We start from the raw sequence: 54,277 nt of genomic DNA, 5'->3' as shown, positions 1-54,277 counted from the left end.
TGTGCAGCAGTTTCTGGTCGATCCACGATCATGTCCCGTTGTTGGATGTCGCCATTAAAAACCCTGAAGCCAGTGTAAGGTCAAGCCTTTGTTGGCAAGAGGGGACTGCATGCGCATCGGAAACTTGGCTGAGGCGACGGGCACCCCGGTCGAAACCATCCGCTTCTACGAGCGCGAAGGCCTGATCCCCGCCGCGCAACGCAGCGAAAACAACTACCGGGTGTACACGGTCGCACATGCTGAGCGGCTGGCCTTCATCCGCCAGTGCCGCAATCTGGACATGGCGCTCGATGAGATCCGTGCGCTGTTGCGTCTTCGGGACGCCGCGCCCGAAGACTGCGGCGAGGTCAACAAAATCTTGGATGCGCACATTGAGCATGTGGCCAAGCGCATTCGCGAACTGCGATCGCTCGAATCGACCCTGAAGGCCCTGCGTGCGCGCTGCCAGTCACCACATGCGATGGAAGCGTGCGGCATCCTGAATCACCTGGACAATGCCGCCTCGCAAGGCACCAGGACGGCCGGTCACCTCCACATCCGCGGTGCCCACTAGGGCCGCAGGGCCGGTGATAACGCGGTCACCTGATGTCCGTACCAACCCAGCTGGGCGCACGATGTTGGTTTTCTGAGCTGATCCCAAGGAATGATGCTTCCAAATTGGCAATGCCAGTTATCCACAGATCACTCCACCCAACAAGTGTTCGTGGGTGAACTCTTCACTTCGAATTCGATGCTTCTGACAAAGGTATCGTCTAGCGAGCACATCGCTGGACTTGGTGTTCATGTCAAATGGAATACGCATTGAAGGTTACTTGGTCTCTTTGCTTGAAGCCGGGGGTTGCGAGTTCTTGCTGCGATGGCGCTGCGCAAACTCCGCCGGTGGGATGCGACCCAGACTGCTGTGCGGCCGCACCTCGTTGTAATCCTGCCGCCAAGCCGCAATCGTCAAGCGCGCCTGCGCAAGGCTCTCGAACCAGTGCTCGTTCAAGCACTCGTCGCGGAACTTGCCGTTGAAGCTCTCGATGTAGCCGTTCTGCATGGGCCTGAGGGGGGTGTGACCAAATGCACAGAGGTCAAACGCACCTATATGCAATAACTGACTGAGATGGGAGGGGCAGTCAGCCGCAATCGCATGCACATACAAACCGGCCAGCTGCAGCGAGCTTCGAGGTGGTTGGCTTTGTGAAATATGGCGCAGTTCGGATTGCGCCCTCCAGTTGTCGTCGCATGGGGGGTGGAGTACGATTTAATCAGTGCGGTGTCATCTGAACACCATTGATTGACTGATTTAAGTTTTTGATACATGCGGTGCAATGCCGCATTGTTTACTGGCCATGCTTTGTCATGGCTGCCGCTTGCTTTTACGCATTTGCGGCTTTGTAGCCTGCCACATCTGGTGGGGTGATTCATTGGCGATCTCTCTATCCGTATTCGCATTGCGAATGCTGGTGGATTGCTGTTGCTGCTTAGAAGACCTAGCGAGATTTGACTGTGTGCCCGCGCCGGGTGCCCTCGCTACCTTGTTCCTTCGGGGCCTGGAATAGTCTGAATCTCTCCTCAAATCGCAATTATGAAAGACCAATCTCAAGGTCGCAGCAGGGCGATCGTATTTGATGACTTACCAGATGATGCATATCTTCGGGTGCGACAGTTGATTCTGGATGGGGGTAACAATGGGTCAGCCATTCTTCCTGTTTCCAGGGCTACTTTGTGGCGAATGGTGAATTTGGGAAAATTCCCAGCGCCACGAAAAATATCAGCAGGGGTGACTGCTTGGCAGGTTGGGGCAGTTCGTAAATGGCTGCTGGAGCAAAAGGAAGGGGGAAGGAAATGATCCCCGAATTGCCAATTGAAACGCCCACAAGGAAGACTCCTGGGTGGGTGGTAAATGTCGACGTCCACATTTGTGCATCAATATCTCGGCTGAGGAATGGCGGCGAGATTTGGGGACCGCTGCCGAAGGACAGCGGGGCAAAGGCGTTCAGCCTGAGCCTCCCGAGCCCACGGCGAGGGATCGCGGGGAGCCGACGTCAAGAACCTTGCCAACGACCCGAAGGGGGGGCGCGTTCAGCGGCCAGGCGCAAGCCTCGGGCTAGGTTCAGGGCCGCCCCAGCGGCTCGGTTGACGTCGGGGGCGCAGCCCCCCCCCCAAAGCGCCAGCGCAGGGCACCCTGGTCTACCAGGCGGCGTCCAGCCGGGTCGAAGACCTCCGCAGCGCACGTAGCGCGCAAAGGACCTGCGTAGAGCGGGGTGCCCTGCGTTTACGCAGGGGGGCGGGGGGGCCACCGAAGGTGGGGGGCTTTAGCCCACAGGATCTATGGGCCATGAGGGGCGTCCAGCCCCGAAAGACAAGGGAATCTGCGACAGCAGACGAGTCCGCAGGACAAGCCTTGGCGCTGGTCCATAGAGCATGCCTAGTTCATCCGTACAACACATTGCCATTGCACACACGTCATGAACACTCAACTTCAAATCGATGGGCAATCCCTGGCGGCAACGCAGGAAGTGCAAATTTCCAATATTCGCGGTATCGCCAGTCGGCTCAAAGATGCTGGGACGACAAGCCTGGAAATGGGCTTGAAGAAAAAACTCCATGCACTTCAATGGGTCTATCGGTGGGGCTGGTCGTCTCCCTCGTTGATCGATACGGTTGCGTCGCCAAACCGACGAGGATTGGCGAAACGATTGATCGAGCAGGGTTTCCTAAACAGCTACCCCAATCAAGCTGGCGGAGAGCGAGGCATCCCACGTCAGGCAGTCTGCCTAACAGAGAAGGGGCAGGAATTTGTGGAAATGCGTATTGAGGAGGCTGTTGGCTTGCTCGATCAAAGGCATGAAGGTGATATTCCTTGGCATCAGCTTCGGCATGATTTCTTGGTTCAGCAAACGACTGTGAAGATGCTTGCAGATGGGCAAATCATCAGTGCGTTAAGTCCAAAGGAATTTGCGGGGCAGTCCAAGGTTGGTATTAAACAGCCTGATGCCGTTTGGATACTTGGCGACGGAATAAGGCTGGGTATTGAGCTGGAGTTGACGAGAAAAAAGGATGGCAGAGAATTGAACCAGACTGTATTGGCGTTAATTAAGTCGATTGGCCGGGGGTGTGGGGATGGGCGGGTCGACATGGTTGCAATATTTAGTGGTTCAAATGCAATCCTGCAGAATTACAGGGAATGCTTAAAGCCTGGGGCTGAAATAAAACTCTACGACAGAGACACGTCGAGACGATGGGTCGAAGTTGGAGTTGCTCATGTTCCTGATTATGTTGCTGGAAAATTTCACTTTAGAAAGATTGATGTATGAAGTTCAGCATTAAATATATTCTGGTGGTTGCTGTGTTGTTGGTTGGTTGTGATCGTCATGATGGTCCAACATCGAGTCAATGGGCTAGTATGAGGATGGAAATTCTTCAATTGAAAATTGATCAGGAGAAGTTGAGTGATGAGTATATGAAAATAAGGGAAGAGCATGGTAGGCAGGAGATTATTCGTCAGCAGCGAGAGAGGGATATGCTCTTTGCTGTTGTTTGTGACGACTGGATTCCTGTTTGCTCTGATGATTTTGTAAAGAATGGAAGAATATGGTTAAGTCAGGGCTATGTTCCTGCGGATCCGTCGCTAACAAAGCATATTATTGTCAAGCGAGGGTTTTTGATATTTGTATTCGCAGTATTGCTGAACTTTGTGGTTTCGGCGATTGGTGATCGGCGACGCAGTATTGCTGCGGTGCGGCAAGAATTGAAATCTAGTCGTATTGAGCTGTTGAAAAACTGGGAGGAAGTCATTGCGCTGATGAGGCAAAAAGAAAATTCCATTCGGGAGTGTCAGGATAAGGTTGATAACCTTCGTGGGGAGATAGCAAGGTTAAGTGGGGAATGTAAAGAATGGCGGGAGCAGGCGGACTATGATTTGGATATGTGTTTTGAGGTTGCAAATGCTCTATTTGAAATCAGGCAGCAGCTGGAGAAGTCCCATGCGGCTGTAAATGCCATCAATTCACTTTGACGTAGCGCAAGGGCAGGCGGGAACTTGTCTCTAGACAGGTGACCTCCTGCCTGTGAATTTTCCTGATGGGAATAAGTTTGCTTGGGTGATCGCTGATAGCGAAAACTCCGGGGTCCGATTCAACGTGCCGCACGTTTCTGGGAGTCCTTGGTGCTGCAGCGATGCTCGCCCAGGACTTCTGTCGCTCCCAAATGGAGGCCACAATCGATCTCCCGAGACCCGACACCTAGTCGACTGGCCATGCTGGCAAGCAAGCTGCACTGGTATCAGATCGAGGCCGCTCGCGCCCGTTTTGGCGTCAAGGTCAGCGCGGCCGTGATGCTCCAGAGTGGACTGGTACTGGGAGCGAGGTCAGCCCCAGGTAACCCGTATGACGGACACACGCTGGCTGCGCAACTGGAGCAAACAGGCGCGTAACTGGAAGACATGGAGGTCAAGCTCAGTATGGCCATCGTGGACCAGGGCTACTGGGGCACGTACGCCGAGGTCGCGCTGGCTCAAGCGGCGCCAAGCCATCGAGCCGCTGATCGGCTGCTGGGGAAGAATTTGGCAGGGCTGACTATTTGCGCCGAGAAGATGAAGCCATCAGTGCTTTGAGGGGGCACCCAAAATTACGGTAAAAGTGACGGTATGCGCGTGAGGCGATTTGAGAGATGCTAGTATTTGCAGGGTGTCTGGCCTGTCATTGACAATCGAGTGGGAGTGATCCGGGGGCGTCTCATGTCGGCTCCCGTGCTGCGATTCCAGATAGGCGGAAAAGCTTCATTGGCTTAAAATCCGCGGCATTCCCGGCTTGTTTTTAGCGCTGTACTGGGCAATTGGAGCCCAGAGGCGCTCAAAACAGCCGGGAATTTCTTTTGGTCGATGTGCGTCGCCAATCCCTTGTTTGCCTATGGCTCAAATGGCGGTGCACGCAAAAAGATGGGCCCTAAAGGCACCGACTGCGGGTTCAACGATCCACAGCGCGGCGGAACCCCTCACCAGTTCTGGGGTGCTCTAGAGTTGCACTGGCGCTTGACTGTGAAGGGCCGGAACTCGCCGGATATCCAAGTGCCTTCTGGCCGCCCTTGTACACAGCAGGCGTCACTCCTATATCGGCCACCTGCTCGCTCGCACTGATGCGCTGGCTGATGCACTTTCAAGCCGAACATGGCTCGGTCAGCGGACATGCTTCGTGGCTCATGCCGTGTTCTCGCTTGGCCTTGAGCATGGCATTTCAAGTCTGATCGCCTGACAATGACCCGTAGCGCAGGCGTCTCGGCAGTCAGGAAACCACCCATGCATGAAATCATTTGCCCCCACTGCAGCAAAGCCTTCAAGATCGATGAGGCGGGCTATGCCGACATCTTGAAGCAGGTGCGCGACAGTGCGTTTGAGCAGCAACTGCACGAACGACTTGTGCTGGCTGAGAAAGACAAGGACAGCGCGGTGGCGCTGGCCAAGGCCCAGCTCAGTGCAGAGCTCCAAAAGGCCGCTGCGGGCAAAGACGCAGAGATTCTTGCGCTGCAGGCCAAAGTGGCCGGCGCGGAGCAGGCTCAACAACTGGCCATTGCCCAGGCCCTGAGCAGCGCTGAAAAGCAGCGTGACGCGCTGGCTCACCAGCTCGAACAGGCACAGCGTGACAGCCAAGCTGCGGCCGCATTGGCGCAAACGCAAAGACAGGCCGCGCTCCAACAAGCCGCCGCGGCCAGCGCTGCCGAAATTCAAGCTCTGAAGGCTCAGCTGGACGCGGCGGTCAAGGACCAGCAACTGGCGGTCACCCAGGCCTTGAGTGCGGTGGAGAAGCAGCGGGATGAGTTCAAAAACCGCTGTGAACAAACGCTGTTGGAAAAGCGCCTGGCCGAGCAGGCGCTCAAGGACAAGTACGAGCTGCAGATCAAGGAACGCGAAGATGCCATTGAGCGGCTGAAGGACCTCAAGGCCAAGCTCTCGACCAAGATGGTGGGCGAGACCCTCGAGCAGCACTGCGAGACGGAGTTCAACCGCCTGCGAGCCACGGCCTTTGCGCGCGCCTATTTTGAAAAGGACAACGACGCCAGCAGCGGCAGCAAGGGCGACTACATCTTCAAGGACACGGACGAGGCGGGGACCGAGATCGTCTCGATCATGTTCGAGATGAAGAACGAGAGCGACACCACCGCCACCAAAAAGAAGAACGAAGACTTCTTCAAAGAGCTGGACAAAGACCGCAACGAAAAGGGCTGCGAATACGCCGTGCTGGTGTCGCTGCTGGAGCCCGACAGCGAGCTCTACAACACCGGCATCGTGGACGTGTCCTACCGGTATTCCAAGATGTATGTGGTGCGCCCGCAGTTCTTCATTCCCATCATCACGCTGCTGCGCAACGCCGCATTGAACGCTCTCAAGTACAAGGCCGAGCTGGCCCTGGTGAAGTCTCAAAACATTGACATCACCAACTTTGAAAACCAGCTCGACAGCTTCAAAGAGGCGTTTGGCAAGAACTACGACCTGGCGTCACGGCGCTTCCAGACGGCGATTGACGAAATCGACAAGTCGATTGACCACCTCCAAAAGACCAAAGACGCTTTGCTGGGTGCCGACCGCAACCTGCGCCTGGCCAACGACAAAGCGCAGGACGTGACCATCAAGAAACTGACCCGCGGCAACCCCACGATGGCCGCCAAGTTTGCCGAGTTGAAGCACGGCTCCAACGAATCGAACTGACCCCAGGTTGGGTGAGCAAGGCTCAGACCCGTGCACCGACCCTTGGACGGCATTTTCATGTGCAACTGACCTGAGACCTTTTCTGTCGCCAATTGGAGGGCGAGTTCAGCATCAGGGGCTTGGCAGGATTGGTGCGCGTGACTGAGGCGCGACAGCTGACTTGATATGCATCGCGCTCCAGCAGTTCTTTCACTTTGAAATGCCTCGATTTGGGATAAATCATGAGGCTTTGGCGTTGCTTTTGTCATTAAATATCGACTGCAAAGTCTAAAACGACAAATACGACACATTCAGATTTGCTCGAGTGTGCCGGCCCTCACCACAAGACCGACAGATTTCGAGGAGACACCGTGAAGCCGTCACCCTGGTCCTGCCCTTGGATGTGGGCCCAGCCGCTCACGGCTTCGCATGCTGAGCGTTGATCGTCTGTGCGTGGGCTATGGCGGCGCGGGGGTGCTGCACGGTGTTTCGCTGAGGGTTCCCAAAGGCCAAGTGGTGAGTCTCTTGGGCGGGCGCGGTGCGGGCAAGACCACGGCTCTGCGCGCCATTGCTGGCATGGTTTCGCCCAGTGCGGGCCGCATCAGTTTTGGGGGCGAGGATGTGACTGGCGTGCCCGCATTTCGCCTGTCGCGCAAGGGGCTGGCCTATGCGTCGGAAGGTCGCCGCGCCTGCCCCGGCCTGACCGTGCACGACAACTTGCTGCTGGGGGCCTTTGCGCGTCTCAGCGGTACCCGTCCGCGCGAGGAGCTGGACCAGGACATGGCGCGCGTCTTGGTGCATTTCCCGCGCCTGCGCCAGCGGCAAAACGAGCTCGCTGGCACGCTCTCGGGCGGCGAGCAGCAAATGCTGGCCATGGCACGCGCGCTGATGCTCTCACCGGCCATCGTGCTGCTGGACGAGCCCTCCATGGGCCTGGCACCCGTGCTGGTGGATGAAGTGTTTCACATCATTGCCCAGCTGCGCCGCGAAGGCGTGACCATGCTGCTGGTGGAGCAATTCGCCGCCGCCGCGCTGAAGGTCAGCGACCACGCCTATGTGCTGGAAAACGGCCGCATCGTGCTCGAAGGCCCCGCCGAACAACTGCAAAACGACCCCGCCGTTCACGCCGCCTACCTGGGCGGTGCGGCGGCAACTGCCGACCCGGCCCCCTAAGCCCTCAATTCCTCAAACCCACAGGCATCACCATGACACTGCGCTACACCACCGCTGCGGCCCACGTTGGCCATTGGCTTGATAACGCCCCCTACGCCGGGGAGGGCGCCCGCGTTGCCTCCGTCTACGACCCCGCGCTGGGCGATGTGGCCCGCACCGTGGCCCTGGCCGATGCCGTGGACGTCAACGCCGTGGTGGCCTCGGCCGCAGCGGCCCAGCCCGCCTGGGGCGCGCTGGCACCCCAGCGCCGCGCACGCGTGCTGTTCAAGATGAAAGAGCTGGTGGAGCACCACACCGACGCGCTGGCCCAGCTCATCACGCGCGAGCACGGCAAGACCCTGCCCGACGCACGCGGCGAAGTGCAGCGGGGGCTGGAGATCATCGAGTTCTCCTGCGGCATTGCCCAGCTGCTCAAAGGCCAGTATTGCGACAACGTGGGCGGCGGCATCAGCAACTGGAGCCAACGCTCGCCCCTGGGCGTGACGGCAGGCATCACGCCCTTCAACTTCCCCTTCATGGTGCCCATGTGGATGGCACCCATGTCCATTGCCTGCGGCAACAGCTTCATTCTCAAGCCCTCGGAGCGCGATCCCTCCGCCGCGCTGCTCACGGCCGAACTGTTCCAGGCCGCGGGCCTGCCGCCTGGCGTTTTCAACGTGCTGCAGGGCGACAAAACAGCGGTGGACGGCTTGCTGCACCACCCCGATGTGCAGGCGGTGAGCTTTGTGGGCTCCACCCCCATCGCGCGCTACATCTACGAAACCGGCGCCCGCATGGGCAAGCGCACCCAGGCCCTGGGCGGCGCGAAAAACCACATGGTGGTGCTGCCCGATGCCGACCTGCCCCAAGCGGCCGATGCCCTCATCGGCGCGGCCTACGGCTCGGCGGGCGAGCGCTGCATGGCGGTGTCTGTGGCCGTGGCGGTGGGCGATATTGCCGACGAGCTGGTGCAGCTGGTGGTGCAGCGCGCCAAAGCGCTGCGCACGGGCGACGGCGCCGAGCCGGGCATGGACATGGGCCCGGTGGTCAGCGCCGAGGCCAAGTCACGCATCGTCGGCTTGATCGACTCCGGCGTGGCGCAGGGCGCGCAGCTGGTGCTCGACGGACGCGGGCTCACCGTGGCCAACCGCGCCAGCGGCTACTTTGTCGGGCCCACGCTGTTTGACCATGTGCGCGCGGACATGCGCATCTACCAGGAAGAAATCTTCGGCCCCGTGCTGTGCGTGCTGCGCGTGGCCTCGCTCAGCGAGGCACTGGCCCTGGTCAACGCCCACACCTATGGCAACGGCGCCGTGTGCTACACGCGTGATGGCCGCAGCGCCCAGGAATTTGCGCAGGGCGTGCAAGCCGGCATGGTGGGCATCAACGTGCCCATTCCCGTGCCCATGGCCTGGAACTCCTTTGGCGGCTGGAAGCAAAGCCTGTTTGGCGACCACCACGCCTATGGCGAGGAGGGCGTGCGCTTCTACACCCGCTACAAAAGCATCATGCAGCGCTGGCCTGACCAGCAGGTGCAAGGCCCGCAGTTCACCATGCCTGTCAATACCTGACACCTGCCAAGCGCCCCTCGTCTGAATTGGGCCAACCCCATGGGCACCTCATCACCCCAAACCAGAGCTTGGTCAGCGGGGCAAGCGGGCCCAGCATCTGGCCATTCGCGGTGCATTGGCTTGCGCAGATGGCGTGCGGTTTGGGTGGGCGGTGTCAAAAAAGTTGGCCACCGCAATTGGCCGTTCATATCGATGTGCCGATCTGTATTTCATTTGGAAAGGCAGAGATACCGCCGTTTTGGAAGCTGCGCGAGTTGCGCTCGATCATGTGCTGAAGGTCAATCCTCGTTATAGATATCGTGGCCATCTCGGGAAACTGTCCGCCACTGCGATTTATTGAACAAGCACTCGCTCGCAGTAGTCCGGTGGCCAAGCCGGTTGGTTGGAATCCCCATAGAAAAGAACCCAAAATTAGATCCTGCGAGCCTCGTTTACCCCATGCAGGGAAAATACGTTCTTGGCCGGATTGATCCCAATGGAGAGAATCACTAGCAATTTACGATTTCTGACTTTTTGATGAGCAACCGCACTTCCCATGGTGGCACTTCGCGGCCGCTTGCCCTAATGCGGCAGTCTCAAGGCGGGGAAGCCCCTTTTATTGCTTGGTCTCACAAAAAAGAACCCGTGCCAGCCATTCGCTTCGTCTTCGCGCTACTGCTGGGTTACTTGGTTCAGGAGTCGCTTGTCTTCGCCGCGGGGGTCTCTGCGGCCATCGCCACTCCCGCTGGGTATTTTGAGTACTTCGGTCGCCGAAACGTCGAGCTGGCCCTTGGACTCTGGGGGGTGGCCAGCTTTGCCATGCCAATCTTCCTGCTTGCACTGCTGCAAGCCTGGCTTGCAATTCGCATATTCAGGCTCAGACGCGCTTTGGCTTTTGCGTTCTTTCTAGGGGTACTGCTGTGTTGGCTACGGTACATGCTGGAAGTACCGACCCCCGACCTGAATACAACGCAACTGGCCTCGCCGCAGCAGTTTTGGGCGCTGTTATGCGACATCTACCTGAGCAATCCATGGAGTCTGCCTTCAACCTGGGCACCTTGGCTCGGGCTGCTCACGGGGGCCTACCTCGGTGGCAAAAATTCCAATGCAGCGCCGTCGTACCGCAACTGGGCCTAAGCCCCCAAATGGGAGTTCCCACCATAAATCAAGCCGCAAATTGCATTTGTTTTAAACACGCTTGACCCATTGAAGGCAGGCTGGCCTGCCCAAGCCAGTGCAGCGGCTGTTTGCCGCTCAAGTAAAAGTTCGTGTGAGTGCCAGGTTTTCAGTTGGGGGATTGAAACCTGATGTCTGGATCGGGTATTTGGTGTTGATGGGGGCGGGTTTGGTGTCTGCCCCAAGATACTTCAAGAAATTTGCATGAGCCGCGGGATGCGGTCTTTTGCAAATGTCCCCCAGCAGCCTGCGATTTGTCAGGTTTCATCCGCAAAAAATTAGGCGGCCTCATACGCGCGGAACCACCCAAGTGCATGGTTTTATCCAGAGGTCCCAAGGCCTATGATTTCCTATGTCCCGGCGCATTTGGCTGCGAATGCGGCGTGTGGGCTGGGTGTCTAAACACAGTTAGGCGTCGCACTTCACCACCCAAGGAGTTGGCCATGAAGCACTTCGTAACAGCTCTGATTCTTGCCGCCTCCGCTGCGACGTCAGATCTCTGTCAAGCCTTCACCAATCTCGACTTTGAGGCCGCCACCGTTGCTTCCAATACTCCGCCTTCTGGATTTCTTGATTGGAACTTGGCGGCTCCAGGCTGGAGTCACAGTTCGGGATCAGACACAGACATTGTGTACTACGGGATCACGCACGTTGGCACGACGCAATGGTTTCTTCTTGTTGACTCGGCAACTCAACCAGGCGGCCCATTGTCTGGCAGCTATGCAATGCGGTTTGCGAGCGGTCGTGAAAGTGGCAAACCATCTGCACCTTGGGTTAACGCCTACTTGTCTCAGACCGGGGTTATACCGGCTGACGCCAGATCACTCACCTTGCTCGCCAACGGGCCGCTGGCAGTATCGATAAATGGGGCAGTTGCGCCGATCATCTCGCTCGGAGGCGCGGCGTTTGCAGTCGATGTCTCTTCCTACTCGGGATCGGCAGTTGAGATTCGGTTCATCAACACGTCTCAGCAACTGTCCGATCCTGTAAGTATCGATGCCATCGATTTCTCCACCTCGCCAGTGCCAGAGCCGCCAGTCTGGGCGCTGCTCTTCACGGGCGCGGCCGTTGCATCCATATTCCGCCGCGCCCGCCAGAGTGAGTAGAGCGACGCCCAATCCCTTTGCAGGGACTTCCCACCGCGTCAATACCGATGCATCGAATTTCTCGTCAAGAGTTCAGGCTGGTGGATGCCAGTGCGTCGTACGAAACTTGACCCAAGGTGCCTGCCAGTTGGGCTTTGAACTCACCCTCACTGCCGCCGCCATCACATGAGCATCCGCTGCATCAGAACCGCATGGGCGGGGGGATCACCCCCGCAGCAGGTCCTCGGCGCTGACCCAGGGTAGGCCCAGGGCTTCGCCGACGGCGCGGTAGGTGAGTTGGCCGTCGTGGATGTTGAGCCCTTCGCGCAGGTGGGGGTCGTCTTGGCAGGCTTGGCGCCAGCCTTTGTTGGCCAGGGCCAGGGTGAAGGGCAGGGTGGCGTTGTTCAGCGCCCAGGTGGAGGTGCGGGGCACGCCGCCGGGCATGTTGGCCACGCAGTAGTGCACGACGCCGTCCACCACGTAGGTGGGTTCGGCGTGGGTGGTGGCATGGGAGGTTTCGAAGCAGCCGCCTTGGTCGATGGCCACGTCCACCAGCACGGTGCCGCTTTGCAGCTGCGCCACTTGCGCGCGGCTGAGCAGCTTGGGCGCTGCGGCACCGGGCACCAGCACGGCGCCGATGATGAGGTCGGCGGCGCGGGTGGCTTGTTCCACCTCGGCCGCAGCGGCGTAGAGCAGTTTCACGCGGCCGCCAAAGAGGTCGTCGAGCTCGCGCAGGCGCGGCAGGCTTTTGTCCAGGATGGTGACTTCTGCGCCCAGGCCGACGGCCATTTTGGCGGCGTGCGTGCCCACCACACCGCCGCCCAGCACCACCACTTTGCCCGGGGCCACGCCGGGCACGCCGCCCAGCAGCACACCGCGCCCGCCGTTGGGCCGCTGCAAGGCGGTGGCGCCCACTTGCACGGCCATGCGGCCGGCCACTTCGCTCATGGGGGCCAGCAGGGGCAGGCGGCCGTGGGCGTCGGTGATGGTTTCGTAGGCAATGGCCGTGCAGCCCGAGGCCAGCAGGCCTTGGGTTTGCTGAGGGTCTGGTGCCAGGTGCAGGTAGGTGAAGAGCAGCTGGCCGCGGCGCAGCATGGCAATTTCTGAGGGCTGGGGTTCTTTGACCTTGACCACCATGTCGGCGGCGCCAAACACATCGGCCGCGCTGGGCACGATGTGGGCGCCTGCGGCGCTGTACTGCGCGTCGTCGCAACCAATGCCCGTGCCGCAGCCGCTTTGCACCAGCACCTCGTGGCCGTGGCGCACGAGTTCATGCACGGCCGGTGGCGTGAGGCCCGCGCGGTTTTCTTGAGCTTTGATTTCCTTGGGGACGCCGATGCGCATGGTCAATCTCCTGACGAGGGTGTGGTGGGGCGCATATTGCGCCTCATGCGGGCGCATGGGGTTGCGACATGGCTGCGTGTAATCCCGAGGGCGGCGCAATCTTGTGCGCTTGGGCGGCGCTCTATTGGCACAAGCTGCGAAGGCTTGCGCCAGAAGCGGTGTCAGCGCTGCGCAGGCGTGGGTGTGCCCAGCGCGGTGCTGAGGGGCAGCCAGTGGTTGTCCAGCTGCCAGTGGGCCTGTGGCGGCAGGGCCAGGGGCGTGGGCTCGGCGCTCGTGCGGTGGGGGGCGGTGCTGGCCAGGGCGGCCCCGGCGCAGGCCCAACCGGTGGCGTCGCTGAAGAGGGCGCAGGCGGCTTTGAGCTCGTGGGTGTGGGTGAGCGTGCCCGTGGCGCTGAAGCGTGCCAGCGCATGGGCGCGTGGGCAGCTCACGAGAAAGCCGCCGTCGGGCAGGGCGCAGATGTCGCCGCCATAGCCTTGCAGGGGCGTGTGCGGCGGGGCGGTGCGCAGCTCGCGGCCGTTCCACACCGCCAGCACGGGGGCGGTGGCGCGGGCCTGCGGGTCGGGGTGCTCGGCCTGCAGCGCCACGCCCAGCAGCTGGCTGTGGGGGTTCCAGGCCAGGTGGCGGAGGCTCAGATAGCGCTCGCTCAGCTGCCATTGGCCCAGCAGCGCGCCGTGCTGCGGGTGCAGGGCCACCAGCGAGGAGGCCATCTCATGTACCCAGAGCTTGCTGCGCCCGGTTTCGGGCAGGGTGGGAATGCCGCCATTGGCCACCAGCAGCGCGCCCGGGGGCAAGCCCGCCAGGGGCTGAGGCAGGGCCAGCACTTGGTGCGGGTCGCGCCCGTGGGTGGGCCATTCCTCGGTTTTCTCAAGGCTTAGGGCGTGGCGCAGGCCCAGCAGGCCCTGGCCGGCTTCGAGCTCGGTTTCGCTGCTCCACAACCGCTCGCCGCAGGCCAGCAGGTGGCCGTTGAGGCGCCGCTCCGGCTCCACCCAGGCCCAGTGCTGCAGGGCGCGCTCGGGGTGCCAGCGCAGCAGCCAGTCGCCGGGGCGCCGTGCGGCGGCCAGCACGCTGCCGTCGGCCAGCACTTGCAGGCCATGGGCGCGTGTGGGCAGGGCCACGCGGTGCAGCTCGTGCAAGCCCTGCGCTTGCAGCTGCAGCAGGCCCAGGTGCTGCTGCGCTTGGTCTTGCCAGGCGGCCACCACGGTGCGGGGCTGGGCGGCCCGCGCCAGCGTGCTCCAGGGCGCCAGGGGCAGTGCGGCCACGGCAGCCAGCACCTGGCGGCGCCGCGCGGGGTGGGGCTCAGTCACCATCGGCACTGGAAAAGCCCAGGGGCACGTCCAGTGCCTGGGCCACCTCGCTTTGGTAGAAGGCGCTCACGGCTTTGAGCGCGCCGCACAGGGCCAGCAGCTGCTGGGCCGAGGGTGCTTGCGTGGGGCTCAGCGCGGCCATATGGGCGTCGGCCTGCGCCAGCAGGTGCTGCCAGCGCTGCTGCACGCCGATGGCGCCGCGCCCCAGCAGCAGGGCCGCCAGCGGGATGAGGGCGGCACCGGCTTGCGGGGGCTGATCGGGGTGGGCAGGGTTGAGGCGCGCTTGGCTGAGCAGGGCTTGCCACTGCACGCGCCAGTCGGCGCAGTTGTCGGCCCAGCGCAGGCGTGCCCAGGCGGGGGCGCGGCCGCTGCTGCGGGCGCGCAGCAGGGGTTGCTCCATCTGCGCCCAGCGCAGCGCTTCCAAGCCGCCCAGCCATTGGTTCACCCACTGCGCAAAAGCGCTGGCAGCGGCGCTGCTGTCTTGGGCCCAGTCGCGCTGGGCCAGGGCTTGCAGACCGTCTTGCAGGCTGTGGGCTTCTTCGGCCACGGCCTGGGCCAGCAGGGCGAAGTAGGGCAGCTCGGCGCTGGCGTGGGGGCGCTGCTCGGGGCTGTGCAGCAAGGCGTCCATGGCCGCAAAGCCTTTGGCTGGCGCCCCCACACCGGCCAGCTCGGCCAGGCTTTGAGGGGGCTGTTGCAGGGCGCGCTGCAGCAAGGCGCTGCGCGGCGGCCAGAAGTCAATCTGGCGCTGGCTGCGCCGCACCAGCAACGGGCCCAGGGCGGGTGTGCTCAGCGCCAACCAGGCCAGGCGGGCGCGCTGCCAGGCTTGCTGCAGGGCCGCTGGCGCGTGCGCAGCGCCCTGGTGCGGGCGTGGCGCCAGCTCGGTGGCCGCCCCCGCGAGGGCCAGGGCCTGGCGCACAAAGTCTTGCGCCAGGGCGGGCAGGTGGTGGGCGTAGAGCCCCGCCAGCGCCTGCTCGGCCCGGTAGGCCGGGAAGGCCACGCTGGCTTGCGCCGTGCTGCTGGCCGCGCTGCTGGCCGCGCTGCTGGCCGCGCTGCTGGCCGAGCAAAGGGCCAGGGCGGTGCGTTGCAGGGCTTGGCGGCGGCTGGGGGTGCAGGGGGTGTTCATAGCGACTCCACAAAACGCACCAGCGCTTCGCGCTCCTGGCGGCTCATGCGCAGGACCTGGTTTTTGGAGGCCTCGGCCTCGCCGCCATGCCACAGCACGGCTTCGAGCACGCCCCGGGCGCGGCCGTCGTGCAGCAGCCGCGTGTGGCCGTTGACGTCGCGCAGCAGCCCAATGCCCCACAGCGGCGGCGTCTTCCACTGGCGGCCATTGGCCTGGCCGTCGGGGCGACCGTCGGCCAGCGCGGGGCCCATGTCGTGCAGCAGCATGTCGGTGTAGGGCCAGATGGTTTGGCCCTGCAGCGCGCGGCTGCTCAGCCGTGGGAAGGGCGGCTCGCCCGTGGTGTAAGAGGGGCGGTGGCACACCGCGCACTGCGCTTGGGCAAAGAGCTGCTGGCCGCGCTGCACCTGCACCTCGTCCACGCCGCGCCGCGCCGGTGGCGCCAGCACGGCTTGGTAGAAGACCACATCGGCCAGGGTTTTGTCGTCGATTTCCGCCGCCCCGCCGCTGCCGCCGCGAGGGGCGGCCAGGCAGTCGGTTTGCGCAGGCGTGCAGGCTTCCTGCGCAAAGGTGCTGGAGGTGATGCCGATATCGCCCAGAAAAGCGCCTGCGGTCTGGTGCGCCAGCGTGGCCACATTGGCCTTCCAGCCAAAGCGGCCCAGCATTTCGCGCTGCGCCACGGCGTCCCACACCCAGTTGGGCTGGCCCTTGATGGGGCCGGGCAGCCGGGCCTGGGTTTGGGCGTTGTCCAGAATGTCCTGCACGGCAATGGCCTCGAGCAAGCCGGTGCCAAACACCACCGGTGCCACGCGCGGGCTCACCTGCAGCGGGCCGCTGGGGCCGTAGCCGAGTTGGTCGACGAGGTAGATGGGCTTTTGCAGCGTGTAGGGCGTGCCGTCGGCAAAGCGCCCGCGCACGGGCTGCCAGCGCATGCGCACGCGCGCCTCGGGGCGCACCCCGGTCACGGCTGCGGTGTTGAGTTGGTCGCCATACACCGGGTGGGGCACGCTTTGGCCCTTGGCATCCAGCACCGAGATGCGCAGCAGCACCGACAGGGGCACCTCCTTGGCCAAGCCTTGTTGCCACTCAGGGGGCGCACCGCGCCCGTCGTGCATGTGGCAGGCCGCGCAGGAGCGCGCCAGAAAGTGCGGGCCCAGCCCGTCGCGCGCCGTGGTGCTGGCCGGGGCCTGCACCCAGTTGCGTTTGAAAAAGGAGTTGCCCACGGCAAAGCGCGCCCGCTCCTCGGGCGGCAAATTGGCCGCAGGGAAGGAGAAGGCGTTTTTGCCGTCGGCCCACACCGTGGTGTCGCCGCCGGTGCGCTCGCTCGCGGCGCTGTGCAGCGGCGCGTCGGTCGCACTGCTGTGCGCCTGCAGCAAGGCGCTGTTGCCCAGGCCGGCCAGGGCCAGCCCTGTGGCAGCGGCCGCCCACAGCCGCCGCCTCATGGCTGCACCAGGGTCAGCTGCTTGATGCCCAGGGCGGCCGCCGCGGCCACCAGGTCATGCGACTGCGCGGTGAGGCTCTCGATGGTGGCCTCGATGCGCGCGCGCCCGGGGTGGTGGATGCCGATGGCGCGGTCAAAGGGCGCGGGAATGGACTCGCTGGCCTGCACCGACTGGCGAATTTGGCGCGTGGCCTTCTCGGCCAAGGCGGCGTCGCGCGCGGCCACCAGGTCGCGCAGCGCCGGGCCTTGCAGGGTGCTGCCGTCAAGGCGCACAAAACGCCCCAGCCAGACGTTTTCAATGCCCCGGGCATTGCTCACCGCGTCGCGGTGGGTGTTGTCGGAGAAGCAGCTGTGCTCGTCTTCCTGGTCTTGGCTGGACAGCGCCACCTCCAGGCGCTCGCCCGCGAGCTCGCCGCGCGACAGCGAGCCCAGGCCCACCAGCATCTTGCGCAGCGAGCCCTGCCCACCGCGCTCAAAGGCGGCGCGGTAGTTGTTCTTGTGCCCCGGCGCCCAGGCCTTGACCAGGCTTTGCAGGTCTTGCACCAGCAAGTCCGTCACCACACGCAGGTAGCGGGCGCGGCGCTCGGCATTGGGCGTTTTGCCCACGACAAAGTCTTCATGGCTGCGCGCCCCCGGGCCTTGCTCGGAGCGGTCCTGACCCCACAGCAGGAACTCGATGGCGTGCCAGCCCGTGGCCACGTTTTCCTCGCCACCGCGCTCATTGGCCGCGCTCAAGGCCGCCGCCGTGATGGGCTGGCGGGGCTGGTTGATCAGGCCCGCCCGGGGCTGGCCTTCGACATAGTCCACATAGGACTCATCCATGGGCCAGGCGTTGAGGCGGCCTTCGGGGCCGCGCGCATCGTCGATGGGGCCGCCATAAAAGCGAAAGGCTTCGGTCTGGCCGTAGTACTCACGCGCGGCCAGCCAGGCCTGCTGGGCCTGCGCCTGGGTCTGCGCCGAAGGGGCCGCCACAAAGGCTTGCACGGCGGCTTGCAGGGTGCGCGCCAGGGTCAGGGTGTCGCTGTAGGTGGCATGCACCAAGGCGGCGTAGTGTGCCGTGACGCTGTGCACCGTGGCAGCCTGCGCGCTGCTGGGGGCGGTGGCGGATGCAGCGGTTTGGGCCCAGGCCGGCAGCGCGGCGGCCAAGGCCGATGTCAGGGCGAGGGCGGCAGTCCAGGGGGCGGCGTGTCGGGGCATGGTGGGGGTCTCCAAAGTCGTCTGGGGTGTTTGCAGGCCTCAAATGCAACTTCAATTGCAATCGCTAATGAGAATGATTGTTGGTATCGTATCTCCTGCCGAGGGGGCTGCTGCCATGTGCCGCTGACAAAGCACGGTCTAGCCTTCGCGCCTTGACTTGCGACTGGCGCTTTGGTCTGATGAGTCATCCCACTTTTGGGGGATGACCAATGGGGGGGCGATGAAACCAGCGTCAGGGTGCACAGTGCGAGGCATGGACTCAACGGGGAGCAGCCATGCATTTCACTGAAGTCGATACCGGCGACTACCGGATTTACGCAGGCGCCATCGAGAAGTTCCGCCAGTTCGGTTACGCCGCCGCGGTGGTGGTGGTGCGCCGCGGGGGCAGCCAGCGCGTGGCCTTTCGCGACGACAACTTGGCCGGGGGCTACGGCTGGGCCACGGCGGCCGAGGCTTTGCGCTTTGCCATTGCCGCGGGCAAAGAGGCTGTGACGGGGCGCGTGGGCGTTCGCGCCTGAGCGCAGCGACTGCCGTTCAAGCCCTTGCGGCCGTGCTTTGTCGCGCCGCGGGGCCGCTGCGCTAGGCCCACGCGCGCCGTGCGGCTATGGTGGCGGGATGTCCAAGCTGTCTCGCATTGCGAGCGCTGGGCCGGAGGACTCCGGCTGGCGCGTCTTTCTGGCCTCGCTCACGCCGCAGCGCGTGTTGGTGGCGCTGCTGCTGGCCGTGCTGGCGGCGCTGGCGCTCAAGCCCATCTTCATCACACCGCTGCCGGTGCTGCTGGGGCGCACCCTGTTTGTGGGCCTGCTGGCACTGCTGGCGTTTTGCGCGGCGGCGCAGTGGCCCGCACGGCTGCCGCCCTGGTGCGCGCGCTGGGGGCTGCAGGTGGCGGCGGTGGCGCTCACCGTGCCCGTGGCCACGCTGCTGGCTTACCTGGTGTCGGTCGAGGGCGACCTGGTGAGCTTTTTGCGCAGCGAAGGCCGCATTCGCGGCTTTATGTGGATTGCTGGCGCAGGCCTGCTGCTGGGGCCGCTGCTGGCCCTGGGGGCGCTGTACCGCCAGCGCGATGCCGAAGCCCGCAGCGAGCGGCTGCGCTTTGAGCTGGAGCGCAGCGAGCTGGAGCGCCAGGCGCTGGACGCGCGGCTGCGCGTGCTGCAGGCGCAGGTGGAGCCGCACTTTCTCTTCAACACCCTGGCCAATGTGCGCATGCTGGTGGAGACGGGCTCGCCGCGCGCCGCACCGGTGCTGCGCAGCCTGATTGCCTATTTGCGAGCGGCCATGCCGCGGCTCACCGACGAAGTCAGCACCCTGGGCGACGAGCTGCTGCTGGTGCAGGCCTATCTCGACCTCATGCACCTGCGCATGCCCGACCGGCTGCGTTTTGAGGTGCAGGTGGACGCGCAGTTCCACACCCTGCGCTTCCCGCCTGCGGCCTTGCTCACGCTGGTGGAAAACGCCATACGCCATGGCATAGACCCCAGCGAGGAGGGCGGGCAGGTGCAGCTGGGCGCGCGGCGCGAGGGCCAGCAGCTGCGCCTGTGGGTGCTGGACACCGGCGTGGGCCTGACCCACAGCATGGGCAGCGGCACCGGGCTCAAGACGCTGCGCGAGCGCCTGCTGCTGTTCTTCGGCCCCGAGGCCGCGCTGGAGCTGGCGGAAAATCCCGGCGGTGGCGTGCGCGCCGAAATCCGCCTGCCGCTGGCCTGAAGGGCCTGCTCGCGCCCGCCCTGTTTGACTGACGCTGTTTTTTGAGACCTGGCATGAGCACCACGCCCCGCGCCCTGATTGCTGACGACGAACCCCTGCTGCGCGACAGCCTAGTGCTGGCCCTCTCGCACGCCTGGCCCGAGCTCAGCGTGGTGGCCCAGGCCCGCAACGGGCGCGAGGCGCTGGAGCTGTTCGACGAGCACCAGCCCGACATCGTGTTCTTGGACGTGCACATGCCCGGCATGAACGGCATGGAGGCGGCCAAGCACATCGGCAAGGCCGCGCATCTGGTGTTTGTCACGGCCTACGAGCAATACGCCCTGCAGGCCTTTGACCGTGGCGCGCTGGACTACCTGGTCAAGCCCCTGGACGACACGCGCCTGACCCAGACGGTGCAGCGGCTCAAGGAACGCCTGGCGCTGCACCAGCAAGCGCGTGTGGCGGCCCTGGGCGATGGGCGCTCTTTGGACGATGCCTTGGACGATTTGGCGCGGCGCCTGGCGCGGCGCGCCCACCCCGAGGCGGAGGAGCCGCTGCAGTGGCTGCGCGCCTCGGTGGGCAACACCGTCAAGCTCATTGCGGTGGAGCACATCCTCTACCTGCGCTCCGACGAGAAGTACACCCTGGTGGTGTCACGCGAGGGCGAAGCCCTCATCCGCACGCCCATACGCGAGCTGGTGGGGCGGCTGGACCCCAAGCACTTTGCGCAGATCCACCGCTCCGTGGTGGTCAACCTCAACGCCATCAGCCACGTCACGCGCGGCGCCAATGAAACGGCCGACGTGCACCTGCGCGGGCGCAGCGAGGTGCTGCCCGTCAGCCGCAGCTACCTGCACCTGTTTCGCCAGATGTAGGTGGCCGCGGCGGCGGCTGATCTCAGAGCGGCTGGGTGCGCAGCTCCAGCCAGGCCAGCGCGGCGCCGTCCACCAGCGGCGCCAGGCGGCGGCGCACTTCGGCGTGGTAGTGGTTGAGCCAGGCGCGGTCGTCCTCGCCCAGCAGGGCCAGGTCGATGCAGCGCGTGTCAATCGGGCACAGGGTGAGGGTCTCAAAGGCCAGCATCTCGCCAAAGGCGCCGCCCTCGGGGGTGGCCTGCGGCGTGTTGAGCACCAGGTTTTCGATGCGCACACCCCATTGGCCGGGGCGGTACACGCCGGGCTCGATGGAGGTGATCATGCCCACTTCCATGGCCATATTGGCGTCGGGAATGGCCTTGGAGATGTTCTGCGGGCCTTCGTGCACGTTCATGAAGTAGCCCACGCCGTGGCCGGTGCCGTGGCCGAAGTCCAGCCCGTGCGCCCACATGGGTGCGCGTGCCAGCGCGTCCAGCATGGGGCCCAGCGTGCCGCGCGGGAAGACGGCGCGTGACAGCGCAATCGTGCCCTTGAGCACCAGCGTGTAGTCGCGCTTTTGCGCGGGGGTGACGGCACCGATGGCCCACACGCGGGTGATGTCGGTGGTGCCGCCCAGGTATTGGCCGCCGGAGTCGATGAGCAGCAGCCCATCGCCCTCGATCACGGCGTGCGAGGCCTCGGTGGCGCGGTAGTGCGGCATGGCACCGTTGGCGTTGAAGCCCGCGATGGTGGGGAAGCTCAGGCCGACAAAGCCCGCACGGCGTGCGCGCTCGGCGCTGAGGCGCTCGTCCACCGTCAGCTCGGTGATGCGCTCTTGGCCCAGCGCGGCTTCAAACCAGGCGTAGAAGTGGCACATGGCCGCGCCGTCTTCTTCCATGGCGCGGCGGATGTGGGCGGCCTCGGCGTCGCTCTTGCGGCTCTTGAGCAAGGTGCTGGGGTTGATGGCCTCGACCACCTTGCAGGCAGCCGCTTCGCGCAGGCCCAGCGTCACGCGGCGCGGGTCCACCAGGAGCGTGGCGCCAGCGTCCAGCGCGCCCAGTGCAGCGCGTGCGGCTTCGTAGGGGCGCAGCTGCACGCCGTCGGCGGCCAGCTTTTGGGCCAGCGCGGCGGGAATCTTGCCTTCAGCCACAAAGAGCTGGGCTTGCTGGGCGTCCAGCAGCAGGTGGGCGATGAAGACGGGGTTGCAGGGCACGTCCGAGCCGCGCAGGTTCAGCACCCAGGCCACATCGTCCACGCTGGAGATGAGGTGGTGGCTCACGCCCTTGGCTTGCAGTGCTGCGCGCACCTGCGCGAGCTTGTCGGCGCGCGTGCTGGTGGCGTGGGGCGCCAAGTGCTCGTACACCGCGTCAGCGGGCAGGCCCGGGCGATCGCTCCAGAAGCTCTCCAGCAAGTCCGCATCGGTGCGCAGCCTGATGTTCTTGGCGCTGAGGGCTTGGCGCAGCATCTGGGCCAGGCCCAGGCCCAGCACCTGGCCGTCCACCATCACGGTTTGCCCGGCTTGCAGGTTTTGCGCCAGCCAGTCGATGTGGTGCAGCGCCGCGCCGGTGGGAATCTTGAACAGCGCAATGCCGCTGCCTTGCAGCTCGGCCTCGGCCTGCGTCCAGTAGCGGCTGTCGGCAAAGAGCTGGGCGTCGGTGCGTGTCACCACCAGCGTGCCCACGGAGCCGGTAAAGCCCGAGAGCCACTCCCGCGCCGCCCAGCGCTGGGGCAGGTATTCGGACAAATGCGGGTCGGCCGAGGGCACCAGCAGCGCGTGGGCGCCTGCGGCAACAAGGGCTTCGCGGGCGCGCGCCAGGCGCAGGGCAATCGGGGAGGTGCGGGTATCCATGGGATCGAGGGCTCCAAAGCAGCGCCTCGCCGGGGTGGGGTGGGGCGCCAAAAAACTGCAGGGCTTCAGCCGGTGGGCTGGTCCGCCATTGTAGGGATGCGGCCTTGCCCTTGCAGGCGCGCCTTCGGGCCGCGCGCGGCCTCAAATCTCCAGCATGTCGCGCAGTGCTTTGGCTTGGCGGCGCGAGACCTCTACCTGGCGCCCGTCGCGCAGCGTCACTTGGTAGCCGTCGTTGAGCCAGGGCTGGATGTCGCTGATCCAGCGCAGGCCAATGATGTGGCTGCGGCTGGCGCGAAAGAAGGCTTGCGGGTCCAGCCGCGCTTCGAGGTGGTTGAGCGTGCGCGCCAGCAAGGGGCGTTGCTCACGGAAGTACACCCGCGCGTAGTTGCCATAGCTCTCAAAGCCGCTGACCTCGGCCAGGGGCACAAACCAGCAGCGCTCGCCGTCGCGCACAAAAATGGTGTCGTCCAGGCCTTTGCGCGTGCCGGGCGCGGCCGCGGGTGGCGCGGCTTCGTTCGTCTCGGGCGCCAAGGGTGCAGCCGCTGTTTGGGCTTGCAGCACGGCCTGGGCTTTGCTCAGGGCCTGGGCCAGGCGCTCGGGCTGCACGGGCTTGAGCAGGTAGTCCAGGGCATTGCGCTCAAAGGCCTCGATGGCGTGGTTGTCAAAGCCGGTGGTGAAGATCACCTGCGGCAGGTGCTCGAGCTGGTCCAGCAGCTCAAACGCGGTGCCGCCGTCCAGGTGGATGTCCAGCAGCAGCAGCTGGGGCTGCAGGGTCTCGATGGCCTGGCGCGCTTCGTCCAGCGCGGCGGCCTCGCCCAGCAGCTGCACTTCGGGGTGCTCGCGCAGCAGGTGGCGCAGCTCCAGGCGCGCCAGGCGTGAGTCTTCAATCAGCAAGGTCTTCATGAACAAGAGCAGGCGCTCAGGCCTGGGCTGGGAGGGTGAGGCGTGCCAGCACGCCCAGCGCGCTGGGCTGCAGGGTGAGCTGCCCGGGCACGGGCAGGCGGCTGAGGCGGTGGCGCAGATTGCTCAGGCCCACACCGCCTTCGCCCTGCGCGGCGGCATGGGGCGCAGCGGGCGTGAGTGCGCCGGGATTTTCCACCTCCAGCACCAGCTCGCCCTGGCTGGCACGCCACAGCGCAATGCGCAGCGTGCCGCCGCCTTGCACGCGCGCAATGCCGTGTTTGATGGCGTTTTCCACCAGCAGCTGCAGGGCCAGGGGCGGCACCAGCGCGGCCTCACAGCCGCTTTGCAGTGCCCATTGCACTTGCAGGCGTTGTTCGTGGTGCAGCTGCTGCAGCGCCAGATAGTCACGCACCAGCTGCAGCTCTTCTTGCAGGGGCACCAGGACTTCGTGTTGGCGGCGCAGGCTGTGCTGCAGGGTGTTGGAGAGGCTGCCCAGCATTTCGCGGGCCCGCGCGGGGTCTTCCAGGATCAGGCTGCGCACATTGTTGATGGCGTTGAAGAGAAAGTGCGGGTTGAGCTGGGCCTGCAGCAGTTTGAGCTCCAGCTGCTGCTGCTGGGCCTCGGTGCGCCAGTGCGCCACCTCTTCCTGGCGCCAGCGCTTCAAGGCTTGAACCCCGAACCACAGCGCCATCCACATCCACAGCATGAGGCAGCTGTTGAGCACGTAAATCACCATGGTGCTCCGGGCCATGGATTGCATGGGCTCGGGCATGTGCAGCAGGCCCAGATGCAGGCCCGCCGTGATGCCCAGCCGGATGAAGAGCTGCCCCAGCGTGGCCACCAGCGGCACGGCCAAACCCACGCGCCACACCATGCCCAGCAGCGGCCGCTCCAGCCAGCGCTGGCGCAGGGCCAGCGCGCGCAGCGCTTCCGAGCACAGCAGCAGCGTGCCCGACACGCCCAGCGCAATGGCCCAGGTGGTGGAGGGCGCCACGCTTTCCTTCCCGGCCATACGCCAGCTCAAACCCATCAGCAGCGCATAGGCGCCCCAAAACAGCAGCTGGCCCCAGAGCCGGGCGGGTCGTGCACGCAGATATCGGGTCATGGCAAGAAAGGGGGTGTCAAGCGGGGGGCAGGGCGCGTCACAAGGCGTTGCGGATGGCGGCCGTGACCAGCGCGGCATCGTCCCACATCAGGAAGTGGTAGCCCGACTCGCTCATGCGCAGCTCCAGCGGCTTGAGGGCTTGGAACTGGGTCTGGAAGATGGCCTGTGTGCTCTCTTTGGTGCTGCCAAAGGGTTTGTAAGCCGCCCAGGAGCCCAGCACCGTGGTGGGCACCTGGATGCCTGCAATCGCTGCACGCAGGTCGGTTTGGGTCATGTCGAACATGGCCTGCGCGGTGGTGCTGCGATCGCTGCTCATGCCCCACTGCACGATGGCGGCCTGGCGCTGGCTGTCTTGCGCCATGGTGGCGGCCATGCGGGCCAGCATGGCGCGCTGGGCCTCCTCAGACATGCCACCGGCGATCATGGCGCTGCGCTGCGCCTCGGCCATGGGTCGGGTTTGCTCGGGCGTCATGGCAGGGTTTTGCATCGCGCTGAAAAAGGGCAGCGAGTCCACGATCACCAGGCGCTTGACGCGCGCTTGGGGCTGCAGCGCCATGTTCAGCGCAATCACCCCACCCAGGCTGTGGCCGACCACGGGCATGGGCCGCTGTTTCAGGTAGGCGTTGAGGTCGGCCGTGGCGCTGGCGATGACGCCGGCCCGGTAGCGCTCGCTGGCCGGGGCGCCCGCAAATCCGGGCAATTGCGCCATATGGCATTGCACGCCGGGCTGCAGGGCCGTGCAGGTGTCCTCCCAGGTGCTGGCGGCGCTGTTGAGCCCCGGAATCATCAGCACGGGCTTGCCTTCGCCCCGCACGGTGATGGTGATGTCTCCGGCCTGCACCTGTTGTTGGGCCCAGCTCCCAGTGCTGCTCAAGGCCAGCAGGGCGGTGCTCAGGGTCAGACGGGCGAGCGTACGGGTGCTGATGTTCATGGCGATCTCCTCTGCAACAGTGTTTGCGATGAACCGCAGTCTGCCCGGCGCCGAAACCCTTTGCTGGGTGGACATGACCCGTGGCGCCAATCCGTGATGAGCGGCGCTGACGCCTGCTGGCGGAAATTTCCAAGACCGCGGGCGCTGCCTGCTTCTACAGTGGGCCACCCACACATTGCCGAGGAGGGCAACACCATGAAACTGGGCTACACCATTCTTTATGTGGCTGACGTGCGCGCCAGCGTGCAGTTTTACGAACAAGCCTTTGGCCTGACGCTGAAGTTCATGGACGAGAGCGCCAGCTTTGCCGAGCTCGACACCGGCAGCACCTCGCTGGCCTTTTGTTCACGCGCGCTGCTGCAGCAACTGGGCAAAACGCCCGCCGCGCCGCAGCTCAAAGCCCCGTGTTTTGAAATCGCGCTGGTGACTGAGGACGTGCCCGCCGCCATGGCGCGCGCCGTCGGCGCTGGCGCCCAGGCCCTGCAAGAGCCCCAGCGCATGGAATGGGGCCAAACCGTGGCCTACGTGGCCGACCCCGAGGGCTTCACCGTGGAGCTGTGTACGCCCATGGGGTGAAGCCCCGGCCCCGTCAGCCGTGGCCGGACGCCAGCGCGATGCCTGCGGGCTGGCGGCGCAGTGCGCCTGGGGTCTGGCCCAGCCAGCGGCGGAACTCCAGGTTCATATGGGGCTGGTCGGTATAGCCCTGGGCCGCGGCCAAATCCGCCAGGGGCATGTCCAGCTGCGGCAGTTGGCGAAGCGCACGGCGCAGCCTCGCCAATGCCAGCCAGTACAAAGGCGTGCGCCCCGTGGCCTGCTGGACCCAGCGCTGCAGCGTGCGCTCCCGCACCCCAAGGGCGCGCCGTGCTGCAGGCAGGGTGGCATGTGTGGCCAAGGCCGCCAATGCTTCCTGCACGCGCGGGTCGCAGTGCGTGAACGCCTCCAAATGCTGGCCCACCGAGGGGTGGTCATCGAGCTCCAGCCTCGCCACCGCCTGCAGCAAGCTTGGCGCCTGCACTTGCACCCCCGGTGCCAGCCGGAACCCGCGGTAACGTCGCCCCGGCGGCGCCTGCACCCATTCAGCGCGATCCATCAGCGCCGTGAGCTTCCACTGTGCCGGGCTTCCAGGGTCCTGCCACCCGATCAAATCTTGGCAGCCATCCGGCCAGACCGCGAAGCTCGCAGCCTGGGTGCACTGGTGCTGCCATTGCTCCAGCAAGGTCTCGGGCAGCGCGAGGTGGCTCACCCCTTGAGCATTCCCAGCAGCCCCTCCAAGGCGCCACCTTCGGGCAGCGCGCCGTTGGGGGTGATCTGGTCAATCACCTGCGGCAGCAGCTGCGCCAGCTGGCCCGACACATCCTGCGCCGAGAAACCCAGGCTCTGCGCCAAGCTTTGAATCTGCCCGCTGCCCAGCACCGACTGGATTTGCTCCGCCGAGATGGGCAGGTTCTGCCCCGTGCCAATCCACGAGCTCACCACACCGCCCAGCCCCTGCTGCTCAAACGCAGAAACCAAGCCCTGCAGCCCACCGGGGTGGTTGGCCAGCAGGCCACTCACCGCCTCCATCAGGCCCGAGCCCTGCCCGTTGCCCGCAATCGAACCCAGCACTTGACCGGCAATGGCGTCGAAAAGTCCCATGACAAGCTCCCAAAGAAAAGTTCATCCTAGCGCCGGTGTGTGACGCTGGGCAGTCTGGAGATATGCATTCAAGGGGGCTTGCTGCAGTGCCGTTTCATCGGTAGCGCTGTGCGTGGGTTCGAAGTAGGCCAGCTCGAGGTCGCGCAGTGCGGACATGAACCCTGCCGAGCTGCTGACGATGCGCAGCAACTCGGCCTCGTGTGGTGGCGTGCGGGGCATGGCGCGGTAAGTCAGCTTCAGGCTATTCGGATGCCGCCTTGTCAATCGCCGCAGCGCGTTTGGCGTCTTGCTCGGCCATGAAGTCGTTCATGTCGCGCTTGAAGCCTTGCACCTCTGAGGCCTGGGTGGGTACCCGTGGCATGGCGCTGGCGGCTTCGGGGATGTCGGCCAACTGGGGTGGCGCCGCATGCGGCGCGAGCTGCTGCTTGACCAAAAACGCGGCGGCCAGAAGGGCCAGCAAAAGGGCAATCAAACGCATAGAGCGTGTTCCGTGGGCTGAAAACTGCTGAGCCTATTGAGCGGGCTGAGTGGCACGCATGGTAGCGGCCCCACGCGGCGCAAGGCGCAGGGCGGGGGTTAAGCGGTAGGCGCCACCCAATCCGACATCAGCGTGTTCGAAGGCAGGCTTTCGTCCAGCAGTTTGCGGGCGGTTTCGATGCCGGCCACGGGCAGGTGTTTGGGGTTCAAGAGGCCGATTTGCACCAGCACGCTGGCTTGGTCCCAGTAGATGTGCTCGTGGTAGAGCTTGTCGCCGCGGAACTTCACCACCGCCAGCAGCGGAATTTCCACGCGTTTGCCGGTGGGGGCGATGCCCGGCAGCATCCACGGGATTTCGCAGGTGTGGGTGAAGGCAAAGATCAGCTCGTCCACGATCTGGCTGGTGCCGATGGTGCGTGAGATGGGCGTGAGCGTGGTGTCCGGCGGGTTGCTGTTGACGAAGTAGTTGGCGTAGAAGTGGCGCAGGTGTTTGTAGCCCACGCCGCCGGTCATGGTCGGGATGTGGTTGACGTAGGGCTCAGCCACCATGGTGGCCATGGTGGCGTCGGCGTCGCGAGCGGCAAATTCCAATTCGCAATGGCGGTCCCACAGGGCGCTCAAGTCGTAGTGCGGGCCGATGGCCGCCTTGAGCGCGGCGATGGTGCGCTGGTGTGCCATCAGGGCTGCGGGTTTGCTGAAGTGCTCGCCGCCCCGGCGCGCGAAGGCGTGTTCCACGCCAGGGTAGAGGTGCAGGCTGATGGAGGCCTGGCCACTGAGCGCGCTGACGATCTGCTGGCGCGCTGGGGGCGGGCAGAACTTGTCGAGCTCGGCGATGTGCAGGGTCAGCGGTGCGCGGATGTGCTGGGCCTGCGCCAGCGCGGCTTCGATGCCCACGCCGTAATAGCCCACGGCCACATTGCAATCGGTGCGGCAGGCTGCCAGGTAGGCCAGCTTGCCGCCCAGGCAGTAGCCCAGCACGCCCACGCCGCGCTGTACTTCGGGGCGGCTGCGCAGCGCGGTGATGGCGGCTTGGATGTCTTGCACGCCCTTGTCTTCGTCAAAGCCCTGGTAGAGGGCAAAGGCGCGCTGGCAGTCCTCCGCCGTGTAGCCGAGCTGCACGCCGGGCTGCTGACGCCAGAACAAATCGGGCACCAGCACCACATAGCCTTCTTCGGCGAAGTCGTCGGCCACTTCGCGCATGGTGGTGTTGATGCCAAAGATTTCCTGCGCGAGCACCAAGCCCGGGCCGCTGCCGCTGGCAGGCAGGCTGAGGTAGGCGTCAAAGTGGCCGCTGCCATCGGCGGCAGGAATCTGGAGGGTGGTGCTGGATGTCATGAGAGTCTCCTGACCGTCGGGTGTGGGCTTACGGCGTGCAAAGCGCAGTGAACTGGCCGCTGTGAAACACCAGGGGTTCGCCCTGGCTGCGCTGGTGGAATTCGATACGGCCGATGAACAAGGTGTGGTCGCCGGTTTCAATCGCGTCCCGGCACTGGCAGACAAAGTGCGCCAGCGCGCCGTGCAGCAGCGGTGCGTGCAGCGCGGCGGGTTCGGGCAGCTCCAGCAGCGGCACCTGCTCGAATTTGTCGGCCACGCTGGGGTCGGCAAAGCGCCGCGCCAGGGTCTCCTGATGCAGCCCCAGCACATTCACGCCAAAGTGGCTGGCGGTGCGAAAGGCTTGGCGGTTGGGCGAGCGGTTGGACAAGCTCCACAGCAGCAGCGGTGGGTCCAGCGACAGCGAGGCCAGCGAGTTCACCGTCAGCCCCACCGCGCGTCCGGTGTGGGTGCGTGTGGTGACCACCGTGACCCCGGTTGCGTAGGCACCCATGGCGGCGCGCAGGCTCATGCGGCCTCCTTCATCTGGGTTTCGATGAAGTGCTCGCAGGCTTGAGCGTCGGTCCACCAGGGGAAGAAGCGCGGCGGGTGGTCGAAGTTGTTGGCAATGGCGCTGGCAATGGGCGGGCACTGACCGGCCACGCTCAGCAGCTTGAGGATGTGCTCGGGGGGTGGGGCCAGCAGCGAATTGGTCCAGCGCACCACGTGCTGCGCGTAGTCCCAGTAGCGGTCAAAGGTGGACTGCATCCACCCCGTGTCAAAGGCGGCGTTGCCGTTCTGGACGATGGCTTGGTAGTAGACCTCGAAGCATTTGGTGGCGTTGTTCGAGCCTTGGCCGGTGATGGGGTCGTTGACGCACACCGCGTCACCCATGGCCAGCACCTGGCGCCCCGAGGGCAGGTAGCCCACGGGCTTGCGCACGGTCGGCGCAAAGCGCCCGGCCAGGGTGCCATGGGTGTCGGTCAGCTCCACATGGCGGCAGCGCGCGGCCTCCCAGGGCAAAAAGGTGTGCAGGAGCTTGAGGCTTTGCTCGAGGTGCGCTGCGGGGCTGCTCACGTCGCCCCAGCAGTCCATGGGGCCGCCGGGCACGCCTTCGAACACCATGATCTCGCACGGCCCGCTGGGTGCCAGGGCGGGGAAGACAAAGTACTCGCCCACGCCAGGGATGAGGTTGAAGCACACGCGCGAGTAGGGCGCCATGGGCTGCATGCCGTGCACATAGGTCAGGGCCAGGGCGCGCTGGGGCTGGTCATAGGTGCTCTTGCTGCTGTCGCGCTCAAACAGCCGGGTGATGTCGCCCTTGCCCGCGCTCACCACGGTGAGCTCATGGCTGGCGGCCAGTGCCTCGAGCTCTGGCACGCCCACCTCCTGGATGCGCAGCTCGCCGCCGCGGGCCTGGAAGAGGTCCATCCAGGCGGGCATTTTCAGGCGCTGGTCAACGGCTTGCGCCGGGTCGTGCAGCGGGGCCGCCCAGTCAATGAGCTTGACACCGGGCTCGGCGGGGTGGGGCACGGTCAGGCCAATGCCTTGCACGGGCGGGCACAGCCTGCCCCAGCGGTCCAGGCCATGGCGGCGCTCGATCTCCAGTGACGCATTGAACATGCACTGGCTCGACATCACCTTGCCTTGCGCGATTTGCACCGCGCTGCGGTTGGAGATGAGGGTGACTTCGTCGCCGCGCGCCTGCAGGCTCAGGGCCAGCGGCAAACCGGATTGACCGGCGCCGACGATGGCGATTTTTCTGCTCATGGTGTGTTCTCGCTGGGTGAAAGTGTTGTGGGGCAGGGCAAGGGCTCATTCCATGAGTTTGGGAATGGCAGGCAGTTGGGTTTCGGGGCCCATGGCGGAGTAGCCGCCGTCCACGGCGTAGTCCGCACCGGTCACAAAGCTGGCGTGGGCGGACAACAAAAAAGCCACCACCTCGGCCACCTCGGCGGGGTCGCCGACGCGGCCCAGCAGGTGAAAGGGGGCGGCCACGCGATCGGTTTTGGCGCGGTCGCCTTGGCTCAACTCGTCCATGAGGCGGCACCAGGTCCAGCCCGGCGAGACGGAGTTGACGCGGATGCCATCGCCCGCCAAGTCCATGGCCATATTGCGCGTGAGCTGTACCAGGGCGGCCTTGGAGACGGGGTAGAGCCAGCGCCCGGTCTGCGCCACCTTGGCCGAGATGCTGGTGAAGTTCACGATGGCGCCGCCGCCGCGCGCTTTCATGCCGGGAGCCAGCGCGCGCGCCACCATCACCGCGCTGACAAGGTTCACATCCAGCGCTTGCAGCCACTCGCTGCGGGGCGACTCCCGGCCGTGGTCCAGGTAGCTGCAGGCCAGGTTCACCAACAAGTCCACGCCGCCAAAGCGAGCCTGCACGGCCTCCAGCGCCACTTGCAGCGCGGCATCGTCGGTGAGGTCCACACTGCAGGCCATCAGCCGGGTGGGGTCTCGCGCCGCCACGCGCTGAGCGGCTGTGCCGTCGATGTCCAGGATGGCCACGCGCGCACCACTGGCGCGCAGCTTGTCCACCACGGCCGCGCCGATCAGCGTGGCGCCGCCGGTCACGACGGCGACCTTGCCTTCAATGCCTTGCATCGCAATGCTCCCTTGCAGGTTTTTTGAACATGCAGCTGGGCTGCTCGAACTCTGCACTGTGGGCATGGCGGCGTGGCAGGGCTATCCGTTGAGTGCGGCGTTTATCCAATCAGTGCAAAGAAAGCGGGGGGCTTGAGGTTTGTCAGGTGGTGGGACTCCCCGGCAGTGACTAGATTTCCTGTCCTTGCTGTGGGTTTGTGTGCTCTGGTGCTGACTGGGCTGGCGGCCATGCCAGCCTGGCTGTGAGGCTGGCAATGCCCTTGAGTTCCTTGACGCCTGTGGTCAACATGGGCGCGCCGCTGCCCCTTGCGGCGCGTGAGCTGGGTCGTGCCTGGCGCGCCAGCACGCAGCGGCGCGAGCTGTTTTGCTCGGCCGATCGCGACTGCGCGCAAGCCATGGTGGCGCGCGTGTTTTGCCCCCATCGCCTGGAGCCCGCATCGGTGCGCTTGCCCCTGGCTGCGCGCATGGAGTACCTGGGTGCGGGGCAGATGGGGCTGAGTTGCCTGTCCTACGGCGCGCCCGTGGACATCACCCCCGGGCCGCTGGAACGCTTCTATCTGCTGCAAGTGCCGCTGGCTGGGCAGGCGCAGCTGCGCCACGGGCGCGAGGCGTTTGGCGCCCACACCGCCTGCGCCAGCCTGCTGTCACCCGCACCCGACTTGGCCATGCACTGGGAGCGCGGCAACGTGCAGCTGATTCTGCGCATCGACGCCGAATTCGTGCAGCGCTTTGTGCGCGCCTGGTGTGGGGCGCCGCTGCTGCACGCACCCACCTTTGCGCCGCAGGTGGCGCTGGACCAGCACCCCGCACTGCTGGATTTGCTTGTCGCGCTGATCGATGTGGCGGGCCGCGCCAGCGCAGCGCAGACCGCGCATGAGCTGCCGCTGATGCAGCTGCAATACCAAATCCTGGCGCAGCTGCTGAGCGCTATTCCCCATGATTTGCAGGCCCAGCTGCACAGCAGCAGCCCGCCCATACCGCCAGGCTTTGTGCGCCGCGTGGAAGACTACATGGTGGCCCACTGCAGCGAGGCGCTGACGCCCGAGGCGCTGGCGGCCGTGGTGGGGGTGAGCGTGCGCAGCCTGTTTTTGGGCTTTGCGCGCTACCGGGGCATCAGCCCCATGCGGCTGCTGCGCAAGCTGCGCCTGCAAGGCGCCCACGACGACTTGCTGCACGCCGCGCCGGGCCAGCGCGTGACCGACGTGGCCTTGCGCTGGGGCTTTGTGCACCTGGGCCGCTTCAGCCAGGAGTACCTGCAAGCCTTTGGTGAGACGCCGCGCCAGACGCTGCGCGCAGCGGGCCAGAGCCCCCTGTCCAGCTAGGCGCAGCCCGTGCCCATCACAGCTCCGTGCGCAGCGCCCAGAGTTCAGGAAAGAGCACGGTGTCGAGCATTTTGCGCAGGTAGCCCACGCCGCTGGTGCCGCCGGTGCCGCGCTTGAAGCCGATGACGCGCTCCACGGTGGTGACGTGGCGGAAGCGCCAGAGGCGGAAGGCGTCTTCCATGTCCACCAGCTCTTCGCCCATTTGGTAGAGATCCCAATACTGCTGGGGCGAGCGGTAGACCAGCAGCCAGGCGGCTTTGACGGCGTCGTCTGCGGCGTAGGGCTGGGTCCAGTCGCGCTGGGTGTGGCTTGTGGGCACGGGCAGGCCGCGGCGGGCCATGAGGCGCAGCACCTCGTCGTAGAGCGAGGGTGCTTGCCATGCGGCTTGCACGGCGGCCAAGCGCTCCGGGTGGTGGGCGTGGGGCTGCAGCATGGCAGCGTTTTTATTGCCCATCATGAATTCAATCTGCCGGTATTGAAAGCTTTGAAAGCCGCTGCTGTTGGAGAGGTAGGGCCGGATGGCTGAGTACTCGGGCGGCGTCATGGTGGCCAGCACATCCCAGGCGTGCACGAGTTGCTCCATCACGCGCGAGACGCGTGCCAGCATCTTGAAGGCCTGGGGCAAGTCGTCGTCGTGCACGCAGCGCACGGCCGCTTGGAGCTCGTGCAGCATGAGCTTCATCCACAGCTCGCTGCTTTGGTGCTGCACGATGAAGAGCATCTCGTTGTGGTCGGGCGAGAGCGGGTGCTGGGCGCTGAGGATTTGGTCGAGCTTGAGGTAGTCGCCATAGCTCATGCTTTGCGAGAAATCGAGCTGCGCGCCTTCGCTGCGTACCAGGGCTTCGCCGGGCTTTGGGGTGTCGGTGGGGTGGTGTGGGCAGCTCATGTGACGCTCGCGGTTTGGTGGAACTTGGGGTTTTGCCACTCTTGTTGGCCAAGCACCTGGTGCAGGTGTTCGACGGCATCCCAGACCTCAGCAAAGCTCAGGTACAGCGGCGTGAAGCCAAAGCGCAGGATGTGGGGCACTTCGCTGAGGCGCTCGCTGTCGCCGGCGCGGAAGTCGCCAATCACGCCACGGGCAATGAGGGCCTGCACCACGGCATAGCCCGCGTGCTGCAGCGGTGCGTGCAGCACCAGGCTGACCTGGCTGCCGCGCAGGGCACCGGCGCGTGGGCTGGCCAGGCGCACGCCCAGATCGGTGGCGGCCAGGGTGCCGCAGCGGGTTTCGACGAGGTGGATGAAGGTCTCGGTCAGCGCCAGGGATTTGGCGCGCAGCGCAGCCATGCCGCCCAGGGGCTCGGCCGCCAGCACGGTGTCCACGCCGCATTCCAGCGCGGCCATGCCGATCACGGCGGGTGTGCCGCAGAGGTAGCGGCGCACCCCCGGGGCGGGGCGGTAGTCGGGGGTGAAGGCAAAGGGGGCGTCGTGCCCCATCCAGCCCGACAGCGGTTGCCAGAAGCGCTCGGCATGGCGGGGGTGAGCCCACACAAAGGCCGGGGCGCCGGGCCCGCCGTTGAGGTATTTGTAGCCGCAGCCCACAGCAAAGTCGGCCTTTGCGGCGTGCAAGTCCACGGGCACGGCGCCTGCGGAGTGGGCCAAGTCCCACACCACCAGGGCCCCCGCGGCATGGGCGCTGCGCGTCAGTGCGGCCATGTCGTGCATGCGCCCGGTGCGGTAGTTCACGTGCGTGAGCATGAGCACGGCGCAGTCCTGCAAAGACTGGGGCAGTTGCTCGGGCTCATCCACCAGCTTGAGCTCCAGCCCGTGCTGGCGGCACAGGCTTTGCGCGATGTAGAGGTCGGTGGGGAAGTTGCTGCGCTCCGACACCACCCAGCGCGCACCAGGCCGGTCTTGCTTGGCGATTTGCAGCGCCGCGCTGAGCACTTTGTAGAGGTTCACCGAGGTGGAGTCCGCCACCACCAGCTCGCCGTTGCGGGCCCCAACGAGGCGGGCGATTTTGTTGCCCACGCGCGCGGGCATGTCAATCCAGCCCGCGCTGTTCCAGCTGCGGATCAGATCTTGCCCCCATTCCTGGGTGAGCACCTGCGCCACGCGCGCCGGGGTGGCGCTGGGCAGCACGCCCAGCGAGTTGCCGTCGAGATAGATCACGCCGGGGGGTAGATCGAATTGCGACTTCAAACCGGCCAGGGCGTCGGCGCGGTCCAGGGCCTGGCAGTCGGCCCGTGAGTGGATGGGGAGCGGGTTCATGGCGTGGGCTTGTGGGGGTGAGAGGGGCTGATGCTGCGCAGCAGCGCGCGCACCGGCGAGGCGCAGGCCCCGGCCAGCTTGAGCGGCAGCGCGATGAGTTCGTAGTCGCCCTCGGGCACGGCGTCGAGCACGAGGTTTTCCAGCACGCGCAAGCGGTGGCGCAGCAGCACCTGGTGCGCCTCCAAGGTTTTGCTGCTGGCGGGGTCCACGCTGGCGGTGTCTATGCCCACCAGCTGCACGCCTTGATCGGCCAGCCACACCAGGGTGGCCGGGGCAAAGGCGGGGAAGTCGTCGCGCCACTGCGTGTCGGCCTGCGCCAGGGCGCGCACCAGCACGCGCGGGGGGAGGTCCTGGGCGGCGTGCTGCAGGTGCTGGGGCTGGATGAGCGCGCCGCGCTGCAGCTGTGCATGGCAGTGGATGACGCGGCAGGGCCCCAGATAGGGCTCAAGGGCGACGCTGGCAATGTCGGGCTGCCCGTCGGCGTAGTGCAGTGGGGCGTCGGCGTGCGCGCCGATGTGCGGCGACAGGCTGATGGCGCTGAGGTTGACCGGGCAGCCCGGCGAGAGGCGCGCCGTCCACTGCAGGCGGTAGGGCGCGTCGCCAGGGAAGAGGGGTGCATCGGCATGGATCAGCGGTGAGATGTCCCACAGCTGCGTGGTGTTGGCTGGTGTCATGGGCGAAAACTTACGCGAACTTCAAGAGCCGTGGTGTCGGTTGCTTCCAACAGGGCATGCGCTGTGTGGGCCAGCTTGCGGCGCCCTGGGGTATGCACCTGTTTGCTTGACATCTAAACTATCTAGACCTAAATTGAAGCGTCACACTTGGAGGCCATATGCGCGTCACCATTCTTGGCGGAGGGCCCGCGGGCCTCTATGCAGCCATCTTGCTCAAGCAGTTGCAGCCCGGCCATGACGTTCAGGTGTATGAGCGCAACCAGGCGGGCGACACTTTCGGGTGGGGCGTGGTGTTCTCGGACCAAACCCTGCAGGGCCTGCGCGAGGCCGATGAGCCCACGGCCACTCAAATTCTGGATGCCTTCAACCACTGGGACGACATTGCCGTGCATGTGCGCGGGCAGCGCATCGTCTCGGGCGGCCATGGCTTTTGCGGCATTGGGCGCCAGCGCCTGTTGGACATCCTGCAGCAGCGCTGCGAGCAGCTTGGCGTGGCGCTGCACTTCGGCACCGAAGCGCCTGACGACGAAACCCTGCAGGCCGACTTGATCATCGCCGCCGACGGCATCAACAGCCTGGTGCGGGGCAAGTACAGCGCGCACTACCAGCCGGACATTGACCTGCGCCAATGCCGCTTTGTGTGGCTGGGCACCACGCGCTTGTTCGAGGCCTTCACCTTTGACTTCCAGGAAACCCCCTGGGGCTGGTTTCAGGCCCACGCCTACCGCTACAACGAGACGCACAGCACCTTCATCGTCGAGGCCCCCGATGCCGTGTGGCAGGCCGCGGGCCTGGAGCAGATGGACAAGGAGCAAAGCATTGCCTGGTGCGAGCAGCTCTTTGCCGGTGTGCTGCAGGGGCACAAGCTGGTGTCCAACGCCAAGCATTTGCGCGGCTCGGCGCAGTGGATTCGTTTCCCTCGTGTGGTGTGCCAGAACTGGGTGCACCGCAATTCGCGCGGTGTGCCTGTGGTGTTGCTGGGCGACGCGGCCCACACCGCGCATTTCTCCATTGGCTCGGGCACCAAGCTGGCGTTTGAAGACGGCATTGCCCTGGCGCGCGCCCTGCGCGACACGCCAGAGCACCTCGATCAAGCGCTGCAGCGCTACGAGGCCGAGCGCCGCGTGGAAGTGCTGCGCATACAAAACGCGGCGCGCAACTCCACCGAGTGGTTTGAAAACGTGCAGCGCCACATGCAGCTGCAGCCCGAGCAGTTTGCCTACTCGCTCCTGACGCGTTCGCAGCGCATCTCGCACGAAAACCTGCGCTTGCGCGACGCCGCCTATGTGGCGCACTACGAACGCTGGCTGGCACAGCGCAGCGGCTTGCAAACCCAGCAGGCCGTGCCACCCATGTTCACCCCGCTGAAGGTGCGCGGCCTGAGCCTGCAAAACCGCGTGGTGGTCTCGCCCATGGCGCAGTACGCCTGCCGCGACGGCCTGGTGGCCGAGCACCACCTGGTGCACCTGGGCGCACGCGCCATGGGCGGAGCTGCCCTGGTGTTCACCGAAATGACGGCGCCCAGCCCCGAAGGGCGTATCACCCCGGGTTGCCCGGGGCTGTGGAGCGACGAACAAACCGCCGCCTGGGCGCGCATCGTGCGCTACGCGCATGAACACAGCGGTGCGTGCATGGCCTTGCAGCTTGGGCACGCCGGGCCCAAGGGCGCCACGCGTGTGGCCTGGGAGGGGATAGACCAACCACTGCCAGCCGCCGAGGCTTGGCCGCTGCTGGCGGCCTCGCCCCAGCAATACCTGCCCGGGGTGAGCGACTGGGCCCACGCCATGACGCAGGCCCAGATGGAGCAGGTGCGCCAGGACTTTGTGGCCGCCACGCGCCGCGCCCACGCGGCAGGCTTTGACTGGCTGGAGCTGCACTGCGCGCACGGCTATTTGCTCTCGAGCTTCATCTCGCCGCTGACCAACCAGCGCACCGACGCCTACGGCGGCTCGCTGCAAAACCGCCTGCGCTTCCCGCTGGAGGTGTTTGCCGCCATGCGCGAAGTCTGGCCGCAGAGCAAGCCCATGTCGGTGCGCATCTCGGCCTGCGATTGGGTGGCGGGCGGCACCACGGTGGAGGACGCCGTGGCCATGGCCAAAGCCTTTAAGGAGGCGGGCTGCGACCTCATCGACGTCTCCTCCGGCCAGGTCAGCAAGGCCGAGCAGCCGGTGTACGGCCGCATGTGGCAAACCCCGCTGTCTGAGCGCGTGCGCAACGAAGCAGGCATCTTGACGATTGCCGTGGGCGCCATCAGCGAGGCCGACCACGTCAACAGCATCATTGCCGCCGGGCGCGCTGATTTGTGCGCCGTGGCCCGCCCGCACCTGGCCCACCCCGCTTGGACGCTGCAAGAGGCCGCGCGCATTGGTTACACCCAAGGCCCGGGCCTGCTGTGGCCCAAGCCCTATGCCTCGGCCAAGGTGCAGCTGGAGCGCGACTTTGCGCGCCAGCAAAGCCAGGGTGTGGCCGCGCAAGAACGCAGCAACCGCAATCTGGGGGTGTGATGCAGGTGCAGCAGCAAGTGGGGCGGCATGCCATCGTCACCGGCGGGGGCAGCGGCATTGGGGCGGCCATTGCCGCGCAGCTGCAGGCGCAGGGCTGGCAGCTCACACTCATGGGGCGGCGCCTCACGGCACTGCAGCAGTGCCAGGCGCGGCTCGGTGGCGAGGCCGCCGGGGTGTGGGTGCAGGCCTGCGACGTCAGTGACGAGCACCAGGTGCAAGACGCTTTTGCCCGCGTGCTGGCCCAGCGCGGCCTGCAAGCGCTGGTGAACAACGCGGGCATGGTGCACAGCGCACCGCTGGCGCGCACCACGCTGGCGCAGTGGCAGCAGCAGCTGCAGGTCAACCTCACAGGCAGTTTTTTATGCATCCAGGCTGCAACGGCGGCGCTGCGTGATTCGGCCTCGGCGGGGCAGGCAGCGCGCATCGTCAACGTGGCCAGCACGGCTGCACTCAAGGGCTATGCCTATGTGGCGGCCTACTGCGCGGCCAAGCACGGTGTGCTGGGCCTGACGCGCGCGCTGGCGCTGGAGTTCGCGCAGCAGGGCATCACCGTCAACGCCGTGTGCCCGGGCTATACCGACACCGAGCTGCTGGACGGCGCGGTGCAGCAAATCGCCGCCAAAACCGGCAGCAGCCAAGAGGCTGCGCGCCAGCGCCTGGCGCAGGCCAACCCGCAGCAGCGCCTCATCACACCCGAAGAAGTGGCGCACACCGTGGCCTGGTTGCTGAGCCCCGGCGCGGCCAGCATCAACGGCCAGGCCATTGCCGTGTGCGGCGGGGAGTGGATGTGAGCGAGGCCACTCCCCACCCCAGCCTGCCCCTGGATGTTGAAACCCGGGCAGCCGAAAGCGACCATCAAACCCTGCGCCTGTGGCTGCGCCTGCTGGCTTGCACCACGCGCGTGGAGGACGAAATCCGCAGCCGCTTGCGCACGCAGTTCGGCACCACGCTGCCGCGCTTTGACCTCATGGCCCAGCTCGAACGCCACCCCCAGGGGCTGACCATGCGCGAGCTGTCTGGGCGCATGATGGTCACGGGCGGCAATATCACGGGCATTACCGACCAGCTGGAGGCCGAGGGTCTGGTACAACGCCAACCCCATCCCGCCGACCGGCGCGCCTTCAGCGTGCGGCTCACGCCCGCTGGGCGGCGCGTGTTTCGCCGCATGGCCGCCACGCACGAGCTCTGGATTCAAGAGCTGCTGGGGGGCTGGGATGCCCCGCGCCAGCAGCAGGTCTACCAGTGGCTGGCGGAACTCAAAGACCACCTCAACGCCGCGGCCAGCGTGCCGCCCCAAGAGCGCAGCACCCCAAGAGGAAAGCCCTGATGGACGCACACCTGCAAGACGGCAACCGGCGCAGCCTGCAAGGCTATAGCCCGCTTCACTTTGGCTGGACGCAGCAAGGCGCCGTGGGCCGCATCACGCTGAACCGCCCCGAGCGCAAAAACCCGCTGACCTTTGACTCCTACGCCGAGCTGCGCGAACTGTTTCGCACGCTGGAATATGTGGACGAGGTGCGCGCCATCGTCATCGAAGGTGCGGGCGACAACTTCTGCTCGGGCGGCGATGTGCACGACATCATCGGCCCACTCACGCGCATGAGCATGCCCGACCTGCTGGCTTTCACGCGCATGACGGGCGACCTCGTCAAAGCCCTGCGCCACTGCCCGCAGCTGGTGATTGCCGCGGTTGACGGCGTGTGCGCCGGGGCCGGGGCGATTCTGGCCATGGCCGCAGACCTGCGCCTGGCCACGCCGCGTGCGCGCACGGCCTTTTTGTTCAACCGCGTGGGCCTGGCGGGCTGCGACATGGGCGCTTGCGCGCTGCTGCCGCGCCTCATCGGGCAGGGTCGCGCCTCGGAGCTGCTCTACACCGGGCGCAGCATGACGGCCGAGGAAGGTCAGGCCTGGGGATTTTTCAACCGCGTGGTGGCGCCTGAGGCGCTGCAGGACGAGGCCATGCGCTGGGCCCAAGACATCGCCCAGGGCCCGGGATTTGCCCACGCCATGACCAAGCGTATGCTGCACCAGGAGTGGTCCATGAGCGTGGATCAGGCCCTGGAAGCCGAGGCCCAGGCCCAGGCCATTTGCATGATGACGCAGGACTTCCACCGCGCCTACCAAGCCTTTGCGGCGCGCCAAAAACCTCAGTTCCAGGGGGATTGATGTCGCACGCTCCACAGCACCTGATGTGGCCGTTTTTCGAGCCCCATCACCGCGAACTGGCCGCCGAGCTGCAGCGCTGGAGCGCAGCACAGCTGCAGCAGCTGCCTCACCCCACAGCCCTGGCCGAGGTGGATGCGCTGTGCCGCGATTTGGTGCGCCGGCTTGGGGCTGCGGGCTGGTTGCGCCACGTCGTGGCCCAGCCCGGGCAGGCCATAGACACGCGCGCCATCTGCCTGCTGCGCGAGGGCCTGGCCCAGCACCACGGCCTGGCGGACTTCGCCCTGGCCATGCAGGGTCTGGGCTCGGGCGCCATTTCGCTCGAAGGCAGTGCCGAGCAGCGCCAGCGCTACCTGGAGCCGGTGGCGCGCGGCGAGCTGATTGCGGGCTTTGCGCTGTCCGAGCCGCAGGCGGGCTCGGACGTGGCGGCCATGAGCACCGTGGCGCGCCAGCAGGGCGGCGACTATGTGCTCGACGGCGAGAAGACCTGGATTTCCAACGGCGGCATTGCCGACTTCTACGTGCTGTTTGCGCGCACCGCAGCGGGCACGGCGCAGCGCCCCAGCCAAGGCATCAGCGCCTTTGTGGTGGACGCCAACACCCCCGGCTTTGAAGTGGCCGAGCGCATCGAGGTCATGGCCCCGCACCCACTGGCGCGGCTGCGCCTGCAGGGCTGCCGCCTGCCTGCCAGCGCCATGCTGGGCGTGCCGGGCGAGGGCTTCAAGCTGGCCATGCGCACGCTCGATGTGTTTCGCACCTCGGTGGCCGCCGCGGCGCTGGGCTTTGCGCGCTGCGCGCTGCAAGTGGGGCTGGAGCAAGCCCGATCGCGCGCCATGTTTGGGGCACGCCTGGCTGATTTGCCGCTGGCCCAGGCCCGGCTGGCCGACATGGCCTGCAAGGTCGATGCCTCGGCGCTGCTGGTCTACCGCGCGGCCTGGGCGCGCGACCAGGGCCAGCGCATCACCATGGAAGCGGCCATGGCCAAGCTGCAAGCCACTGAAGACGCGCAGCTCGTCATCGACGCCGCCTTGCAGCTGCACGGCGGGCGCGGCGTGCGTTGCGGCGAGGTGGTGGAGCGGCTCTACCGCGAGATCCGCGCCCTGCGCATCTACGAAGGTGCCAGCGAAGTACAGCAACTCATCATCGGTCGAGAACTTCTGAAGAAGGAGTAGTCCATGAGTACCCCTGAGGCTGAGCGCGACAGCGCCAAACCCGGCGTGCACATCGCCGGCAGTGCGCACATCGACACCTTTGCCGCGCAGAACCTGCCGCCGCTGCAGCAGTGGCCCGAGCTGCGCTTTGACCTGCCCGAGCTGCAGTTCCCCCAGCACCTCAACTGCGCGGCCGAGCTGCTGGACCGCTGGGTGGCGCAAGGGCAGGGCGAGCGGCCCTGCGTGATGGGCTTCAGTGCCGACGGCAAGCACGAGCTGCGCTGGAGCTACGCCCAGCTGCAAGCCAAGGTGGACGCCATAGCCCATGTGCTGGTGCAAGACCTGGGCGTGGTGCCCGGCAACCGCGTGCTGCTGCGCGGGGCCAACACGCCGCAATTGGCCGCCTGCTGGCTGGCGGTGATGAAGGTGGGCGCCATTGCCGTGAGTACCATGCCGCTGCTGCGCGCCACAGAGCTGGTGCGCATCATCGACAAAGCCCAAATCAGCCACGCCCTGTGCGACAGCCGCCTGGCGCAAGAGCTGGTGCTGGCGCGCAGCCAGCGCCCGCTGCTGCGCGAGCTGTGCCACTTCAACAGCAAGGGCGAGGCAGGCCTCGAGCAGCGTGCCGCCCGCTACCTGGGCCAGCCCTTTGAGGCCGTGCGCACCGCCGCGCAAGACATTGCGTTGATTGCCTTCACCAGCGGCACCACCGGCGTGCCCAAGGGCACCATGCACGCGCACCGCGACGTCATGGCCATCTGCCGCTGCTGGCCACCGCACTGCCTGCGCGCCACGGCGCAGGATGTTTTCATCGGCAGCCCGCCGCTGGCCTTTACCTTTGGTCTGGGCGGCCTGCTGCTGTTCCCGCTCTCGGTGGGGGCCTCCACCGTGCTGCTGGAGAAAACCTCGCCCCCGGACTTGGAGGCAGCCATTGCGCACTGGCGGGCCACCATCTGCTTTACTGCGCCCACGTCTTACCGCGCCATGACCATTGAGCGCGAGGTGCGCGCCCAGAGTGCCCAAGGCGCGAAAGCCCAGCCCGACCTCAGCAGCCTGCGCAAGTGCGTGAGCGCCGGTGAGGCCTTGCCCGCGGCCACGCGTGCGCGCTGGAAGGCGCTCACGGGCCTTGAGCTGATCGACGGCATCGGTGCCACCGAGATGCTGCACATCTTCATCTCGCACGACGAGGCCAACGCCCGCCCCGGCGCCACGGGCAAGCCCATTCCCGGCTACCAGGCTTGCATCCTGGACGACGACGGCGAGCCCGTGCCGCCGGGCCAGCTGGGCCGCCTGGCGGTGAAGGGCCCCACGGGCTGCCGCTACCTGGCCGATGAGCGCCAGGGGCAGTACGTCATCAAGGGCTGGAACGTCACGGGCGACGCCTATGTGCAAGACCCTGACGGCTACTTCATCTACCAGGCACGCACCGACGACATGATCATCTCCGGCGGCTACAACATCGCCGGGCCTGAGGTGGAGTCGGCCTTGCTGCTGCACCCCGCTGTGGCCGAGTGCGGCGTGGTGGGCGTGCCCGATGATGAGCGCGGCCAGCTGGTGAAGGCCGTGGTGGTGCTCAAGCCCGGCGTCACGGCCTCGGCCGAGCGCGCCCGCGAGCTGCAAGACTTCGTCAAAGCCGCCATCGCACCCTACAAATACCCGCGCCTGATCGAGTTCGCTGACAGCCTGCCGCGCACCGACACCGGCAAGCTGCAGCGCTTCCGGCTGAGCCAGTCCCGCTAAACCCTGATCGTTCGCGTCATCTCGCTGGCCGACCAGCACCCTATCGTCCAGCACGCCGCGCTGCTGGCGGCCCAAGAGGACCCTCATGAGCACTAAACAAACACTGCAACCCCAAGGCTGGGCCCAACCCCGCGGCTATGCCAACGGTGTTGCCGCCAGCGGCCGCCACATCTTCGTGGCCGGCCAAATCGGCTGGAACGCCCAGTGCCAGTTTGAAAGCGACGACTTCATCCACCAAGTCCGCCAAGCCCTGCTCAACATCCAAGCCGTGCTGGCCGAAGCCGGCGCCCGCAGCGAACACATCACGCGCATGACCTGGTACATCCTCGACAAACGCGAATACATCGCTCGTGCCAAAGAAATCGGGCAGGTCTACCGCGAAGTCCTGGGCCGCGAATACGCCATCGCCATGACCGCCGTCCAAGTCTCGGCCCTCATTGAAGACCGCGCCAAAGTGGAGATTGAGGTGACGGCGGTGGTGTGATGGCTCGCGCCATGCTCGCCGCAATTCCTCTATCCGCGCGCCGCTAAAAACGCATCGCGCAGAGCGGGCGCTGCGTCGCGCCGCCAGGCGGCAAACACGCGGCTGCGTTCCACGGTTTCAGCCAGCGGCTTGAATACGGCGCCTTGGATGCCGGCGTCGCGAAACGCGGCGGGGACGATGGAGACGCCCAGGCCGCGCGCCACCAGCGAGACCACCGACAGCCAGTGGCGGCCTTCGTGCTGCAGGCGGGGGTAGAAGCCTTGTTGGCGGCACATCTCGATGATGTGGGCGTGGTAGTCGGGCGAGCCGCGGCGTGAGAAGAGGATGAAGGGTTGGTCGCTCAGGCTGGCCAGTGCCACGCTGCGCTTGCGTGCGGCGGGGTGGGTGTCGGGCAAGCAGGCCATGAAGGGTTCGTCGTAGAGGGGCTGGCTCGCTAGGGTGGGGGGCAGGCGGTCGGTGTGCAGCAGGGCCAGGTCCAGCTCTTCCTGCAGCAAGGCGGCAATTTGGTCTTGCGAGTTCAGCTCTACCAGCACCACTTCCACGCGCGGGTGCGAGGCCTGAAAGGCTTGCAGCCAGTCGGGCAGGCCGTGCAGCATGGTGGAGCCCACAAAGCCCAGGCGCAGCCGCCCTCGTTCGCCCGATTCCACCTCACGCGCCTGGGCGCAGGCTTCCTCAAAGCCCATCAGCAGGGCTTGGGCGCTGGCGCGAAAGCTCACGCCAGCGGGGGTTAGGCGTACGCCTTTGCTGTCGCGGTCCAGCAGCCGCGCGCCCACGGCAGCTTCCAGCTGCTGCAAGGCCACCGACAGCGGCGGCTGCGACATGGCCAGGCGCTGCGCGGCGCGCCCGAAGTGAAGCTCCTCCGCCAGCGCCAAAAAGTAGCGTAAATGGCGCAATTCAACCCGCGACAGCAGGGCGCTTGGCGTGCTTGTGCTCATACTTGCTGGCTATCGTCAGATGGTTATTCAGAATTGGACTCGAATCGTCCCACACGGAATACTGTTTGACCAAATCAGTTCGGGCACGCACCAGCGCGCCCTGTGCAGGAATACAGGAGACCAGCATGGCTACCAAGGCACATTTCCAGTGGGACGACCCTTTGCTGCTGGAGCAGCAGCTCACCGAAGACGAGCGCGCTGTGCGCGACGCGGCCCAAGCCTATTGCCAAGAGCAGCTCGCGCCGCGTGTGCTGGAGGCCTTCCGCAACGAGAAGACGGACGCCAGCATCTTCCGCGAGATGGGCGACTTGGGTCTGCTGGGCCCGACCATTGCCGAGGCCTACGGCGGCGCAGGTCTGAACTATGTGTGCTACGGGCTGATCGCGCGTGAGGTGGAGCGTGTGGACTCCGGCTACCGCTCCATGATGAGTGTGCAGAGCTCACTGGTGATGGTGCCTATTCAGGAATTCGGCAACGAGGCCACCAAGCAGAAGTACCTGCCGAAGTTGGCGCGCGGCGAGTGGATTGGCTGCTTCGGCCTGACCGAACCCAACCACGGCTCGGACCCGGGCTCCATGATCACCCGCGCCCGCAAGGTGGACGGTGGCTTTGAGCTGACCGGCAGCAAGATGTGGATCACCAACAGCCCCATCGCGGACGTGTTCGTGGTCTGGGCCAAGGACGACGAAGGCGCCATTCGCGGCTTTGTGCTGGAAAAGGGCTGGAAGGGTCTGACCGCTCCCGCCATCCACGGCAAGGTGGGCCTGCGTGCCAGTATCACGGGCGAAATCGTCATGGACCGCGTGTTCTGCCCCGAGGAAAACGCCTTCCCCGAAGTGCGCGGCCTCAAAGGCCCCTTCACCTGCCTCAACAGCGCCCGCTACGGCATTGCCTGGGGTGCGCTGGGTGCGGCCGAGGCTTGCTGGCACACGGCGCGCCAGTACACCATGGACCGTCAGCAGTTCGGCAAGCCGCTGGCCGCCAACCAGCTCATCCAGAAAAAGCTGGCGGACATGCAAACCGAAATCACCCTGGGCCTGCAAGGTTGCCTGCGCCTGGGCCGCATGAAGGACGAGGGCACGGCGGCGGTGGAAATCACCTCCATCATGAAGCGCAACAGCTGCGGCAAGGCGCTGGACGTGGCTCGCATGGCGCGTGACATGCTGGGTGGCAACGGCATCAGCGACGAATTCGGCGTGGCCCGCCACCTGGTCAACCTCGAGGTGGTCAACACCTACGAGGGCACGCACGACATCCACGCGCTCATCCTGGGCCGCGCGCAAACCGGTATCGCCGCTTTCTAAGTCAGACCGGAGACCGGAAGATACCGCGCGCGACGCCATCGTGCGCGGTTCTGCAGCGGTGCTTTTGCCTCGCTGCACGGCGGCCAAGCACCGCGCTTGGCCCGACAATGGCCACCCATGGCTGACCCCGTCTCAAATTCCCCCACGCCTACAGCGGCTGACCCCGTGCTGGGGCGGCTTGCGCTGCTGGGGGCAGGGCGCTTGGCGCTGGGCCTGGGCCTGCACCTCCAGCGCTGCGGCTGGCCCGTGGCTTGGGTGGCCAGCCGCAAGCCCAGCAGTGCGCAAGCGCTGGCGGCGCGCCTGGGGGCGCAGGTGGTGGACTTGCAGCGAGCAGTCGACCTGGCTGATACGGTGCTCATCACCACCCCCGACGACGCCATTGAGCCTCTTTGCCGCAACTTGCGCTGGCGTGCCACGCAGCGTGTTTTGCACTGCAGTGGCGCCACGCCGCTCTCAGCCTTGCAGTCCGCGCAGGCGCAAGGCGCGCGCATCGCGGCCTGCCACCCGCTGCAAATCTTTTCGGACCCTGACAACGTCAGGCTCGAGGGCGTGCACATGGCGCTGTCCGCCTCAGACCCGGAGCTGACGCAATCGCTGCGCGACTGGGTATTGCGCCTGGGCTGTGTGCCGCTGGAGCTGCCTGAGGCCGGGCGGCTGCTTTATCACGCTGCGGCGGGGCTGGCCGCCAGCGGCGTGCTGGCCGTGCTGGCCGAGGCCCAGGCCTTGTGGCGTGGCGCAGCTCTGGCGCCTGAGCAGATGTGGCCCGCGCTGCAGCCGCTGGTGCAGGGCACGCTGGCAGCGGTGCGGGAGAAGGGCCTGGCCGGTGCGGTCTCAGGCCCTGTGGCGCGGGGCGATGCACGCTTGCTTGCCGCCCAGCACCAGGCCGTGGCGCAGCTGGGCGCCGAGCACCAGGCGCTGTGGCAAGCCCTGATCTTGCGCCAGGCCGATTTGGCGCAGGCTGCGGCCCGCCCGGGTGCGCTGAACCGCGCTGAGCTCGAAGCCGCGTGGGCTCGCAGCGAGCAGAGCGCTCGGGCAGCCCCTTACACTCCGGCGTTTCCCTCAATCGTCATGCCCCGCATTTCCCCCTCGGACTCGCTTGTGTCCCCCGCGTTCAGCGCTGCGGACGAGGCGGCCATGCAGCTGGCGTTGCAGCAGGCCCAGGCCGCTTGGCAGGCCGGGGAGGTGCCTGTTGGCGCGGTACTCACCCTCAATGGCGAGGTGGTGGCCACGGGATTTAACCGTCCCATCACTACCCACGATCCCACCGCGCACGCGGAAATCGTGGCCCTGCGCGAGGGCGCACAGCGCCTGGGTAACTACCGCCTGCCGCAGTGCGAACTCTTCGTCACGCTGGAGCCTTGCGCCATGTGCGCCATGGCCCTCATGCACGCGCGCGTGAAGCGCGTGGTGTTCGCCGCCCCCGACCCCAAAACCGGCGTGGCGGGCTCGGTGCTGGACCTGTTTGCCCAAAGCCAGCTCAACCACCACACCCATGTCTGCGGCGGCCTGCTGGCTGACACTTCGGCTGCGCTTTTGCGCCAGTTCTTTGCCGAGCGCCGTGCCGCCGCCAAACAGCGCCGCGCTGCGGACGCACCTTCGCCCAACCCTTTGCCCCCCGAACTGCCCACCCCATGAGTACTTTGATCATCTACAGCCCGGCTGGCGCCGTGGCTCAGGCCCGCCCCCTGCGGCTCGCGGCCAAGCGCCTTCAGGCCCTGGGCTTTGAGGTGCAGTTGGACTCAGACGTGCTGGCACGTCAGCAGCGCTTCGGCGGCGATGACGCCACGCGTCTCGAAGCCCTGCACCGCGTGGCACGCGCTCAGCCGCACGTGGCTCTGGCCAGCCGCGGCGGCTACGGGCTCACCCGACTGCTTGACCAAATCGACTGGAAATTGCTGGCCCATGCCGCAGAGCACGGCACGCGCTGGGTGGGTTTGAGTGATTTGACAGCCCTGCAGCTGGGCCTGCTGGCCCACACGGGGGCCATGAGCTGGAGCGGCCCCCTGGCCGTGGCGGACTTTGGTGTCTCTCAGGCCGACGGCGGTGTGGATGAAGTCACCCGCGACTGTTTTCTGGAAGCCATGGACGGCAGCTTGGAGGCTGTGGGCTTTCGCGAGACCGTCTCGCGCCGCGGTGAGGCGCGCTTTGATGGCTTGGAAGCGCGCGGCACTTTGTGGGGTGGCAATCTGACCATGCTGTGCTCGCTGTTGGGTACACGGCACTTCCCGCGTATCAAGGGCGGCATCTTGTTTTTGGAAGATGTGGCCGAGCACCCCTACCGCATTGAACGGCAGCTGCTGCAGCTGCAGCAGGCGGGGGTGCTCGACGCCCAAAAAGCCGTGCTGCTGGGTGAGTTCAGCGCCTGGAAAAAGTCACCGCTGGACAAGGGCTATGGCCTGGCGGATGCCTTTGCTGCAGTCCAATCGCGCACCAGTACGCCCCTGCTCAGCGGCCTGCCCTATGGTCATGTGCGCACCAAAGTCACCCTGCCCATAGGCCCCAAGGTGGACTTGCTGGTGCAAGGACGCGACGTCATGGTCGCTTGGGGACATGACATACAGCCGCAGCCAAAGGGGCACAACAGTCACAGCTGCGAGGTGTGCGCAGCCCGCTAGCGGAAAACCCTAGTGTCGATCGGTATCCATGTGGAATTGATACCACTACAATACCAAACATGAATGCGGCCCGGAGCGCCCATGCAAGCCTCCAGTCCGGTATGTTCAGTGGGGTTAACCCAAGCCTGCGCTGTTGGGGCTGTCGTTTATGATGATGACCCTTGCAAGCTTGGTGAAAGCTCAGTGACAACGTTCTTTCGCAAGGCAAGCGGGCTTCTGGTGTCAGACCAGGGGCGGTTTTTAGAATTGGGTCCCATCGTGCCCAGGGTTTGGAGTCTTTAGTCGAGAGTTGGGCACCACTGCTGAACGCATGTCAGCAGCATTTGCCGATTGCATGCTGGAGTGTCGTGGGCCTGCTGGCCTTCGAAATCAACCCGTCATTTGCATGCTTGGTGTGGGCTCGACCGAACTATCCCCTCCCTTGGATTCGATGATTCAGTTTGGCTGTTTGATGAAGGAGTGCGCATGAACTTTGCGCAGGAGCAAAAGACGGGTTCGCGCCTGACCGGCTTTGGGGTGGTGGTTCTCATCCACGTCCTGTTGGTCTGGGGCTTGGCCGCCGGTCTGCACAAGAAGGTGGTCGATGCCGTCAAAGGGCCTATCGACGTGAAAGTGGTCGAAGAGGAAGTCAAGCCTCCGCCTCCACCTGAAAAGGTTGAGCCGCCGCCGCCCGATATCAAGGCGCCGCCGCCCCCCTACGTGCCGCCGCCTGAGGTTGTGGTGACGGCGCCGCCGCCGCCCATGGCTGTGCAGGCTCCCGTGAGCACCACGCCGCCACCCAGCAACAATATCGCGCCTACACCTGCTCCGGCTCCCCCAGCCCCCGTGGCAGCACCCAAGCCCGCGACCAAGAATGCGGCAGGTGCTTGCACCAAGATGGGCAAGCCCGAGACGCCGGCTGTGAACTGGTCGGGCTCTGCCGAATACAAGGCCAACATTTCGGTCAAGGCTGGTCGTGTGGCTGACGTTGAATTTGTGCCGGTGCGCCGCATTACCGATCGCAAAGCCGAGCGTGCAGTGCTCGCGAACTTGAAGTCGACCCTGATGGACACTTACGAGTGCCCGGGCGACCACCCGCTGTTGATCCAGGAATTCGTGATCAACATTGAATGAATCACCAAGTCCGACCCGCACCGGTCGGGCCCCACTGATCCGGGGATACCCATCGGCTTCCCCATCTCTCAACCTGACTTTCAGATCGCCTGATCTTTTTGAGTAGGAGCTAACTCCATGATCTCTCGTATCTCCGCCGTGATCGCGGCCGTGGCATTTGCCGCGACGCTGGCCGTGTCGCCTGTGGCTTTCGCTCAGGACCAAGCTGCCTCTGAAGCCGCATCCGCTGTGACTGCTGTGGTCGAAACCGCTGCTGCTGAAGCTCCTGCTGCTGCTGCCTCCAAAGCCGTTGAAAACCCCTACAGCCTGACTGCGCTGATCACCCACGGCCATGCTGTGGACCAGTTCGTGTTGGTGCTGCTGGCACTGATGTCCATGGGCTGCTGGTACATCACCTTTACCAAGCTGTGGGACACCCACAAGCTGGCCAAGGACGCCAAGGGTGCGCGTGCGACCTTCTTCAAGAAGGCCAGCCTGGCTGAAGGCCTGAAGTCCCTGTCTGAAACGGGCGCTATCCGTTACATCGCTCAAAACGCGATCGAAGCGTCTGAGCACCATGAAGGCGCCCTGACCGAAAACATCGACCACAACACCTGGGTGACGATGAACATCGAGCGCTCGGTGGCCGAAGTCAACAGCCGCATGCAAGCGGGTCTGGGCTTCCTGGCGACCGTTGGTTCGACCTCTCCCTTCATCGGCCTGTTCGGTACCGTGTGGGGCATTCTGCAAGCCCTGACCAGCATTGGTGTGGCCGGTCAAGCCTCCATCGACAAGGTGGCAGGTCCTGTGGGCGCTGCGCTGATCATGACCGCTATCGGTCTGGCGGTGGCTGTTCCTGCCGTGTTGGGCTACAACTGGCTGGTCAACCGCAACAAGGCTGTGATGGCTGAAGTGCGTGCCTTTGCTGGTGATCTGCACGGCGTGCTGATGGGCAACCGCAAGGTCTCCCGCTGATTTACGAACCAACCGGAGGTTCATCATGGGCATGAATGTCGGATCCTCCGGCGGCGAAGACGATGTCGTCTCAACCATCAACACCACGCCTCTCGTGGACGTGATGTTGGTGCTGTTGATCATCTTCTTGATCACCGTTCCGGTGGTGACGCAATCGGTTGGGGTCACCCTGCCGAAAGAGACCAATGTGGTCCGCGTCACCAAACCGGAAAACGTCGAAATTTCGGTGACCAAGGAAGGCGATATTTACTGGGGGGTGACCCTGGTGCCTGACACAGATGCACTCAAAGAGCGTCTGAAGAAGGTTGCCGTCTTGAACCCGCAGCCGGAAGTGCATATCCGTGGCGACGATAAATCGCGCTACGAAAACGTCGGCAAAGTGATGATGGCGTGCCAGCGCGCCGGCATCATGAGCGTCAAGTTTGTCACCGAGCCTCCGGCTCGTGGCGGCTGAACAAGGAGCTGAACATGGGAATGAGCGTCGGAAGCTCTTCGGGTAGTGACGAGCCAGAAGTCCTGATGGACGTCAACACCACGCCGCTGATCGACGTGATGCTGGTGCTGCTGGTGATGTTGATCATCACCATCCCCATCCAGTTGCACTCGGTCAACCTGGACATGCCGCCGCCGAGCAAGAACCAACCCCTCAAGGACCCCGTGGTTCACGAGGTGTTTGTGGACTTCGACGGCACCCTCCTGTGGGATGGTATACAGCTGTCGAGCTTGGCTGCCCTTGAAGGCAAGTTCCAGGAAGTGGTGGCGCAAGCCGACCAGCCTGAAGTTCACATCAAGCCCAACAAGCTGGTGGACTACGGCAAAGTGGCCGCGGTGATGGCCTCGGCACAGCGTCTGGGCGTCAAGAAGATGGCCATGCGCGGTAACGAGCAGTTCCTCTGAAGAGGGCTGTAGAAGGCCGTTATGCTAGAGCGCGCTGCCCGGGAGGGCGGCGCGTTTTTGTTCCAGGAGAGAATCACATGAAGATCAAGCAACTGGCCGCCGTGGCACTGGGTGTGGCCGCACTGATGCTGGGCCAAACGCCGGACGGTCAGCTGGGTTGGACTCAGGCGCAAGCTCAAGTGCGCCCCGATGTGGGCAAGCACCTGAAGGCCGCGAGCGATTTGCTCAAGGCAGGCAAGGGCGCTGAAGCGCTGGCCAAGGTGCGTGAAGCTGAAGGCGTGTCTGGGCGCAACGCTGACGAAAACGCAGCGCTTGAAGGCATGCGCGTTGCAGCGGCCTCGCGCGCTGGAGACGCGGACCAAATGGTCAAGGGCTACGAAGCACTCAAGGGCATGGGCCGACTGCCCAGCGCGCAGCAGCTGCAGATGATGGAATCCATCGCAGGCACCTACTCGCGCAGCAACCAGCATGCCAAGGCGCTGGATTGGGCCAACAAGTACTTTGCAGCAGGCGGCAACAGCCCCTCCATGAAGCAGGTGCAGTCCTACTCGCAGTGGAATTCTGGCGATGTGGGCGGTGTGCTCAAAGACACCCTGGCTGAAATTCAGGCTGACGAAAAGGCGGGTCGCGCGCCATCGCAGCAAAAGCTCAACCTGTTGCTGAGTGCCGCTGGCAAGAAGGGCGACAAGGCCACCGAAGCTTTGGCTGTTGAAAAGCTGCTGACCTACTACCCGACCAAACAGTTGTGGAACCAGGTCTTGGGCACGCTGCCTTCCAAGAAGGGTTTCTCGCCTCGCTTCCAGCTGGACATCTACCGCTTGCGTTTGGCCACGGAAAACCTGCGTGACGCCAACGACTACATGGAGATGGCCCAGATCGCCGCGCAGGCTGGCTTCCCTGAAGAAGGCAAGCGCGTGATGGATCAAGGCTATGCCGCCAAGGCTCTGGGTCAGGGCGCGGAGGCTGCGCGCCAAAAGCGTCTGGCAGACCTGCTGGTGACGCGCATTGCTGAGGCTAAGTCTGCCCAGGCGCAGGCCGAGGCTGAAGCTCGTGCCTCGAAAGAGGGCGACGCACTGGTCAAGCTGGGTCTGGCTTCGGCCTTCCGCGGTCAGAAGACCGAGGCCGTCAAGTTGGTCGAGGATGGTATCGCCAAGGGTGCTTTCAAGCGCCCGGACGACGTGCGCCTCTACCAAGGTCTGGCCTACTACACGGTGGGCGACAACGCCAAAGCGATCGCAGCTTGGCGCGCTGTGAAAGGCTCTGACGGCTCTGCTGACATTGCCCGCCTGTACGCGCAACTGGCGCGCAGCAAGCGCTGATGCTCTGCCCACCACGGCTGTATGGCTGTGGTGCCGGTAAGTCAAAGGGCCTCCCTCGGGAGGCCCTTGTTTTTCTTGCCCACAGCCTTCTCCGTGGGCCAAGCCAACGCCGCAGCTTATTTGGGTTGCATGCGAATGGCGCCGTCCAGGCGGATCACTTCGCCGTTGAGCATGTCGTTGGTGATGATTTGGTGCACCAGCTTGGCGTAATCCTCGGGTCGGCCCAGACGGCTGGGGAAGGGCACGCTGGCGGCCAGCGCATCTTGCACTTCCTGCGGCATGCCAAACAGCATGGGTGTGCCGAAGATGCCCGGGGCGATGGTCATGTTGCGAATGCCGCTGCGGGCCAGGTCGCGAGCGACGGGCAAGGTCATGCCCACCACGCCACCCTTGGAGGCCGAGTAGGCGGCTTGGCCGATCTGGCCGTCGTAGGCGGCCACAGACGCGGTGGAGATCAGCACGCCACGCTCACCCGTTGCTTCGGGCTCGTTGGCGCTCATGGCAGCAGCGGCAAGGCGGATCATGTTGAAGCTGCCCACCAGGTTGATTTGAATGACCTTGGCGAACAGATCCAGCGCGTGGGCGCCGTCTTTGCCCACGGTCTTTGCTGCGGGAGCGATGCCTGCGCAGTTGACCAGCCCCATGAACTTGCCCTGGCTGGTCGCGCATGCCACGGCAGCCTGTGCATCGGCCTCGCTGCTGACGTCGCAGCGCACGAACACACCTTGCAACTCCGCAGCCAGCGCCTGCCCACGAGCTTCTTGCAGGTCAGCAATGACGACCTTGCCGCCCTCGCGCGCCAGCATGCGGGCCGTGCCCTCGCCCAGCCCGGAAGCGCCACCCGTGACCAAGAAGACTTTTCCCTTGATGTCCATGTCTCAACTCCGTCAGTGAATTACGTTTACGTAAACGTCAATTTTCCGATACAAAAAAGCCACCGCTACACGGTGGCTGGCTTGGGGGCGCGTCGGCCCCCTCAGCTGGAGGGTGCTCAGCGCAATGCGTCCAATGCACGTGCCGTGATGTCGTCCACCGAGCCAATACCCTCAATGCGACGGTACTGAGGCGCGGCGGCATCACCCCCTGCGGCCCACTGGGAGTAGTAGTCCACCAGCGGGCGGGTTTGGGACTGGTAGACCTCCAGGCGCTTGCGCACGGTCTCGACCTTGTCGTCGTCGCGCTGGATGAGGTCTTCGCCGGTCACATCGTCCTTGCCTGCCACTTTGGGCGGATTGAAGGTGACGTGGTAGGTGCGGCCCGAGCCCGGGTGAACCCGGCGGCCGCTCATGCGTTCGATGATGGCCGCGTCTGGCACATCGATTTCCAGCACGAAGTCCAGCTTCACGCCGGCAGCCTTCATGGCCTCGGCTTGCGGGATGGTGCGGGGAAAACCGTCGAACAAAAAGCCGCTGGCGCAGTCGGGTTGGGTGATGCGTTCTTTCACCAAGCCGATGATGATGTCATCGCTGACCAAGCCGCCGGCGTCCATCACCTTCTTGGCCGCTACGC

At 65.2% G+C, this 54,277-nt stretch carries 53 protein-coding genes and 3 pseudogenes (2 of these 56 cut by a window edge); 31 read left to right on the top strand and 25 right to left on the bottom strand.

Going from position 1 to position 54,277, the window contains the following annotated elements:
* Nucleotides 1–32, bottom strand: partial view of a heavy metal translocating P-type ATPase gene (locus ACG0Z6_RS14975; protein ID WP_394462793.1) — the beginning only. The gene continues 2,245 nt to the left of window position 1, outside the view; only the first 32 of its 2,277 coding nucleotides appear in the window; it begins with the start codon at nt 30–32; its stop codon lies beyond the left edge, outside the window.
* Nucleotides 33–109: 77 nt separating this feature from the next.
* On the opposite strand from ACG0Z6_RS14975, the gene cadR reads away from it, so the two are divergent.
* Entirely contained in the window at nt 110–553 is a 444-nt protein-coding gene (cadR, locus tag ACG0Z6_RS14970) for a Cd(II)/Pb(II)-responsive transcriptional regulator (RefSeq protein ID WP_210809651.1), read from the top strand.
* Between the two features lie 255 nt (nt 554–808).
* Here cadR and ACG0Z6_RS14965 read toward each other — a convergent pair.
* Nucleotides 809–1,051: pseudogene (locus ACG0Z6_RS14965) on the bottom strand (integrase core domain-containing protein); the annotation flags it as partial.
* 519 nt (nt 1,052–1,570) lie between these two features.
* Between ACG0Z6_RS14965 and ACG0Z6_RS14960 the strand changes: the two are divergent.
* From ACG0Z6_RS14960 to ACG0Z6_RS14920, 9 genes and pseudogenes are all read left to right on the top strand, one after another.
* On the top strand, nt 1,571–1,834 hold the full coding sequence (locus ACG0Z6_RS14960) for a helix-turn-helix transcriptional regulator (RefSeq protein WP_394462790.1): 264 nt from the start codon (nt 1,571–1,573) through the stop codon (nt 1,832–1,834).
* A 619-nt stretch (nt 1,835–2,453) separates the two neighbouring features.
* The gene (locus ACG0Z6_RS14955) at nt 2,454–3,302 is read left to right on the top strand and encodes a hypothetical protein (RefSeq protein WP_394462787.1); all 849 of its coding nucleotides are present in this window, start codon (nt 2,454–2,456) and stop codon (nt 3,300–3,302) included.
* Nucleotides 3,299–4,003: a hypothetical protein gene (locus tag ACG0Z6_RS14950; RefSeq protein WP_394462785.1), complete on the top strand. Its 705-nt coding sequence runs from the start codon at nt 3,299–3,301 to the stop codon at nt 4,001–4,003. Before ACG0Z6_RS14955 ends, ACG0Z6_RS14950 begins: the two co-directional genes overlap by 4 nt.
* Nucleotides 4,004–4,294: 291 nt before the next feature.
* Nucleotides 4,295–4,535 (top strand): annotated as a pseudogene (locus ACG0Z6_RS14945) (hypothetical protein); the annotation flags it as partial.
* Nucleotides 4,536–5,281: 746 nt separating this feature from the next.
* Nucleotides 5,282–6,688 (top strand): DUF2130 domain-containing protein, encoded by a 1,407-nt coding sequence (locus ACG0Z6_RS14940; protein WP_394462783.1) that lies wholly within the window; start codon nt 5,282–5,284, stop codon nt 6,686–6,688.
* Between the two features lie 408 nt (nt 6,689–7,096).
* Complete coding sequence (locus ACG0Z6_RS14935; protein WP_394462781.1) at nt 7,097–7,840, top strand: ABC transporter ATP-binding protein; 744 nt, start codon at nt 7,097–7,099, stop codon at nt 7,838–7,840.
* Nucleotides 7,841–7,872: 32 nt separating this feature from the next.
* Nucleotides 7,873–9,390, top strand: a complete 1,518-nt coding sequence (locus ACG0Z6_RS14930) for a CoA-acylating methylmalonate-semialdehyde dehydrogenase (RefSeq protein ID WP_394462779.1) — start codon at nt 7,873–7,875, stop codon at nt 9,388–9,390.
* A 516-nt stretch (nt 9,391–9,906) separates the two neighbouring features.
* A complete protein-coding gene (locus ACG0Z6_RS14925; RefSeq protein ID WP_394462777.1) occupies nt 9,907–10,506 on the top strand; it encodes a hypothetical protein in 600 nt (199 codons plus the stop codon).
* 482 nt (nt 10,507–10,988) lie between these two features.
* Entirely contained in the window at nt 10,989–11,651 is a 663-nt protein-coding gene (locus ACG0Z6_RS14920; RefSeq protein ID WP_394462775.1) for a PEP-CTERM sorting domain-containing protein, read from the top strand.
* A 204-nt stretch (nt 11,652–11,855) separates the two neighbouring features.
* Here ACG0Z6_RS14920 and ald read toward each other — a convergent pair whose 3' ends face one another.
* The 5 genes from ald to ACG0Z6_RS14895 form a co-directional block, all read right to left on the bottom strand.
* On the bottom strand, nt 11,856–12,974 hold the full coding sequence (ald, locus tag ACG0Z6_RS14915; RefSeq protein WP_394462773.1) for an alanine dehydrogenase: 1,119 nt from the start codon (nt 12,972–12,974) through the stop codon (nt 11,856–11,858).
* A gap of 161 nt (nt 12,975–13,135) precedes the next feature.
* A complete protein-coding gene (locus ACG0Z6_RS14910; RefSeq protein WP_394462771.1) occupies nt 13,136–14,278 on the bottom strand; it encodes a DUF1513 domain-containing protein in 1,143 nt (380 codons plus the stop codon).
* Nucleotides 14,271–15,401, bottom strand: a complete 1,131-nt coding sequence (locus tag ACG0Z6_RS14905; RefSeq protein WP_394462769.1) for a hypothetical protein — start codon at nt 15,399–15,401, stop codon at nt 14,271–14,273. Before ACG0Z6_RS14905 ends, ACG0Z6_RS14910 begins: the two co-directional genes overlap by 8 nt.
* Nucleotides 15,398–16,840, bottom strand: coding sequence for a di-heme oxidoreductase family protein (locus ACG0Z6_RS14900; protein ID WP_394462767.1), 1,443 nt, complete (start codon nt 16,838–16,840; stop codon nt 15,398–15,400). Before ACG0Z6_RS14900 ends, ACG0Z6_RS14905 begins: the two co-directional genes overlap by 4 nt.
* Nucleotides 16,837–18,036 (bottom strand): imelysin family protein, encoded by a 1,200-nt coding sequence (locus ACG0Z6_RS14895; RefSeq protein WP_394462765.1) that lies wholly within the window; start codon nt 18,034–18,036, stop codon nt 16,837–16,839. Before ACG0Z6_RS14895 ends, ACG0Z6_RS14900 begins: the two co-directional genes overlap by 4 nt.
* Nucleotides 18,037–18,311: 275 nt before the next feature.
* Here ACG0Z6_RS14895 and ACG0Z6_RS14890 point away from each other — a divergent pair, with 275 nt between their 5' ends.
* The 3 genes from ACG0Z6_RS14890 to ACG0Z6_RS14880 all read left to right on the top strand — a co-directional run bounded on the left by ACG0Z6_RS14890 (nt 18,312) and on the right by ACG0Z6_RS14880 (nt 20,594).
* Nucleotides 18,312–18,554: a hypothetical protein gene (locus tag ACG0Z6_RS14890; protein ID WP_394462763.1), complete on the top strand. Its 243-nt coding sequence runs from the start codon at nt 18,312–18,314 to the stop codon at nt 18,552–18,554.
* A gap of 97 nt (nt 18,555–18,651) precedes the next feature.
* Nucleotides 18,652–19,740, top strand: a complete 1,089-nt coding sequence (locus ACG0Z6_RS14885) for a sensor histidine kinase (RefSeq protein ID WP_394462761.1) — start codon at nt 18,652–18,654, stop codon at nt 19,738–19,740.
* Nucleotides 19,741–19,793: 53 nt separating this feature from the next.
* Nucleotides 19,794–20,594 carry a LytR/AlgR family response regulator transcription factor gene (locus tag ACG0Z6_RS14880; RefSeq protein ID WP_394462759.1) on the top strand — a complete coding sequence of 267 codons (801 nt, stop codon included), beginning with the start codon at nt 19,794–19,796 and terminating at the stop codon, nt 20,592–20,594.
* A 22-nt stretch (nt 20,595–20,616) separates the two neighbouring features.
* Here the strand turns inward: ACG0Z6_RS14880 and ACG0Z6_RS14875 are convergent, their stop codons facing one another.
* The 4 genes from ACG0Z6_RS14875 to ACG0Z6_RS14860 all read right to left on the bottom strand — a co-directional run bounded on the left by ACG0Z6_RS14875 (nt 20,617) and on the right by ACG0Z6_RS14860 (nt 25,358).
* Nucleotides 20,617–22,419 (bottom strand): aminopeptidase P family protein, encoded by a 1,803-nt coding sequence (locus tag ACG0Z6_RS14875; RefSeq protein WP_394462757.1) that lies wholly within the window; start codon nt 22,417–22,419, stop codon nt 20,617–20,619.
* A 141-nt stretch (nt 22,420–22,560) separates the two neighbouring features.
* Nucleotides 22,561–23,322, bottom strand: coding sequence for a LytR/AlgR family response regulator transcription factor (locus tag ACG0Z6_RS14870; protein ID WP_394462755.1), 762 nt, complete (start codon nt 23,320–23,322; stop codon nt 22,561–22,563).
* A gap of 16 nt (nt 23,323–23,338) precedes the next feature.
* The gene (locus tag ACG0Z6_RS14865; RefSeq protein WP_394462753.1) at nt 23,339–24,427 is read right to left on the bottom strand and encodes a sensor histidine kinase; all 1,089 of its coding nucleotides are present in this window, start codon (nt 24,425–24,427) and stop codon (nt 23,339–23,341) included.
* A gap of 37 nt (nt 24,428–24,464) precedes the next feature.
* Nucleotides 24,465–25,358: an alpha/beta fold hydrolase gene (locus ACG0Z6_RS14860; protein WP_394462751.1), complete on the bottom strand. Its 894-nt coding sequence runs from the start codon at nt 25,356–25,358 to the stop codon at nt 24,465–24,467.
* 195 nt (nt 25,359–25,553) lie between these two features.
* Between ACG0Z6_RS14860 and ACG0Z6_RS14855 the strand changes: the two genes are divergently transcribed.
* Nucleotides 25,554–25,934, top strand: coding sequence for a VOC family protein (locus tag ACG0Z6_RS14855; RefSeq protein WP_394462749.1), 381 nt, complete (start codon nt 25,554–25,556; stop codon nt 25,932–25,934).
* A gap of 13 nt (nt 25,935–25,947) precedes the next feature.
* Here the strand turns inward: ACG0Z6_RS14855 and ACG0Z6_RS14850 are convergent, their stop codons facing one another.
* The 8 genes from ACG0Z6_RS14850 to ACG0Z6_RS14815 form a co-directional block, all read right to left on the bottom strand.
* Nucleotides 25,948–26,601: a helix-turn-helix domain-containing protein gene (locus ACG0Z6_RS14850; protein WP_394462747.1), complete on the bottom strand. Its 654-nt coding sequence runs from the start codon at nt 26,599–26,601 to the stop codon at nt 25,948–25,950.
* The gene (locus ACG0Z6_RS14845; RefSeq protein WP_394462744.1) at nt 26,598–26,993 is read right to left on the bottom strand and encodes a YidB family protein; all 396 of its coding nucleotides are present in this window, start codon (nt 26,991–26,993) and stop codon (nt 26,598–26,600) included. Before ACG0Z6_RS14845 ends, ACG0Z6_RS14850 begins: the two co-directional genes overlap by 4 nt.
* 21 nt (nt 26,994–27,014) lie before the next feature.
* The gene (locus ACG0Z6_RS14840) at nt 27,015–27,212 is read right to left on the bottom strand and encodes a hypothetical protein (RefSeq protein ID WP_394462742.1); all 198 of its coding nucleotides are present in this window, start codon (nt 27,210–27,212) and stop codon (nt 27,015–27,017) included.
* 22 nt (nt 27,213–27,234) lie between these two features.
* Nucleotides 27,235–27,471, bottom strand: coding sequence for a hypothetical protein (locus ACG0Z6_RS14835; RefSeq protein ID WP_394462740.1), 237 nt, complete (start codon nt 27,469–27,471; stop codon nt 27,235–27,237).
* A 98-nt stretch (nt 27,472–27,569) separates the two neighbouring features.
* Nucleotides 27,570–28,805 carry a dienelactone hydrolase family protein gene (locus tag ACG0Z6_RS14830; RefSeq protein WP_394462738.1) on the bottom strand — a complete coding sequence of 412 codons (1,236 nt, stop codon included), beginning with the start codon at nt 28,803–28,805 and terminating at the stop codon, nt 27,570–27,572.
* Between the two features lie 28 nt (nt 28,806–28,833).
* Nucleotides 28,834–29,313 (bottom strand): flavin reductase family protein, encoded by a 480-nt coding sequence (locus ACG0Z6_RS14825; protein ID WP_394462736.1) that lies wholly within the window; start codon nt 29,311–29,313, stop codon nt 28,834–28,836.
* Nucleotides 29,310–30,551 (bottom strand): styrene monooxygenase/indole monooxygenase family protein, encoded by a 1,242-nt coding sequence (locus ACG0Z6_RS14820; RefSeq protein ID WP_394462734.1) that lies wholly within the window; start codon nt 30,549–30,551, stop codon nt 29,310–29,312. Before ACG0Z6_RS14820 ends, ACG0Z6_RS14825 begins: the two co-directional genes overlap by 4 nt.
* Before the next feature lie 45 nt (nt 30,552–30,596).
* Nucleotides 30,597–31,385, bottom strand: coding sequence for an SDR family oxidoreductase (locus tag ACG0Z6_RS14815; RefSeq protein WP_394462732.1), 789 nt, complete (start codon nt 31,383–31,385; stop codon nt 30,597–30,599).
* 260 nt (nt 31,386–31,645) lie between these two features.
* On the opposite strand from ACG0Z6_RS14815, the gene ACG0Z6_RS14810 reads away from it, so the two are divergent.
* Nucleotides 31,646–32,707, top strand: coding sequence for an AraC family transcriptional regulator (locus ACG0Z6_RS14810; protein ID WP_394462730.1), 1,062 nt, complete (start codon nt 31,646–31,648; stop codon nt 32,705–32,707).
* Between the two features lie 16 nt (nt 32,708–32,723).
* Here ACG0Z6_RS14810 and kynA read toward each other — a convergent pair whose 3' ends face one another.
* The 3 genes from kynA to kynB are packed head-to-tail and all read right to left on the bottom strand — an operon-like array spanning nt 32,724 to nt 35,589.
* Nucleotides 32,724–33,593: a tryptophan 2,3-dioxygenase gene (kynA, locus tag ACG0Z6_RS14805; protein WP_394462727.1), complete on the bottom strand. Its 870-nt coding sequence runs from the start codon at nt 33,591–33,593 to the stop codon at nt 32,724–32,726.
* Nucleotides 33,590–34,915, bottom strand: coding sequence for a kynureninase (kynU, locus tag ACG0Z6_RS14800; protein WP_394462725.1), 1,326 nt, complete (start codon nt 34,913–34,915; stop codon nt 33,590–33,592). The genes kynA and kynU overlap by 4 nt, the downstream gene beginning before the upstream one ends.
* Complete coding sequence (gene kynB / locus ACG0Z6_RS14795) at nt 34,912–35,589, bottom strand: arylformamidase (RefSeq protein WP_394462722.1); 678 nt, start codon at nt 35,587–35,589, stop codon at nt 34,912–34,914. The genes kynU and kynB overlap by 4 nt, the downstream gene beginning before the upstream one ends.
* Nucleotides 35,590–35,747: 158 nt before the next feature.
* Between kynB and ACG0Z6_RS14790 the strand changes: the two genes are divergently transcribed.
* From ACG0Z6_RS14790 to ACG0Z6_RS14760, 7 genes are all read left to right on the top strand, one after another.
* The gene (locus ACG0Z6_RS14790) at nt 35,748–38,093 is read left to right on the top strand and encodes a bifunctional salicylyl-CoA 5-hydroxylase/oxidoreductase (RefSeq protein WP_394462720.1); all 2,346 of its coding nucleotides are present in this window, start codon (nt 35,748–35,750) and stop codon (nt 38,091–38,093) included.
* Complete coding sequence (locus ACG0Z6_RS14785) at nt 38,093–38,884, top strand: SDR family NAD(P)-dependent oxidoreductase (protein WP_394462884.1); 792 nt, start codon at nt 38,093–38,095, stop codon at nt 38,882–38,884. The genes ACG0Z6_RS14790 and ACG0Z6_RS14785 overlap by 1 nt, the downstream gene beginning before the upstream one ends.
* Complete coding sequence (locus ACG0Z6_RS14780) at nt 38,875–39,420, top strand: MarR family winged helix-turn-helix transcriptional regulator (protein WP_394462718.1); 546 nt, start codon at nt 38,875–38,877, stop codon at nt 39,418–39,420. The genes ACG0Z6_RS14785 and ACG0Z6_RS14780 overlap by 10 nt, the downstream gene beginning before the upstream one ends.
* Nucleotides 39,420–40,259, top strand: coding sequence for an enoyl-CoA hydratase family protein (locus ACG0Z6_RS14775; protein WP_394462716.1), 840 nt, complete (start codon nt 39,420–39,422; stop codon nt 40,257–40,259). The genes ACG0Z6_RS14780 and ACG0Z6_RS14775 overlap by 1 nt, the downstream gene beginning before the upstream one ends.
* Nucleotides 40,259–41,428: an acyl-CoA dehydrogenase family protein gene (locus tag ACG0Z6_RS14770; RefSeq protein WP_394462714.1), complete on the top strand. Its 1,170-nt coding sequence runs from the start codon at nt 40,259–40,261 to the stop codon at nt 41,426–41,428. The genes ACG0Z6_RS14775 and ACG0Z6_RS14770 overlap by 1 nt, the downstream gene beginning before the upstream one ends.
* A 3-nt stretch (nt 41,429–41,431) precedes the next feature.
* The gene (locus ACG0Z6_RS14765) at nt 41,432–43,147 is read left to right on the top strand and encodes an AMP-binding protein (protein ID WP_394462712.1); all 1,716 of its coding nucleotides are present in this window, start codon (nt 41,432–41,434) and stop codon (nt 43,145–43,147) included.
* Nucleotides 43,148–43,232: 85 nt separating this feature from the next.
* Nucleotides 43,233–43,631, top strand: a complete 399-nt coding sequence (locus ACG0Z6_RS14760; protein WP_394462710.1) for a RidA family protein — start codon at nt 43,233–43,235, stop codon at nt 43,629–43,631.
* A 29-nt stretch (nt 43,632–43,660) separates the two neighbouring features.
* Here ACG0Z6_RS14760 and ACG0Z6_RS14755 read toward each other — a convergent pair whose 3' ends face one another.
* Nucleotides 43,661–44,566, bottom strand: coding sequence for a LysR family transcriptional regulator (locus tag ACG0Z6_RS14755; protein WP_394462708.1), 906 nt, complete (start codon nt 44,564–44,566; stop codon nt 43,661–43,663).
* 125 nt (nt 44,567–44,691) lie between these two features.
* On the opposite strand from ACG0Z6_RS14755, the gene ACG0Z6_RS14750 reads away from it, so the two are divergent.
* The 9 genes and pseudogenes from ACG0Z6_RS14750 (at nt 44,692) to ACG0Z6_RS14710 (ending at nt 52,768) form a co-directional block, all read left to right on the top strand.
* Nucleotides 44,692–45,870 (top strand): acyl-CoA dehydrogenase, encoded by a 1,179-nt coding sequence (locus tag ACG0Z6_RS14750; RefSeq protein WP_394462706.1) that lies wholly within the window; start codon nt 44,692–44,694, stop codon nt 45,868–45,870.
* Nucleotides 45,871–45,987: 117 nt separating this feature from the next.
* Nucleotides 45,988–46,788, top strand: a pseudogene (locus ACG0Z6_RS14745) (Rossmann-like and DUF2520 domain-containing protein); the annotation flags it as partial.
* Nucleotides 46,789–46,938: 150 nt separating this feature from the next.
* Complete coding sequence (gene tadA, locus ACG0Z6_RS14740) at nt 46,939–47,505, top strand: tRNA adenosine(34) deaminase TadA (RefSeq protein ID WP_394462882.1); 567 nt, start codon at nt 46,939–46,941, stop codon at nt 47,503–47,505.
* Complete coding sequence (locus tag ACG0Z6_RS14735) at nt 47,502–48,485, top strand: LD-carboxypeptidase (protein ID WP_394462704.1); 984 nt, start codon at nt 47,502–47,504, stop codon at nt 48,483–48,485. The genes tadA and ACG0Z6_RS14735 overlap by 4 nt, the downstream gene beginning before the upstream one ends.
* 465 nt (nt 48,486–48,950) lie before the next feature.
* Entirely contained in the window at nt 48,951–49,598 is a 648-nt protein-coding gene (locus ACG0Z6_RS14730; protein WP_394462702.1) for an ABC transporter substrate-binding protein, read from the top strand.
* 117 nt (nt 49,599–49,715) lie between these two features.
* Nucleotides 49,716–50,552: a MotA/TolQ/ExbB proton channel family protein gene (locus tag ACG0Z6_RS14725; protein WP_394462700.1), complete on the top strand. Its 837-nt coding sequence runs from the start codon at nt 49,716–49,718 to the stop codon at nt 50,550–50,552.
* Between the two features lie 25 nt (nt 50,553–50,577).
* Nucleotides 50,578–51,006, top strand: a complete 429-nt coding sequence (locus tag ACG0Z6_RS14720; RefSeq protein WP_394462698.1) for an ExbD/TolR family protein — start codon at nt 50,578–50,580, stop codon at nt 51,004–51,006.
* A gap of 14 nt (nt 51,007–51,020) precedes the next feature.
* Nucleotides 51,021–51,449 (top strand): ExbD/TolR family protein, encoded by a 429-nt coding sequence (locus tag ACG0Z6_RS14715; protein ID WP_394462696.1) that lies wholly within the window; start codon nt 51,021–51,023, stop codon nt 51,447–51,449.
* A gap of 77 nt (nt 51,450–51,526) precedes the next feature.
* Entirely contained in the window at nt 51,527–52,768 is a 1,242-nt protein-coding gene (locus tag ACG0Z6_RS14710) for a hypothetical protein (RefSeq protein WP_394462695.1), read from the top strand.
* A gap of 116 nt (nt 52,769–52,884) precedes the next feature.
* Here the strand turns inward: ACG0Z6_RS14710 and ACG0Z6_RS14705 are convergent, their stop codons facing one another.
* Both ACG0Z6_RS14705 and adk read right to left on the bottom strand, forming a co-directional pair.
* Nucleotides 52,885–53,643, bottom strand: coding sequence for a 3-hydroxyacyl-CoA dehydrogenase (locus ACG0Z6_RS14705; protein WP_394462693.1), 759 nt, complete (start codon nt 53,641–53,643; stop codon nt 52,885–52,887).
* 116 nt (nt 53,644–53,759) lie between these two features.
* Nucleotides 53,760–54,277: the 3' portion of an adenylate kinase gene (gene adk, locus ACG0Z6_RS14700; protein ID WP_394462692.1), read on the bottom strand. 136 nt of this gene lie beyond the right edge of the window; 518 of the gene's 654 nt are visible here — the last part of the coding sequence; the start codon falls outside the window, past its right edge; it ends in the stop codon at nt 53,760–53,762.

It is taken from the genome of Roseateles rivi, assembly GCF_043555845.1.
Classification (GTDB): Bacteria; Pseudomonadota; Gammaproteobacteria; order Burkholderiales; family Burkholderiaceae_C; genus Roseateles; species Roseateles rivi.
This window is presented reverse-complemented; position numbering and strand designations above follow the sequence as displayed.

What these genes read in the sequence shown, in the direction of transcription:
- tadA (WP_394462882.1), top strand. Translation starts at nt 46,939, where the DNA reads ATGCCCCGCATTTCCCCCTCGGACTCGCTTGTGTCCCCCGCGTTCAGC.
- ACG0Z6_RS14855 (WP_394462749.1), top strand. Translation starts at nt 25,554, where the DNA reads ATGAAACTGGGCTACACCATTCTTTATGTGGCTGACGTGCGCGCCAGC.
- ACG0Z6_RS14885 (WP_394462761.1), top strand. Translation starts at nt 18,652, where the DNA reads ATGTCCAAGCTGTCTCGCATTGCGAGCGCTGGGCCGGAGGACTCCGGC.
- ACG0Z6_RS14900 (WP_394462767.1), bottom strand. Translation starts at nt 16,840, where the DNA reads ATGAGGCGGCGGCTGTGGGCGGCCGCTGCCACAGGGCTGGCCCTGGCC.
- ACG0Z6_RS14815 (WP_394462732.1), bottom strand. Translation starts at nt 31,385, where the DNA reads ATGCAAGGCATTGAAGGCAAGGTCGCCGTCGTGACCGGCGGCGCCACG.
- kynU (WP_394462725.1), bottom strand. Translation starts at nt 34,915, where the DNA reads ATGAACCCGCTCCCCATCCACTCACGGGCCGACTGCCAGGCCCTGGAC.
- ACG0Z6_RS14775 (WP_394462716.1), top strand. Translation starts at nt 39,420, where the DNA reads ATGGACGCACACCTGCAAGACGGCAACCGGCGCAGCCTGCAAGGCTAT.
- ACG0Z6_RS14860 (WP_394462751.1), bottom strand. Translation starts at nt 25,358, where the DNA reads ATGAACATCAGCACCCGTACGCTCGCCCGTCTGACCCTGAGCACCGCC.
- ACG0Z6_RS14865 (WP_394462753.1), bottom strand. Translation starts at nt 24,427, where the DNA reads ATGACCCGATATCTGCGTGCACGACCCGCCCGGCTCTGGGGCCAGCTG.
- ACG0Z6_RS14940 (WP_394462783.1), top strand. Translation starts at nt 5,282, where the DNA reads ATGCATGAAATCATTTGCCCCCACTGCAGCAAAGCCTTCAAGATCGAT.
- ACG0Z6_RS14845 (WP_394462744.1), bottom strand. Translation starts at nt 26,993, where the DNA reads ATGGGACTTTTCGACGCCATTGCCGGTCAAGTGCTGGGTTCGATTGCG.
- ACG0Z6_RS14765 (WP_394462712.1), top strand. Translation starts at nt 41,432, where the DNA reads ATGAGTACCCCTGAGGCTGAGCGCGACAGCGCCAAACCCGGCGTGCAC.
- ald (WP_394462773.1), bottom strand. Translation starts at nt 12,974, where the DNA reads ATGCGCATCGGCGTCCCCAAGGAAATCAAAGCTCAAGAAAACCGCGCG.
- ACG0Z6_RS14870 (WP_394462755.1), bottom strand. Translation starts at nt 23,322, where the DNA reads ATGAAGACCTTGCTGATTGAAGACTCACGCCTGGCGCGCCTGGAGCTG.
- ACG0Z6_RS14785 (WP_394462884.1), top strand. Translation starts at nt 38,093, where the DNA reads ATGCAGGTGCAGCAGCAAGTGGGGCGGCATGCCATCGTCACCGGCGGG.
- ACG0Z6_RS14820 (WP_394462734.1), bottom strand. Translation starts at nt 30,551, where the DNA reads ATGAGCAGAAAAATCGCCATCGTCGGCGCCGGTCAATCCGGTTTGCCG.
- ACG0Z6_RS14705 (WP_394462693.1), bottom strand. Translation starts at nt 53,643, where the DNA reads ATGGACATCAAGGGAAAAGTCTTCTTGGTCACGGGTGGCGCTTCCGGG.
- ACG0Z6_RS14755 (WP_394462708.1), bottom strand. Translation starts at nt 44,566, where the DNA reads ATGAGCACAAGCACGCCAAGCGCCCTGCTGTCGCGGGTTGAATTGCGC.
- ACG0Z6_RS14955 (WP_394462787.1), top strand. Translation starts at nt 2,454, where the DNA reads ATGAACACTCAACTTCAAATCGATGGGCAATCCCTGGCGGCAACGCAG.
- ACG0Z6_RS14730 (WP_394462702.1), top strand. Translation starts at nt 48,951, where the DNA reads ATGAACTTTGCGCAGGAGCAAAAGACGGGTTCGCGCCTGACCGGCTTT.
- kynA (WP_394462727.1), bottom strand. Translation starts at nt 33,593, where the DNA reads ATGAGCTGCCCACACCACCCCACCGACACCCCAAAGCCCGGCGAAGCC.
- ACG0Z6_RS14720 (WP_394462698.1), top strand. Translation starts at nt 50,578, where the DNA reads ATGGGCATGAATGTCGGATCCTCCGGCGGCGAAGACGATGTCGTCTCA.
- ACG0Z6_RS14950 (WP_394462785.1), top strand. Translation starts at nt 3,299, where the DNA reads ATGAAGTTCAGCATTAAATATATTCTGGTGGTTGCTGTGTTGTTGGTT.
- ACG0Z6_RS14825 (WP_394462736.1), bottom strand. Translation starts at nt 29,313, where the DNA reads ATGAGCCTGCGCGCCGCCATGGGTGCCTACGCAACCGGGGTCACGGTG.
- ACG0Z6_RS14925 (WP_394462777.1), top strand. Translation starts at nt 9,907, where the DNA reads ATGAGCAACCGCACTTCCCATGGTGGCACTTCGCGGCCGCTTGCCCTA.
- ACG0Z6_RS14830 (WP_394462738.1), bottom strand. Translation starts at nt 28,805, where the DNA reads ATGACATCCAGCACCACCCTCCAGATTCCTGCCGCCGATGGCAGCGGC.
- ACG0Z6_RS14835 (WP_394462740.1), bottom strand. Translation starts at nt 27,471, where the DNA reads ATGCGTTTGATTGCCCTTTTGCTGGCCCTTCTGGCCGCCGCGTTTTTG.
- kynB (WP_394462722.1), bottom strand. Translation starts at nt 35,589, where the DNA reads ATGACACCAGCCAACACCACGCAGCTGTGGGACATCTCACCGCTGATC.
- ACG0Z6_RS14880 (WP_394462759.1), top strand. Translation starts at nt 19,794, where the DNA reads ATGAGCACCACGCCCCGCGCCCTGATTGCTGACGACGAACCCCTGCTG.
- ACG0Z6_RS14710 (WP_394462695.1), top strand. Translation starts at nt 51,527, where the DNA reads ATGAAGATCAAGCAACTGGCCGCCGTGGCACTGGGTGTGGCCGCACTG.
- ACG0Z6_RS14875 (WP_394462757.1), bottom strand. Translation starts at nt 22,419, where the DNA reads ATGGATACCCGCACCTCCCCGATTGCCCTGCGCCTGGCGCGCGCCCGC.
- ACG0Z6_RS14760 (WP_394462710.1), top strand. Translation starts at nt 43,233, where the DNA reads ATGAGCACTAAACAAACACTGCAACCCCAAGGCTGGGCCCAACCCCGC.
- ACG0Z6_RS14715 (WP_394462696.1), top strand. Translation starts at nt 51,021, where the DNA reads ATGGGAATGAGCGTCGGAAGCTCTTCGGGTAGTGACGAGCCAGAAGTC.
- ACG0Z6_RS14735 (WP_394462704.1), top strand. Translation starts at nt 47,502, where the DNA reads ATGAGTACTTTGATCATCTACAGCCCGGCTGGCGCCGTGGCTCAGGCC.
- ACG0Z6_RS14960 (WP_394462790.1), top strand. Translation starts at nt 1,571, where the DNA reads ATGAAAGACCAATCTCAAGGTCGCAGCAGGGCGATCGTATTTGATGAC.
- ACG0Z6_RS14920 (WP_394462775.1), top strand. Translation starts at nt 10,989, where the DNA reads ATGAAGCACTTCGTAACAGCTCTGATTCTTGCCGCCTCCGCTGCGACG.
- ACG0Z6_RS14935 (WP_394462781.1), top strand. Translation starts at nt 7,097, where the DNA reads ATGCTGAGCGTTGATCGTCTGTGCGTGGGCTATGGCGGCGCGGGGGTG.
- ACG0Z6_RS14895 (WP_394462765.1), bottom strand. Translation starts at nt 18,036, where the DNA reads ATGCCCCGACACGCCGCCCCCTGGACTGCCGCCCTCGCCCTGACATCG.
- ACG0Z6_RS14750 (WP_394462706.1), top strand. Translation starts at nt 44,692, where the DNA reads ATGGCTACCAAGGCACATTTCCAGTGGGACGACCCTTTGCTGCTGGAG.
- cadR (WP_210809651.1), top strand. Translation starts at nt 110, where the DNA reads ATGCGCATCGGAAACTTGGCTGAGGCGACGGGCACCCCGGTCGAAACC.
- ACG0Z6_RS14905 (WP_394462769.1), bottom strand. Translation starts at nt 15,401, where the DNA reads ATGAACACCCCCTGCACCCCCAGCCGCCGCCAAGCCCTGCAACGCACC.
- ACG0Z6_RS14725 (WP_394462700.1), top strand. Translation starts at nt 49,716, where the DNA reads ATGATCTCTCGTATCTCCGCCGTGATCGCGGCCGTGGCATTTGCCGCG.
- ACG0Z6_RS14930 (WP_394462779.1), top strand. Translation starts at nt 7,873, where the DNA reads ATGACACTGCGCTACACCACCGCTGCGGCCCACGTTGGCCATTGGCTT.
- ACG0Z6_RS14840 (WP_394462742.1), bottom strand. Translation starts at nt 27,212, where the DNA reads ATGCCCCGCACGCCACCACACGAGGCCGAGTTGCTGCGCATCGTCAGC.
- ACG0Z6_RS14790 (WP_394462720.1), top strand. Translation starts at nt 35,748, where the DNA reads ATGCGCGTCACCATTCTTGGCGGAGGGCCCGCGGGCCTCTATGCAGCC.
- ACG0Z6_RS14890 (WP_394462763.1), top strand. Translation starts at nt 18,312, where the DNA reads ATGCATTTCACTGAAGTCGATACCGGCGACTACCGGATTTACGCAGGC.
- ACG0Z6_RS14770 (WP_394462714.1), top strand. Translation starts at nt 40,259, where the DNA reads ATGTCGCACGCTCCACAGCACCTGATGTGGCCGTTTTTCGAGCCCCAT.